We start from the raw sequence: 57671 nt of genomic DNA, 5'->3' as shown, positions 1-57671 counted from the left end.
ATGCGCAGGCGCAGCTTCTGGGCGGTGATGGGGCGGTTCAAACGCCGCATGACCTGGTTGCCGATGGTCTTTCCTTCATTGTCGATGCAGACCCATTTGCCGTTGATGAAGGCGTCAATGTTGAAGGAGTCCACACGCTGACCCAGGCGGATCTGTTCGCGCAGCCGGATGACGTCGAAGGTGGCGGGTTTGGGCAGCGTAATGAAGGCGGTGGGCGTCAGGTTGTCGTCCTCCACGGCCCAGTAGGTTTCCATGTTGCCGTCCGTCATGTTGGAGGGGGCGAATTTTTTGTCATTGCCGCGCGTCTGGCTGGCCGTGACGGTGGCGCCCAGGGCATAGTCCCTGGCATACAGCTTGTCGCGCAGTTCCTTGAATTCCATCAGGGATTTAACGTCCGCAGGGTCCAGTTTGCCGGTTTTGTCCGCCGCCACGTTGAGGATGAGGTTGGCTCCGCGTCCCACGGAGTCAAACCATACCTGCATGAGTTCTTCCGGGGATTTGACGCGGGAAGCCTGCCCCTGGTGCCAGAACCAGCCGGAATGGTTGATGGTGGTGTCCCCTTCCGCCGGCACCCAGCGTTCTCCGCCGCGCTTGCCGGTTCCTCCGCCTCCGCCGTTCAGCCCCACGGTGCTCCAATGGGGGTAGTTGACGTGGCCCTTTTCAGAGCCGCCCCAGCGGGCGTCTCCGTAGTGGCCCGCGCCCCAGATGATGCAGTTGGGCTGGATTTTGCGGATCATCTCCACGATTTTTTCAAAGTTGTAGTACTTTTCCGCGTCGCCGATGTTGCGCTTTTCCTTGGCCCCTCCGTAGTAGCCGTCCCCCCCCGTTGGCGCCGTCAAACCAGATTTCAAAGACGGGGCCGTAGTTGGTCAGCAGTTCGCGGATTTGCTTGTAGTAAACGTCCAGATAGCCTTCCTTGCCGTAGTCCGCATTGTTGCGGTCCCAGGGACTGAGGTAGGTGCCGAATTTAATGCCGTGCTTTTTGCAGGCCAGGGCGAATTCCTTGACCACGTCTCCCTTGCCGTTTTTCCACGGGCTTTTGGTGATGTTGTGGTCCGTGGACTTGGTGGGCCACGCGCAGAAGCCGTCGTGGTGCTTGGCCGTATAGATCATTCCTTTCATGCCGCCCTTCTTGAAGGTGGAAACGATGTCGGAGGCATTGAAGTCCGTAGGGTTGAAGATTTTCGGATTTTCGTCGCCATAGCCCCATTCCCTGCCCGTGAAGGTATTCAGGCCAAAGTGGATGAAGCCGTAGAATTCCATGCGCTGCCAGTTGACTTGGGAGGGGGTTGGCACCGCCCCGTAGGGCTTGGGAGGGTCTGCGGCCCAGCCGGGCAGCATTGAAGAAGAGAGAACCGTTCCGAGGAAGAGGGAGGCAAGCTTGTTCATGCAGAAAAAACGTGTGTTGAAAAATACGGGGAATGTTCTACCCTTCTTTCATACGGGGGCTTGGCTGTCAAGTTGAAAGGGAGGGTGGAAGGGGAACGAAGGGGGTTAGCAGGCTCTAACTTCGACATGCGGGGAATTCCGCTTGATACGGGACCGGGGTCCGTTTAGCATACAGAGGACTTTTGTTCCCATGTCCTATTTCCGTTTTTTACTGCTGGCGCTGGTTCTTCTGACCGGTTCCGCGTTTATCAGCGAGAGCGCCCCCGTTTACATGGCCCGGCGGGACAGCAAGTTCGCGCTCGTCCCTCTTTGCGACGGTTTTGATTTTCCGGTAGGCAAGCCTGACGGCAACGGCTATTACCGGTCCCGCGGCCTGCGCGTGAAAAGCCCCCGCCACATGGGCGAGGACTGGAACGGCAACAGCGGGGGCAATTCCGATCTGGGTGATCCCGTTTATTCCGTGGGCCACGGCGTGGTGACTTACGCGGCGGATGCCCGCGGCGCGTGGGGAAAGGTGGTGATTGTCCGCCATGCCTTCCGCGAGCCCAAGTCCGGAAAGGTTCTTTGTTGCCAGACGCTTTACGCCCATTTGAATGATATTAACGTCGTGCTGGGGCAGTTGGTGCTTCGCGGCACCCAGGTGGGCACCATCGGCACGAACCGCGGCATGTATCCGGCCCACCTTCATATTGAACTGCATTACAATCCGGACGTGAATTGCGGCCAGCAGGGTATTCCCAAGACGGAGCGCAATTACGGCCGCCTGACGGATTTCATCACCCGCTTCCGCCGCCTGCCTCTGGAAAAGAGGATGGTGCGCGTGCCCATCGGCGGGTTCCTGCCTTACAAGGGCACGGAAGGACTTTGATTTTTTGACGGATGACGGACGGTGAAGCTGTGCATTTTCGGCGGTTCGTTTGATCCCGTGCATGAAGGGCACGTTCGTGTGGCTGCGCATGCGCGTGAGTACTGCGGGCTGGACCGTGTGCTGTTCATGCCGTGCTCCCTGTCTCCGCTGAAGGAGCAGGCCCCCGCCGTGACGGATGACCAGCGTTGCCGGATGATTGATCTGGCGCTTCAGGGACTGGATTGGGCCGTGCTTGACCGGACGGATTTGAATCTTCCGCCGCCTTCGTGGTCTTGGAGGGTGGCGGAGTGCGCAGCGGACCGTTATCCCGGCGCGGAGCTGTTCTGGCTGATGGGCAAGGACCAGTGGGATTCCCTGGAACAGTGGGGCCGCTGGGAGCACCTGGCCGGGCTGGTGACGTTCCTCGTGTACCACCGCGGCGGTGAACCGGCGCCCAGGGAAGGGGTGCGCGCCGTTTTTATTGAGGGGGATGAGCCCGCTTCTTCCACCCGTGTGCGGCATGATCTGCGTACGGGCGTATGCCCCGTGCCTCATTTGAATCCGGAGGTGGAGAGCCTGATCAGGCGGGAAGGCCTGTACGGCGCGGCGCGCAGCTAGGGGGGAGCAGCCTGTTTTGCCTCATTCCTGCTTGTTTCCGGGGGCTTCCTCCGCGTAGTGGACCTGCATCAGCGTGAGCCCGTCCGGCGGGGCGCAGAACGGGCTTTTATCATCCGGGCGTGGGTAATTAATGAGGCGCGCCAGTTCGTCCAGCGTGATTTTTCCCCGAGCGGCTTCATGGGCGGCTCCTGCCATGAGGCGCACCATTTTATAGAGAAAGCCCGTTCCGGTGAGGGTGATGAAGACATGTTCCCCCTCCTGCACCACCTGCGCCTGCGTGATGGTGCGGAGGAAGTAGTCCGCCGGGATGGGGCGCGGTTCATTGCCGCGCAGGGCCGCAAAGGCCGTAAAGTCATGCGTTCCCAGAAAGAGCCGGACGGCTTGCTCCAGAATGTCCGTGCTCCAGGCCAGTGGACGGTGCCAGGCCAGCCCGGCGTCAAAAGGGCTGAGGACAGGCGCACGGGAGATGCAGTAGCGGTAGGTTTTTCTCGCCGCGCTGAACCGGGCGTGAAAGCCTGGGGGAACGTATTCCGCATGGGTGATCCGTATGGTCCGGGGCAGGCGGGTATTGAGGGCGGTGGGCCATTTGTCCGCAGGAATGCGGTGGGTGTCCGGCGCATCCACATGGAAGACCTGGCCCAGCGCATGCACGCCGGCATCCGTCCTGCCGGAGCCGTGGATGCGGACGGCGGAGCCGAAGAGGGCGGAAAAGGCGCGTTCCAGGGCGTCCTGTACGGTGCGGCCCCCCGGCTGGCTCTGCCAGCCCAGGTAGGGGCGTCCATCGTACGCGGTGGTGAAACGGATGCGGGGCATGGGGCCGATTGTGTTGGAACGGGCCGGTTTTGGCAAGCGGCAAGTACCGTGCGGTGACGGTTTGGAATGGATGCCGTGCGTTCCGTCCGCTCCCTAGCTTGGAGGCCATAAAAAGATGGCTATACGAATACAGGATTTTGGAATGCTGCATGTGGCTCCGGATTTGTCCGGCGTGATTCCGTTGAACGCGTTTGAAGCGCAGGCCGCCGGAGTGCGGAACCTGGCTGCGGGCGCGATGGATTTGGCAGGAACGGCGGGTGCCGCGCTGAAGGAGATGCAGGAGGTGAGGGATGCCGGGCAGTGGGCGCAGGCCCGCGACGGCCTGTACCGCTTTGAACAGGACGTGATGCGGGAGCTGGAGGCCGGCGGGGAGCCGGACCGCCTTCAGGAGAAGTGGAAGAAGGCTTTGGCGGAACGGCTTCCCGCCTACCTGCCGGGCCGGATGTCCGCCCCGGTGAGGGAGCGCGTGGAGCTGGCGAGGGAGAATCTGGAGACTGCCGGAAGCATTTATTTGCAGAAGATGTCCCGGCTGGGCCAGTTGGAGGAGGCTCGGCGGTCCTGGGCCGGAGGGGTGGAGTCCGCCGTAGAGCAGGGGGAGGATTCCCTGGCCGAACGCAGGATTGAAGAAGGCCGCGGCGTGTTTGTGACCGGAGATGAAGCCTCCCGCATGGCGGAGGAAGCCCGTGCCCGTGTGGCGCTGAACCGGGCGGTGGAGGAGGTTCGCCGTGATCCGGCCGCGGCAGTGCGCCTAGTTTCCCGGGAGCGGGAAATGCCTCAGACCCCGGAGGAAAGAAGAGTGGCGCAAGAGGCTTCTGCGGCATATGGAGAGCTGAAGCGGCGTTATGCGGATGCTGTGGCGGCTACCGTATCCGGCGGCGGCCTGCTGCGGGATGACGGGCTGGCGAATGCGGAGAAGCACGGCTTGATCAGTTCCGAACAGTTGAGGCGTTATACGGCTTCCAGGGACTGGAGGCAGGCGGCGGAGTTTTCCGGCGTCAGCATTCCGGGAGACGACATGCTGCTGTGCCGCATGGCTTCCCTGATTGATGAGGATTGCGGAGGAGAGGGGGATGCGGACGCCATGATTGAAGTGGCTACTTCCGGCCTGCCTGCGCCGCAGGTGGAAAGACTCCTCCGGCGGCGGGAGGTGATGATGAATGTTCCCCTGGAGCTGCGCCGTGCGGCTTCCCGCCGCCTGTCCTCCATGTTCCGGAACGGAGCCTGGGGACCGCCGGAGGACGCCCGTGCGGTGGAGGAATGGAAACGCGTCCAGATGGAGTTGGCGGAGGCCGTGCAGAGGTCTCCGGAACAGCCGGCGGAGGAGATGGAGAAAGTTTTTGAGAAGGAAAACCGCCTCCAGGATGCAGGCTGGGTAGGTTTTACGGATATGAATATGAATAACGGAAAGGAAGGCAAGTGATGATGGAAGATGAGAGGAACCAGGAACAGGACGGGACATTTTTAGTAGAAGAAGGCGTGCCGGAAAAGGCCTCCGCAACGATGGAGGAAAACCGGTTGCAGGAGGAGAACGCGGTATCCGCAGTCCCTTCCGGCGCGGGAGAATTCCCGGAACAGGTGGCGGCGGCGAAGGAAGAGTACTGGAACAGCGTGCTGACGGGAGATGTGATGACCATTCCCCGGGAGGTCAGGCAGAAGGCGGAAGCGATGTATCCGGCGGGAACGGCTGACCGGGAAAGGATTGCCGCGTGCGTGATGCAGTCATGGGTGGCGGATTCGGGGGAAATCCCCCGCGAACGCATCCGGAGGGACTGGAAGAGTATCCGGGAAGAGGTGGCGCGGCAGTATGGAGCGTCCGGCAAATCTGATGACGAATTGTTTGTGGCCGTCTCCATGCACAACCAGGTGCGCCTTTCCCAGCGGGAGACCTTGTTTGAATTGTACCAGGAGGAGTATGACCGCACGCTGGCCGGGAGTGGAACGGCTCCGGACGAACGGAGGAAAGAGGCTGTTTCCGCGTGGCCGGAGGAGATGCAGGCCGTGGCGGACCAGTTGAAGAGCAGGGCCGTGTCCGACGCCCTGGATGACAGGAACCGTCTGGCGGACGCCGCCGGAATTATCCGCAGGGGGCTGGAAGGGCTGGTAGCCAGTGAGGCCCCGGCGCCGGAAGGTTTTTCCGCTGTGCAGGTGAACCGGAAGGCGGTTGCCGGAGTTCCGGACGTCATTCGCGCCGTGGATTGCCTGGCGTCCCTGGAGGACGGGGACCGGCGGAAGGTGTTCCGCATGATGGCCCCCTACCTGCGTTCCCGGCCCGCTTTCCGGGATGCCCTGGGGGGCGCGCTGAAACGCGGAGCAGCGGAAGCAGCGGAAAATGTGGCTCATCTGGCCGTGAACGGTGCGGCCTGGGCCCTCCCGGAAGGCCGGGAGAAGGAGGCGTTGGACAGGTATTCCCGGAGTTTTGAGGAACTGCGGAATTTTGCCAGGATGGAGTTTGCTCCCCTGCGCGGAGGAAAGGATGCCCCCTGGTTCCGGGAGATGCTGGTGGACATGGCCCAGCAGGGCGCATCCACGGCGCTGGCGTTCAGCGGCCCGGCCGGGCTGGGACTGCTGATGGCCGGGGAGACGGGCCGCCACATGGCGGATGCCCGGCGCATGAATCCGGACGGCGTGTTTGATGCCCAGATGGGTGGCGCGGTCGTGTCCGGGGGGATGAACACCCTGCTTTCCTTCGGGATGACGAAGCTGGGCCAGCGGATGCTGGGGCAGGGGATGCGCGCGTTCCGGGCCATGAGGTCCGCTTCCGGGAATGTGGGAGCGGTTCTTTCCGGAACGGGAGCCATGGCGGCGGATGCCGTGAAGATGGCGGCGGAGAACAAGCTGATGGAGCTGACGCCCATGGTGGCCCAGGAAGGCGTGGGAGCGTTGACGGACAGGGTGTCCGGCGTGGACTGGGAGGGATGGAAGGAGCGGCAGATGTCCGTGGACGACCAGTTGAGGGAGGCGGCCATGATGATGCCGTTCCTGCTGATCGGCGCGGGAAAGGCTTCCCTGCACCATTTCCGCCATGCCGGAACCTTGCTGGGGGACGGAGAACCTCTGAAGGTGTTTGGCATTCCGGATGAAGCGGTAACCCGCATCCTGCGGGAGAAGGACATGCGCCGTGCCGGGGAGCTGCTGCAGAAGTCCCTGCGTGATTCTCCCCTGTGGGGATCCCTGTACATTTCCAGAAAGGCGCTGGAATGGTCCCGCGCGCTGGATGAAGCCGGGGAGCCTTTTTTAAGGACGGAACAGGACGTGAGGGATTTTCTGGAACTGCCTTCTCCCGTGCGCACGAAGCCCTGGAAGATGAGGGATTTTCCGGAGTCGGAAGCAGTGTTGAAAAAACTTTTTCCCCATCCGGACCATGCGGCGGCCAGGACCAAGTGGCTGTTGCGGGCCGGGCTGCCCCGCGTGGGAGAGTCCGCCGCGGCGGACGGCCGCCGCGTTTATGAGGCGGAGCCGGCCCCCGGCATGGAGATGAAGAGAACCCGGGGCCGGAGTTCGGTAGAAGAGGCCCTTTCCTCCTGGTATGAAGCCCTGTGCCGTATGGAAGAGGAAGATCTGGGGCTGGCCAGGAACAGGAACGGGAGGGAGATTCCGTGGCGTTTGAGGAATGCGGCGGATTACGACGTGCAGGCGGACGCCCTGCGCCGCGCGTTTGTGGAAGACAGGCTGAAGAAGCGCGCCTACCGCCCGTACAGGATGCTGCTGCTGGCTTATCCGGAGGAAGCGGGGCGTAGCGGTTTTTCCGGCAGGGACTGGGACGCCGTCACCGTGGAAATGGAGCGCCGGACGCGCGCCAATGTTTACGAGGGAGTGATGGAACGGGTGCACGGCGCTTCCCATGAGGAGGTGTCCGGGCATGTGGCCCTTCGCCTGTGGGAGTCGTTTTGCCGTGATGAGGGTTCCTGTGCCAGGGCGCGCCGCTGGCTGGAGGAAGGGAGCTCCCTGATGAACGCTCCGGATTTGCTGGCCGGGGCTTCCGGCCCGGACGGCCTGGCCGCCGCCCTGTCCAGGATGAGCGGCATGATGGCTTCCCTGGGGGACCGGGAACGCCACCGGGTAAGCCCGGAGCTGCGGGAGATGAACCGCATGGTATGGGGAACCCAGGCGGATGTGAACAGCTTGTACCAGGTGCTTCCCAATATGAAGGAGTTTGACGTGCATGTAGGGCGCGGCTACACGCCGGTGGAGAGTTACGGGCGGCTGCTGTCCCGTTTTCTGGAAGTGGAACCGGAACACGTGGCCCGTTATGCCACCGTGCTGGATGCGCCGCGGCTGCATGCCGGTCCGGAGCGGGCGGTTCCGCGCGTTTATCCGGGTACGCAGAAAGCGGTGGAAAATCTTTCCCGCCTGACTCCGCGCCTATTCCAGTCCTCGCGTGGGAGCGGAGGCGGGGAAAGGCTGTGGCGGGTAAAATATCCCAATGGCAGGTGGTCGGCCTGGCATCCTTCGCAGGAGGCGGCGGGAGCGGACCTGATGGCCAATGTCTCCATGATGTTTTCCCCCGCCTGCACGGCCAAGAGGGATTTGATCCGGAGCTGGGAATGGCACGCCCGCAGCGGGCATCCGGAATGGGATACCAATTATCTGCGGCTGACCGCAGGACTGGAAAACGTGCAGGGGGAAAGGCTTTCCTGCCTGTATGACAGCCTGACGGCCATGGCGGTGGCGGATATGCTGAAGGCCGGTTACGGCGTGCGGGGCGCCGTGGGTTCAGGGGACCGTCTGGAGGTGACGGGCAGGGGCCGCGTGGCCGCTGAAACGCTGATGAGCCATGACGCCCTGCGGGAACGCATGGATATCCACGGCAAGTACGTGGGGGACGTGCAGCGGCTGGGAGTGGATGCGGACAATCAGCCCGTTCCCTCGGCCAAGGGACTGGTGATGCACCGGCTGCGGCTCCATAATACGGAGAATCCCCTGGCCTTGATTGAGGACAAGGCGGAGGTCGTATGGGACCGGCTGATGCGCACGGACCAGCTTTCCCCGGAGGACGCGTGGGAGATCCTGAAACGTCTGGGCCGCGTGCCGCGCCGCAGGGCACTTCCCGGAGAAACGGAATTGATTGAAGAGCTTTCCCAGCTCTCCAAGGAGTATTTTTTTGCCCATCTGGACCATGACGCCGTGCCGGAGACGGTAGCTTCCTGGGCGCGCTACGGGGCCGCAAGCCCGGACAAGGCCCTGGAACCTCTGGAGGAATTGGTGCGCCGCGCCGGGCTGCTGAAGAAAACGCTGAAGGAGGGGCCGGAAACCGCCGAATTCATGGGCATGCTCCGTGAAACGGTGGGAATGAATGACCGGATACGGGCTGAACGCGCCTGGGACGCAGGCGGTGAGGAGGTGCGCCTTCCCATGATGGAAAGGTACGCCCATAGCCTGATGACCGGCAGGCTGCTGTCCACCGCGCCGGACCACGTGAGGGAGGACCTGCTGCGTTCTCTGGCCGCGCTGGACGGATATGGGGGCGGGTCCGTCCGCAGGATGGAACGGCTGGCGGAACACCGCATGACGGAACTGGCACGGGCGCTTCAGGAGTTTCCCCAGTTGAATGCATGGCGTCCGGACCCGGAGCATCCCGGCCTGTACCTGCATTTGGTAAAGCGGCCGTTCAAGGCCGGGAAGGGAACCCTGCGCGCGAAGGATGTTTCTCTGGAAGCCATGGGAGAACTCCTGCCGGAACCTGTTCTGGAGGCCCCCCTGTATATGGAGGAGGATTTTTCCGTCAGGAGCGGCGTTCCTGCCCCTGCCGCATGGCGCAGCCGTCCGGAGGTAATCCGTGCGGTGGAAACGCTGGACGTGGTGAGGCGGGATTTTGCAGCCCGGCCGGAAGCCGCGGAGTCCGGCATCATCTGGCAAGGAAGAACCTACCGGATTGATTCCGGGACGGCCCCCGAAGGGGTGGCAACGGCCTGGAGCCGGGAACTTCCCCTGGATGAAGCCGCTTCCCTGATTGATGTTCTGGACCGCAGGCAGGAGGAAATGAGAGGGGGCATGCTCCCCTTCCTGCCTGATCCGGAGGAGGCGCGCGCGATGTACGCCAACTGCGTGATTTACCGTGACCCGGACGACCCGGGGCATACCGTTCGCCTGATGCCGGGCATTCCGGAAAGCCCCGTACGGCAGGCGCGCGCTCCGTATGTGGTGCATGCGTGGAACGGCGTTTACCTGGACAGCCGGGGTCTGCCTGCGGCGTCTGAGCGGGATTCCTATATTCCGCTGGAGCGCTTCACAGGCGCGGGAGAGGAGCCTTCTCCGGAAACCGCTCGGGAGAGCCGCGCCCGGTCCCTGGGCCGGATTCTGGAAACGCTGGGAGATGCGGATGCGCAGGAACGCTGGTGGTGGAACAGGGAGCAGGCCGTTGGGTGCTTCATGGAAGACGTCGTCAGGCTGTATGAAGAGCTGGGGGTACGCTCAGGCTATCTGAGGGGGGAGCTTGACCTGCTTGATCCCGTGATGGTTCAGGCTCTGCGCTTCGTCTCCCACGTGCTGAACGATCCCCTGGCCTACCGCCTGCCCCTGGACAAGGGGACGGAGGCCCTGAAGGGAATGACCAGGGAGGGAGTCCTGCTGAAAGAACTGGTGGAGGAACATGGAAACTTCTAATCATCTGACGGAATCCTGGAGCCAGCCTTGGCAGTCTGTCCTGTCCAGCCAGCTCTGGAGGCTGGAGCACCTGTACTGGATAGAAAACAAGGCCGGGCAGCTCCAGCGCTTCTCCCTGAACAGGGCGCAGCGGCGGCTGCATGAGCGGCTGTGGTACAGGAACGACATCCTGAAGGCGCGCCAACTGGGCATTTCCACGTATGTGGCCATGCTGATGCTGGACATGAGCCTGTTCCGGTCTAATTTCCATTGCGGCATTATTGACAAGAGCCTGCCGGACGCCCAGCAGAAGCTTGCCAAGCTGCGTTTCGCCTGGGACCATCTGGATTACGTGCCGCCCGACCCTTCCGCGATGGATGTGGCCCTGGCCCGGCTGGGAGAGAGAATCAAGAGCCTGTCCGGCGTGGAGAAGAAGGGGGAATGGCGGCCCTGCACGTCTGCGCGCAACCGCTTGGCTTTCGCCAACGGGAGCGACGTGCGCGTGGGGACGAACCTGCGCGGGGGCACCATGCAGTTCCTGCACGTTTCCGAGCTGGCGCATGTTTCCGTGCACGCCCCGTGGCGTGCCAGGGAAATCCGCACGGGGGCGATCAATACGGTGCCCCCCGGCGGCTTTATCCTGAAGGAGAGCACCCATGAGGGCGGCCGGTACGGCGTGAATTACGAACTGACGCGCCAAGCCATGGAGAACATGGGCAAGAGCGAGCTTTCTCCCCTGGATTTCCGGTTCTTCTTCTTTAGCTGGTTTGACCAGGAGGAGTACACGTTGCCGGGGCGCGGCAGATGGAGCCGGGAACTGGACGAGTACTTTCTTTCCCTGGAACGGGAAACCGGAGTGGCGCTGGATGCGGGCCAGAAAAGGTGGTACGCCCGGATGGCCCGCGTGATGGGGGCGGCCATGAAGCAGGAGTACCCGGGAACGCCGCAGGAAGCTTTCTCCACCGGGGAGGAGGGGAGCATTTACGGCAGCCGCATCATGGCCCTGCGGGAACGCGGGCGCGTGGGGACGGAGTTTGCGGCGGACCCGGACGCCCCCACCTTCACGGCGTGGGACCTGGGGTTGAGCGATCATACGGCCATCTGGCTTGTGCAGGTGATGGGGGACAGCTTCCACTGGCTGGACCATTACGCCGCCAACCAGCAGCCCCTGGCCCATTATGTGGAAAAAATGAAGGAATGGGAGAAGGCGCACGGCGTGGCGGTAACGGCCCATCTGCTGCCCCACGACGCCGCGCGGAGGGATGCCCACGGCATTTCCTACGTGGAGAACATGGCACGTCTGGGATTGGCGAACGTGCGCGTCGTTCCCAGGACCACGGACGTCTGGCGCGGCATCAATACGCTGCGGGAACTGCTGGAGCGCAGCTTCTTCCATGCCCGCACCCAGGAAAGGGTGCGCGGCGTGCGCGGAGAGGAGGAGCCCGGCGGCGTGGAACATCTGGAATTGTACAGGTCCAGGCCGCCGGGTGCGGGCGGTTCCTTGGTGGAGAGCCCCGTGCATGACGGACATTCCCATACGGCGGATGCCGCGCGCACATTTGCGGAGGCGTGGTCCCATGGACTGCTCCACGGGCCCGGGAATGACCGGGGCCGCGGCAGGCGCGCACGGATGTGGTGATGGAAGGAAAACGGGGCCGGGAAGAGATTTTTTTGATTGATGGTTGACAGTTTTGTCAAAAAGCGGTTCCTTTTTCCGGCTTTCCGTTGTCTAACGCAGTGATGCGACTCCCCGAGATGAAGTTACCCCTTTTCCATCTGCTGGTTCCCTGCCTGTGCGTTCCGTTCCTGTTTTCCTCCTGCGGCACCACGGGTGGGGGCTCTTCCCCTTCTTCCTCTTCCAATGTTCCGGTGGAGGAAATGACCGGGTATTTTGAGGAAAGCGGAACCATTCCGGGACACCTGCTCAAATGGGAGGACGATCCGTCCCTGCCCGGAAAGCTCCTGGTCGTGGTGGACAAGAAGAAGCAGATGATGTACGTGTACCGCGGGACGCACCGCATCGCGTATGCGCCCATCAGTTCCGGAAGGAGTTCCGGCATGACGCCCTCCGGCTATTTCCGCATCGCCTCCAAGGATGCGGACCACCATTCCTATTACGGCGCGTTCATCAATGCCGCCGGGGAGCTGCGGGACGGGGATATACGGAAGGATGCCGCACGGCCCGGAGAAAGGTTTGAACCGGCCAAGATGCCCTATTTCATGAGGGTGAACGGGGCTGTAGGCATTCATGAGGGGTACCTGCCCGGCCGCCCGTCCTCCCACGGGTGCATCCGCATCCCCCATCTGGTGGCGAAGAACCTGTTTGAAGTGGCTCCCGTGGGAACCCGCGTGATTGTCAGGGACGGGGACTGGAATATTCACGAGCTTCAGAAAAAGCCGTCCGGTATTTTCAGAACGGTGCATAAGCCGTCCGCCCCGCGGGCTGGCGCAAATTCAGCTTCCTCCGGGAAGAAGGAGCTTGTAAAGTCAGAGGCGTCCGTGGAGAAGGATGCCGCTGCCATGCCGCCTGTTGGAGAACAGGAAAACGCGCCGCTGCCTTCTTCCAGCGCGGACGCCGTGACCCCCTCTTCATCCCATGGCCTCGAAGGACTGGAATAACATGCTGTCCGGGCGTTTATACCATGCCCAGGATTCCGAATTGACAGCTAGGCGTCTTCGGGCGCGCAAGCTCGTCTTCCGCTACAACCAGTCTGCCCCGGAGGAGGAAGAACTGCGCCGGGAATTGGCGCGGGAGCTCTTCGGCGGGATGGGGGAAAACTGCTATCTGGAACCTCCGCTGCGGTGTGACTATGGAACGAATATCCGGCTGGGGGATCGCGTATATGTCAACTTCAACCTGGTGGTGCTGGACTGCGCCGCCGTCACGATCGGCAGTGATGTGCTGATAGGCCCCAATGTGGGGATTTACACCGCCACGCACCCCGTGGACCCGGGGTTGAGGCGGGACGGTCTGGAATTTGCGCTTCCCGTCACCATTGAGGACGGGGTGTGGATAGGCGGCCATACGGCCATTGGCCCGGGCGTGCGCATCGGGCGCAATTCCGTGATAGGCGCGGGAAGCGTGGTGACGAAGGACATTCCCGCCAACGTGGTGGCTGTGGGAAACCCCTGCCGCGTGATGCGGTCCATTACGGAAAAGGACCGCGAGGCCTGGGGTGCGGTGGAAAATGGTGGGGAGGCCGCTACCGCAGGAACGGAGGCAAATTCTCCTGCATGATGAAATTTGAATTGCTTTTGGGGACGGATGGTGCATAGTTGGTGCCCTCACAGTGTCGATTAGCCGCTGCCACGAGCTAAATACATTCAAAGAAAACACTTATGAGTAACGAAATCAATTTGCAGGAATTCAAGATGCATGAAAAGGATTCCGGTAGCTCCAGCTACCAGATCGCCCACCTGACCCAGCGCATCGCCCACCTGACCGACCACCTGAGCACGAACAAGCACGATGTTTCTTCCCGCCGCGGGTTGTTGAAGATGGTGGCTCTGCGCCGCAAGCTTCTTGATTACGTCAAGCGTGAAGATCTGGCCCAGTATCAGAGCCTGATTCAGCGTCTTGGCCTTCGCCGCTAAACGGCGGAGCATATTCCCGTTTGATTCGGCCGTTGCGGTTTTCCGCAGCGGTCGTTTTTTTTTGCCGCGGGGGAAGGGCGGTTCCCCGTATTTTTGTTCCGGAAGAGGCCTTGACCTTTAAAAAATGTCTGTTAGCCTGACAGACATCTATGGAACAAATGACACGGGTCCAGCAGAACACGCTGAGAAAAATCGTGGAGGCGGCCATTGAACTGATGAGTGAAAAAGGGTTCCACCGCGTCAGCGTTCAGGAAGTAGGGAAAAAGGCCGGTATTTGTGAAAAGACCGTCTTCCGCTACTTTGCCACCAAAAAGTCCCTGCTGGATGAAATCATCCGGTACCGGGAATATGCCAGCGAACTGAAAAGGGAATTCGAGAACAGGAAAACGTGGGACCTGGCGCATGACCTGAAACTGGCTGCGCGCCTGTACTTCCAGGCGACGAAGGCCAAAAGGAACGCCTTCCGGGCCTACTTGAGCGCGCTGGACTCCGTGGATACGAACGGAGATGATTTTTTGCGCGACCCGCGGGAGCTTCATTCCTTCCTGTGTGACTACATGGGCGCCATGCAGGAAAAAGGAAAGGTCAGGGAGGGGGATGTGGGGCTCATGGTGCGCGCCTTTGTCAATACCCTGCACGGCTACATGCTGATGTACTGCCTGAATGACGACAGCAAGGCATGGCAGGACAAGGTGGCCTCCATGAAGCTGACCATTGGCCTGTTCATTCAGGGATTTTCCCGGCAATGCACATCCTGCGGCGCATGAGCAAGCATTTGAAGGCTATATCACTGGGCAGCATGGCCCTGGCGGCCGTGGGAGCCATCGGCTGGGGAGTCTGGCATTTCCGGGAGAGCCGTACCATGAAAACGGACGACTGCCGCGTGGAGGCGAGCATCGTTTCCGTGGGATCAAAGCTGGCGGAGCGCGTCACCAGCGTGGATGTGGAGGAAGGGGAAACCGTCCGCCGCGGGCAGACGCTTGCCCATCTGGACAGCCGCACTATGCAGGCGCGCCTGATGGCCGCGCGTTCCCGCGTCAAGCTGATGCAGGCCAGGCATGACGAGATGCTGGCCGGCTTCCGCCCTCAGGAAATCGAGTCCCAGCGGGCCAGGACGGCCCAGGCCTCCGCCAGCCTGGAACATGCGCGGCGTGATTACGAGCGCATTGAAAAGCTGGTGAGGGAGCAGGCAGGCATCAGCTCCGCGGACCGGGACGCCGTACGGGCCACCTACCTGGCGGCGCAGGCGCTGGAGAAGGCGGAGCAGGAGAATCTGGCCCTCAAGTTGGAAGGTTACCGCGAGGAGGAAAAAAGATCCGCCCAGGCCCAGCTGGAAGCCGCACGGGCGGAACTGGAGGAGTTGGAAGTGCTGTGCGGGGAATGCGTAGTCAAATCCCCCGTGGACGGCGTGGTGGCCCGCAAGCTGGTGAACGGCGGGGAGATGGTCAGTTCCGGCCAGAAGTTGTTTTCTATTGTGGACGGCGGGGACATCTGGCTCAACGTCCGCGTGGAGGAAACCAAGATAGGGCGCATCCGGCAGGGTCAGGACGTGCAGTTCACGCTGGACGGTTATGACGGCAGGGTTTTCCACGGCACGGTTTATGAAATAGGGGCGGCCACCTATGCGACATTCTCCCTGATTTCCACGGAGAACGTCAGCGGTTACTTCACCAAGGTCATGCAGCGCTTTCCCGTCAAGGTGAGCCTGCCGAAGCCGGAGGACGGAGTAGTATTCCGCCCGGGAATGCAGGGAAAGGTTTCCATTGATTTTTAAGGAAAAAGTATGAGCGGTCCGGTTCTGCAAACAATGGTTCCGGCGTGGAAGCGCCGCCTGCTGACGGGGATGGCCTGCGCGTGCACGATGCTGACGTTTCTGAATATGGGCTGCATCACGGCGGCCACACCGGATTTGTCAGGCACATTTGTGGTGGGCACCCTGGATGTTTCCTGGTCGGGTGCGGCGTGCCCGCTGGGAACTGCCCTCTCCTTTACCGTGGCGGCGTATCTGTGGGCGCGCATCGGACTGAGAAGGTCCCTGCGCACGGCCCTGCTGATCATGCTGGCCGGAACCTTGCTGGGACTGGCGGCGGACCATTTCTTCCTCATGATTGCGGCCCGCTTCCTTCAGGGGGCAGGAGGCGGCCTGGCGCTGGTGTACGGAACGGGGCTGGTGAATGCCGCCCTGCCGCCGGAGCGCCGCGGCGTGGCGATGGGAGTGAAACTTTGTTCCATTGGCCTGGCTTCCTGCGCCAGCCCGGTAGTGGGGTGCCTGCTGGTGCAGTACTGGCACTGGCGGGGGCTGTTCGTCATTGTGGGCGCAGCGGCAGCCGTTCTGGCCGTGCTGACGACGCTGTATGTTCCCGACCAGAAGATTCCCAAGGGAGGAAAATTCGACTGGTTTTCCTTCCTGGCGGTGGGGATGGGATGCGTGTGCATGCTGATGGTGCTCATTTACGGAGAGACGGACGGCTGGACGGCGCCCGGCGTGCTGGCCTGGATGTACGGCGGATTTTGTTCCTTTGCCCTGGCCTTCATTTCCTGCATGACCCACCGCACCCCTCTGCTGGACGTCCGCGTGCTGGGCAACTGGCGGTTCCTGTGCGGCCTGCTGGCGTCCCTGTGCAACATCTTCTGCATTTGCTGGGTGCGGGTGGGAACGGTGCAGTTCATGCGCAATGTCATGAATTATGAACCGGTGGGCATTGCCTATGTGTTCATGGTTCTGGTGGCCGGATTTTGCGGCGGCGCGGCGCTGGTGCTCCCCCTGATGCAGAAGGGCAGGCTGGCCCTGCGGGTGGGCATGATGGCGGGGCTGCTGGCGCTGGGCGCCTCCGCCTTCTTCCTGTCCCGGCTGGACGCGGGCTGCTCCTGGCTGGACGTGGCGTGGCCCCTGGGGCTGTTCGGAATCGGTTATGCCTTCTGTTTGAATACGGCCACGCCGCTTGCCCTGAGAGGGGTGGAGGGGCGTTCCGCCGCCGCTTCCTCCCGGACGCTGAACACCGTGCGCTACATCTTTATTTCCCTGTACGTCAGCAGTGTGAGCACGGTATTGGCCCATATGAAAACGGGGTTCCGCTTCAGCCTGGCGGAACAGGTAAGGGACGATTCCCCGGGAACGGCGCATACGCTTGACATGTGGCAGAGGCACTTTGCGGAAACCGGCGGCACGGCGCGGGAAATCCATGCATCAGTGGATGCGGTGCTGCAAAAGGCCGTGGCGCTCCAGAGCCAGGTGTTCTCCGTGGATACCTTTTATCTTTGCACCGTGATCGTGGGGGCGGCGGGAGTCCTGTTTGCCCTGTTCTGCCTGAAATCCAGCCCGGAAAGGAAGGCCGCTTCATGAAACGTCTGATGCTTCTTCTCATGGCCGCGCTGCTGGCTTCCTGCGGCAGTCCCGCCGTATTTGAAAGGCCCGTCATGGAAATGCCGGAGGGAACGGCCCGGACTTCTCCCGTAGGGGCCGGGTGGTGGCGCATTTTCAATGACCGTGCGCTGGACCGTCTGGAAGAAAAGGCCGTGGCTCATAACCGCGATCTTGTCCGCGCGTCCGCCCTGGTGGACCAGGCCTCCGCCCTGGCGGCGCAGACGGGCGCCGCCATGCTGCCCCGGGCGGAACTGGAAGCCGGAGCCAGCAGCGAGGAATTGTCCGAAGGTGAACGCTACATGAACAACCTGCCGGACCGGGCAAGGGATTTGTGGTCCATGTCCGGCGTGCTCTCCTATGAAGTGGACCTGTGGGGAAAGCTGCGGGCGCGCACGGAAGCCGCCCGGGCGGAGCTGCTGGCTTCTTCCGCCGCACGGGATGCGGTTTATCTGCGGCTGACGGCGGAGGTGGCCTCCGCCTACATCAATGTGCGCACGTGGGAGGAAAAATGCCTTATCATCCGCCGCGTCCACGCCTCCTATGAACAGACCTGCGCCATGTATGAAAAAAGATTTGTGCAGGGGCAGTACCCGGAGCTTGCCCTGCGCCGCGTCCAGGCGGAGCGCTCCAAAACGCTGGCCCAGCTCAGGCTGTCGGAAAACGAACTGTCCCGTGCTGAAAGCGTGCTGTCCGTGCTGGTGGGGGACAGTCCCAGGCAGGTGATGAAGGGCGGAAGGCCCGGCGGGGGCAATGCCGCCCTGCTGGCTTCTCCTCCGGTCATTCCGGCGCGGCTCCCTGGTGACATGATCGAACGCCGTCCGGATATCTGGGAGCTGGAATCCCGGCTGAAAGCCGCCTTTTACGGAAGGGAGGCGGCGCGGAAGGACAGGTTCCCGTCTCTGGTGCTGACGGGGCAGCTGGGGCAGGTCAGCACCCAGTTGAACGAACTGCTGAACCAGTCTTCCAGAAATTATGAATTGGGAGCGGGCATTCTCCAGACCCTGTTTGACGGAGGACGGAAGCGCGCCGCCGTACGCGCCGCGGATGCTGAATGCGCCGCCGTCCAGGCCGCGTATGAGCAGGCTGTCCTGAACGCTTTCCGGGAAATCAGGGATGCCCTGGTGGAACGCCGCAAAAGCGCGGAGGTTTACGAGGCCACGCTTGATGAAGTGAACTGCCTACGCCGCAGCTGGGACATTGCGTCCAGGCAGTATGAGGCCGGGTATGTGGGGCTGATGGATGCCCTGGATACGCACAGGAGCCTGCTGAGCGGGGAGCTGGACATGGCGGATGCCGCGCAGATGCGGCTGAATGCCGTCGTCAAATTCTGCAAGGCTCTCGGCGGCGGATGGCAGCGGCGCCCCGGTTCCTCATGAGGAACGGCTCTTGCCGCCGGGGATGCCCCCATCTGCTCCGGAGGAAGTTTTCCGGCAGGGAAGGGAGGGGACGCCCATTCCCGGCAGGTGGCAGGGAAAAGCACGGAACAGCGGGGCTATCAAACTATTTGCTTGCATTCTCCTTGACAGGGCTTATGCTGGCATCCGACGTTCGGGGACTCGTTTCCCGGTGCGTTTCTGTCGGGCATGCCTTGAGAAATTTTCGGATTTTCACAGGCTGTCAAGCCGGTAAGACTGGGCCGGAGCGTTTGATCCATCTGGGATGTGCGCCCTGCCGCGCGGACAGTGTTCCCCTTCATTTCTGGGAAAAGGCTGCTGCGGATAACACTCTTCCTGAGGCACTGCCCGTACCTGACGCCATTCAGGCTTCCCGCCCGGAGCCGGTCTGAATGGGCTGATGAGGCTGCGGGTGACTGAAAGACAAGAAATATAATGAGCATACATTCAGTTGAATGCAACGTTGGTACGAATCCCATCACGATTGAAACCGGAAAAATGGCCCGTCTGGCAGACGGCGCGGTTGTCGTCCGCAGCGGCGATACCGTCGTTCTCGTGACCGTGGTGAGCGCCACCAAAGTCAAGGAAGGCCAGACCTTCTTCCCCCTGTCCGTGGAATACAAGGAAAAGGCCGCTGCCGCGGGCATGTTCCCCGGCGGCTACTTCAAGCGTGAAGGCCGCCCCACGGAAAAGGAAATCCTGACGTGCCGCATGACGGACCGCCCCCTGCGCCCGATGTTCCCCAAGGGCTACTTCTATGATACGCAGGTGATTACCCTTCTGCTCTCCGCCGACGGTGAAAATGAACCGGACATTCTGAGCATCAACGGCGCTTCCGCCGCCTGCGTCGTTTCCGACCTCCCCTTTGCCGAACCCGTGGGCGCCGTCCGCGTGGGCCGCGTTGACGGCCAGTTCATCATCAACCCGACCAACTCCCAGCGTGAAAACAGCCAGCTTGACCTGGTGTTTGCCGGGACGAAGGACCAGGTGATCATGATTGAAGGTTCCGCCAACGAACTGCCGGAAGAAGACTTCATCGCCGCCCTGCGCCTGGCTCAGGAAAACGTGAAGGTTCTTTGTGAAAAGCAGGAAGAACTCCGCGCCGTCTGCGGCAAGGAAAAGCGTTCCTACGAACTCTGCCTTGCCAAGCCGGAACTGCTGGAAATCGGCTATGAAATCGCCGGTGACCGCATTGAAGACGCCATCTATGCCGCCTCCAAGGTGGAACGGCAGAAGAAGGTGGGAGCCCTGCGCGACGAAGTGGAAGCCGCCATCAAGGAACGCCATCCGGAAGCTACCGATTTTGACGTGGAGCAGGTCTTTGAATACATTCAGAAGAAGGCCTTCCGCATCTCCATCATGGACAAGGACAAGCGCGCCGACGGCCGCGCCCTCAAGGAACTGCGCCCCCTGACCGCGGAAATCAACGTGCTGCCCTCCGTGGTGCACGGCTCCGCGATGTTCGCACGCGGTGAAACCATGTCCCTCTGCCTGGCGACGCTCGCTCCGATGGAAGAACGCCAGTACATGGACAACTACACGGGCAGCGTGAATGAAAAGCGCTTCATCCTGCACTACAATTTCCCGCCCTTCTCCGTGGGCGATACCGGTCGTTTCGGCGGTCAGAACCGTCGTGAAATCGGCCATGGCGCCCTGGCGGAACGTTCCATCGCTCCGGTTGTCCCGAGTGAACAGGAATTCCCGTACGCCATCCGCATTTCTTCTGAAATCATGGAATCCAACGGTTCCACCTCCATGGCTTCCGTCTGCGCGGGCACGATGTCCCTGCTGGCGGCCGGCGTGCCCCTCAAGCGCCCCGTGGCGGGCATTTCCGTGGGCTTGGTGACGGAACAGAATGACCAGCATGAAATCACCACGTACAAGACCCTTCTGGACATCATCGGTTCCGAAGACTTCTACGGTGACATGGACTTCAAGCTTTGCGGCACGTCTGAAGGCGTGACGGGCTACCAGCTGGACCTCAAGCTGCCCGGCATCCCCCTCTCCATTCTGGAAGAAGCCATCCACGTGGCGAAGGCCGGACGCACGGACGTGCTGAAAGTCATGAATGACGCCATTGCGGCTCCGGCCCAGATGAGCCCGAATGCCCCCCGCATTGAGACCACCAAGATTCCCGCCGACCGTATTGGCGAGCTGATTGGCCCCGGCGGCAAGAACATCAAGGCCATCCAGGCTGAATCCGGCGCCGACATCAACATTGAGGAAGACGGCACCGTGCACATCTACGCCTCCAAGCAGGAAGGCCTGGACCGTGCGCTGGAACTGGTCACCCGCATGTTCAAGACCATTGAAATCGGTGAACTGTACACCGGCAAGATCGTTTCCACGACCACCTTTGGCGCGTTCATGGAAGTGCTTCCCGGCAAGGACGGCCTGATTCACATCTCCGAGCTGGCCGAAGGCCGCACCGCCAAGACGGAAGACGTCGTCAGCGTGGGAGACGTGGTGACTGCCAAGTGCATCGGCATCGACGACAAGGGCCGTGTGAAGATGTCCGTGCGCGCCGCTCTGCGCGACGCCAAGGCAGCCGAAGCGGAAGCCGCCGGCATCACGGAATAACGGTTTTTCCATTGAGCCTTTAAACTTCCAGCCCCGTTTCCCGTTTGTTCCGGGAGCGGGGCTGTTTGATTGTTTAAGGGGGGGATTGACTGTAAGAAGGGAAGGGCTGTTCGCGTGATCTTCCGGATGTTTTTTTGCTGTTTCAGGGAGGAGCCGGGAAAAATCAGGCAGCCAAGGAGAACAGGCTGCGGAAGAAACCGGGAGGCGGTTTTGTTTTTGCAGCGGTATGTTTCTGGACCGCGGGCTGGATTCGTGCCTGCGTTATTGCCGTTCCTTCCGTAAGAAGATTTTTTTGCCGTACGGCATTCCTGCGGGACGTCAGGGATATTCCTTTTTCTGCACGGACGCCGTTTTCACTTCAGCAGAAGGAGGCGTGCACAGAAAGCGGCCCAGCAGATCCAGCGTGGCTTTCACGTCCTTCAGGTCCGCCAGCTCCCGGGGAGAATGCATGTAGCGGATGGGGGGGCCCAGAAAAGCGGCGTGGCCGCCGTAAAGCTTGACGGGGACGAAATTGGCCATGCCGGGCGGGAAAGCGGCGTCCTTCTGGAACGGAATCCCGTGTTCTTCCGCCAGTTGGAGCAGTTGGGCAGTGATAGGCTGGTAAAAAATTTTGTCATGAGTAAAAATGACGGGGCCTTCCCCCATGGCCTGGCGGCTCAATCGCTCGTTTTCTTCACGGGGCGGCAGGTCGTCCAGCTGGACGGTATCCAGCGTGCAGTCAATAACAATAGCCAGTTTGGGACGGTTCCTGCCGCAATACGCCGTGGCTCCTGCCAGCCCTGTTTCTTCCTGGGAGGAGGAAAGGAGCGTGACGTGGTATTTCAGGTCTTTTTTGTGCCGGGACAGGAAGGAGGCCAGCTCCATCAGCATGAAGGAATTGAGGCGGCAGTCCAGGCCGTGGGCCATCAGGCGCGTGCCGTGCAGCAATTCCGGCTTGGTGGAGGGAACGCCGCGCCGGCCGACGCTCAAGCCCATTTCCCGTGCTTCCTCCGCGCTGGATACCCCTGCGTCAAACAGGATGTATTCCCCTCCTGCCGGAAGGGGCTCGCGGTTCAGCCACCAGCCGGGAACCGCCCCGGCAAAGGCGGTGACGGGGCCGTGTTCCCCGTCAAAACGGTAAGGGCAGGAAAGCATGGACTGGAAGTCCGGAAAGCCGACGGGCCTTACTTTCAGAAAGCCGGACGGAGTGATGTCTGCAATGACAACGCCCACTTCGTCGGCATGGGCGTCTATCAGCAATTCCGGGGCGTCCGGGTCCGGGCTGCGGAACGTAGCCCAGGCATTTTGATGCGCGTCCGTGCCGGAACTGTCCGCCAGGGGCGCCACGTGCTTGAGCCAGAATTGCTGGAGGGGGGCTTCCGCTCCGGAAGTGGAGGAAATGTCCAGCAGGGAAGCCAGCCGTTCCATGGACTGACCGCTGAAAGGCGGCTGCGTTTCCGGCATGGAGGCCACGCAAAGGTTGAAAAGAAGCAGTGGAAGCAGCAAAAAGCGGATAGAGGGCATTCCCCAGCCTATCATGGAAGGAGGGCGGGAAGCAATGCTGGAGGAATGAAGTGCGCGGTCCGCATGGCAGATTTTTTTGTTTCCCGTTCTTGACAGGATTTTTTTGGTTCCTATGATGCGGATGCCCGTTGCGTTTTACGGACACCCCCGCCATACATGATTCTTTTTATCATCTTCGTTATTCTTTTCCTGATTCTGGTCAACGCCTTTTACGTTGCCGCAGAATTCGCAGCGGTGAGCGTGCGCCGCAACATGATCCGGGAGATGGCGGAAGGCGGCAGCAAGGTGGCTGCCCATTTGCTGAGGATTTTGGAAAACACGAAGGAACTGGACCGCTACATTGCGGCCTGCCAGTTCGGCATTACCATTTCCAGCCTGATTCTGGGTGCGTACGGCCAGGTGGAACTGTCCGCCTACCTGCTCCCCCTGTTTGAACGGTTTGGCGGCATGGATTCCGTGATGGCCAATTCCGTAGCCGCCATTGTAGTGCTGGTCGTCCTGACGGTCCTGCAGGTGATTCTGGGGGAACTGATGCCCAAGTCCCTGGCGCTGCAGTTTCCCAAGCAGGCGGCCCTGTACACGTATTACCCCATGCGCTGGACGCTGACCTTCTTCGCATGGTTCATTGACTTCCTGAACGGAAGCGGTCTTCTGCTGCTTAAACTGTTCCGTCTGCCCCCCGGAGGCCACCAGCACATCCACTCCCAGCAGGAGATCAACATGCTGCTGGATGAAAGCCACCAGGGCGGCATGCTGGAGGAGGATGAACATGAACGGCTGCACAGCGCGCTTTCCCTGGCGGAACGTACGGTGGAGCAGATCATGATTCCCCGTTTCCAGCTCGTCTGCCTGGATGTGGACGCTACCCAGGAGGATATTCTGAACATGATTGCGGACAGGCCCCATACCCATATTCCGGTGTATGAAGGAAACCGGGAGGCCGTCATCGGCATGCTGCACATCAAGGACATGGTGGCCGCGTATGCGGAAAAGGGTGTTTTGCCTCCCCTGCGCTCCATGCTGCGGCAGGTGCCGTGCGTGATGGAGATGCAGACGGTGGAGATGCTGATGTCCCGTCTGCGGGAGGACAAGGCCAAGGAAGCCTTTGTGCTGGATGAATACGGCAAGTTCGTGGGGCTGGTGACGCTGGAACGGTTGCTGGGTGAAATGGTGGGGGATATTGATGAGGAATTCATCCGCTCCGGGGAAAAGGTGGAATACCTGCCGGACGGTTCCGTGCGCATTCCCGGCATGATGCGCGCCCATAAGGCGGAATGCCTGGTGCCCTTCCTGATGAACGGCGCCACCACAGTGGGCGGCTGCGTGATCAAGCACATGTCCTGCATTCCGAAGGAGGGGGACCGCCTGATTATTGCGGGGCGCGTGCTGGTGGTGGAAAAGATGGACCACAACCGCGTTTCCTCCATCCTTCTGTTGCCTCCGGAGAAAAAGGAGGATGAACCTGCCATGGAAAGCGGGGTGGAATCATGATGACGATTTTTATTATTCTGCTGCTGATTGTACTGAACGGCCTGTTTGTGGCCGCGGAATTTGCGCTGCTTGGCGCGCCCCGCGCGGCTCTTGAGCAAATGGGGGCGTCCGGCAACATGGTGGCGCGCCGTGTTTCCCAGATATTGAAAACGCCCCGTTTGCAGGACCGCTACATTGCCACGGCCCAGCTCGGCATCACATTCGCCAGTCTGGGGCTGGGCATGTACGGGGAGCATGCCGTGGCCGGATGGCTCCACGAATGGCTGGCCCAGTACGGCTGGGCCTCCTGGCTGGTGGCGCATGGCGCAGCCAGCGTTCTGTCCGTAGCGGTGCTGACGTACCTGCACATCGTGCTCGGGGAAATGGTGCCCAAGGCTCTTTCCCTCCAGTACGCCACGAAGCTCTGCCTCATCATTACGATGCCCATGTACGTGATTCAGCTCTGCCTGTATCCGCTGGTGGTGGGCATGAACACCCTGGGCAACTTCTTCCTGAGGCTGCTGGGCGTGGACAGGAATGAATCCAAATCCCATTACCATTCTGCGGAAGAACTTCAGTACATCATTGAGGAAAGCCATGAAAACGGCGCCCTGCCGCAGGAATCCGGCCGCATCATGGACGGCCTGTTTGACCTGGAAGACCTGTATGTTCACCAGGTCATGACTCCGCGCGTCAGGATAGACGCCATTCCGGAAAGAGCTGGGCATGAGCAGATAAGGGAAATCGTGCGCCGCACCCGCCGTACCCGCTACCCTGTCTACCGCGGGGACCTGGACCACGTGGTGGGCATGGTGCATGCCCGTGACCTGTTCCGCATCATGCTGCGCGGGAAGGCCCTGACGTCCGAATACATCCACGCCATTCCCAAGGTGCCCAAGACGGTGAAGTTTGACAACGTGGTGGAGATCATGAGGAAGGACAATGTGCGCCTTGCCATCATTCTGGACGAGCATGGGGGAACCTCCGGCCTGCTGACCCTGACGGACGTGTTTTCCGAGGTGATGGGCTGGGACCGCGGCCGCATCAGAGTATTGACAGACCTGCCGCGGGACGCGGTGGGCTTCTCCTGCGACGTGTCCGGACTCGCCCGTATTGAGGAGCTGGGGGAAGCCATGGACATGGACTTGCAGAGTGAAGAAATCGATACTGTGGGCGGCCTGATTCTCAATCTGCTGGAAGCTCCGGCGGAGGAAGGGGACACTGTGGGCTACCGCGGCCTGGAATTCAAGGTGACCCGGACGGAGAACGGCGGTGTGGAACGCTGCACCGTAACCCGGATTACTCCACTGATGCGGGAGGAAGCTCTGGAAGAAGAGGAATAATCCGCGGGGCTCAGGCGGGAATGCGCCGGAACCGCGTTGCTTTGTGCAAAAGTTCCTTGGTGGAGCGCGTATGATATGGCAGAATATTTTCCGTCATGTCCCAACCTGAGTCCGCCGATGCTTCCATGAAACGCCCCTCCATGAAAAAGTGGGTTGTTCTCCTTGTTGTTCTTGGGGCGCTGATCGGGGTAGGCACGATGATGAAGGCATGGATGGACCGGCGTTCCGGCGCGGAGGCCCAGCCCGCCGTTTTCTCAGGCGGCAGCGAGCACTGGGACCAGAATGAAGTTCCCATCTCCATGCAGTGCGGGGCTTGCCATGAAAAGGAATTCCGGCAGTGGGCCGGATCGGATCACGCCTGGGCGTTCCGCAAGCTGGGGGACCAGTGGGAATCTGAGGCGTTCCATAACATGAAGCTGAACGCCCACGGCAGCATTCTTCAATTCTCCACAAATGCAGAGGGGCGCATGGTGCATGACGGCCAGTCCTCAACCTCCTGGCGCGCGGACTGGGCCACGGGGAGAATCCCCCTGGTGCAGTACCTGGTTCCCGCCAAGGACGGCGGTTATCATACCCTGAGCGCCGCGTGGGACGTGAACCGCAAGGAATGGTTTGATATCTTTGGCAAGGATGCCCGGCAACCAGGGGACTGGGGGCACTGGACGGGCCGCGGCATGAACTGGAACACGCAGTGCGCGTGGTGCCACATGTCCCTGTTCCATAAAAATTATGATCCGGTCAAGGACCGCTATGCCTCCACCTGGACGGAACCCGGCGTGACTTGCATCCAGTGCCACGGCCCCTTGCTGGACAAGCCGGAGGAGGGGACGGGATGCATGATTTCCACCAGGGACAAGCTGACGCCGCAGCAGATTCACGACAACTGCGCTTCCTGCCACGCCCGGCGGGATGAATTCGATCACGATTTTGCCGTTGGCGACCGTTTTGACAACCATTTCCAGCTCGTGCTTCCCGTACAGCCCGGCGTTTTCTGGCCCAACGGCATGCAGAGGGATGAGGATTATTGCGAAACCGGGCTGCGCCTGAGCCGCATGGGCAAGGCGGGCGTCACCTGTCTGGACTGCCATGACCCGCATACGGGAACGCTGAAACTTCCGCAGGAGGATAACACGCTCTGCCTGCGGTGCCACGGCACCGGGGAGGCGGTAAACGGCGTAAAAGCCCCCGTCATTGACATGGCCAGGCATACGCCGTGTCCGCAGTCCAGCATGGGCGCCCGCTGTGTGGAATGCCACATGCCGGAAAGCCTGTACATGGCCCGCGATCCGCGCAGGGATCATTCCTTCAATTCTCCCGATCCCCTCCTGAGCGTGGAGCTGGGCATTCCGAATGCCTGTACCATGTGCCACCGGGAAAAGAGTAATGAATGGGCCGCGCAAGCGGTGGAAAAATATTACGGGGCCAAGCCCAAGATGGCGCAGTACAGGGACCGTACCCGGGCCGTGCAGCGTGCCTATGAAGGGCGGGAGGATGTGCTGCCCCTCCTGATGGAATGCTTCAAAAGGGAGGAAGTGGGCGCATGGCGCGCGACGCTGCTGGATCTGATGGATGCCTGGGCGCATGAACCTGCCGTTCAGGAGCTGGCTGCAGCGGCGGTCAAGGATCCGGACTCCCTGACGCGCGCCGCCGCCGCCAAGGTGATGGGCCGTGCGGGCAATCCCGCCGCGGGCAAACTGCTCAATGATCCCTTCAAGGTAGTGCGCCTGCAGGCGGAGTGGGCCCTCCGGGATTCCCTGCCGCCGGACAGCCCCGGCATGAAGGAGCTGACCGCCGCCGCCCTGCACCAGGCGGACCAGCCGTCCGGGGCGATGAAGCTGGCCCAGATAGCCATCAGCCGCAAGGATGCGAAGGCGGCAGAACAGTGGTTTGCCAAGGCTTTGAAATGGGATGCCACCTCTTCCGTGGTGCACCGGGATTATGCCGTTTTCCTGGCCTCCCAGGGCCGCAGCGGGGAGGCGGTGGGCCAGATGAGGGAGGCCGTGCGGCTGGCTCCGAAGGATGCCAATCTGTGGTATCTGCTGGGCCTGGGCCAGATTGAAAACAACGATGAGCCGGGCGCGCTGGAATCCTTTAATGAAGCTCTGAAAATAGAACCCTCCTTCATCCGTGCCCTGTTCAACCGCGCCCTGCTGAATGAAAAGGTGGGACGGCTGGAACAGGCTCTTCAGGACCTGGAAAACTGTTCCTCCCTGGACAAGGAGAATGCGGATATTCCGTTCACGCTGGCGGTGATGCTTTACCGCAACGGACGGTACCGTGACGCCGCCGCCGCCGCCGCGGAAGCCCTGCGCCGCGATCCTGGGCACGCGCAGGCAAGGCAGATTTTGGAATCAGCTTCTCGACATGGAAGGTAAGAAGTAGTATATCAGCGTTATGCGCATGAAATTTTCCCCCTGGCGTATTCTGCTGGTGTCCGCATTCGTAGCGGGTTCCTCCTTCTGTTTTGCGGACGCTCCCGGAGCGTCGGAGGATCCGTCCCTCCGCATTTGGACGAATAAAAGCACGGGCAGTACGGTGGAGGCACGTCCTATTGCCTTGAACATGAAGACCGTCAAGCTGGTAACTACGGCCAAAAAGCCCATCACCATGCCGTTGGAAAAGCTTTCCGAGGAAGACCGCGCGTGGCTGGAGGAACACAAGGAAGTGATAGGCAAGCCTGTTGCGGAATGGTCCTCCGTGCCGTCCGGCCCCGTGGCGGAGGAAATGAAGGGGAAAACCTACATGCTGGAAAACGGCAAGCTTGAAAAGAAGGACGGGAAGCTGAATCCCGGGCATTTCATCCTGTATTTCAGCGCAAGCTGGTGCGGCCCGTGCTGCCGGAATGCGCCCCACAGCGTGGAGGCCTACAACAAGGCGGTGAAGGACAACCCGGATGTGGAAGTGATCATGTGCAATCTGGACCAGAACCTGGAAGCCGCCCAGAAATGGGCCGCCGCCAACAACATGCCCTGGCCCATCCTGCTGAGGCAGGATTTGACGGAGCTTGCCAAGAAGGTGGCTCCGCGCGGCATCCCTACGATGATTCTGGTGGATAAGGACGGCAAGCCCATCCAGTCTTCCCAGGACATGGAACAGTTGGTGAAAGCCGCTGGTTCAAGCCGTTCCTCCCGCTAAGCGGCAGCACCGTTTGATCTTTTGAAACGATGGCTTCCATCCGCAAATCCCAGTCGGACCGCTCTGCGGAAACCAGCGGTAAAATTCTCCGTGCCGCGCAGAAACTTTTTGCCCTCAGGGGATTTGACGGAGTGACCATGAGGGCGATTGCCTCTGAAGCAGGGGTGAATCTGGCCTCCATTGTTTACTACTTTGAAAACAAGGAAGGACTGTACCTGGCCGTTTTCAGGCAATATGCGGAACCCCTGATGGAGGAGCGCATGAAAATGCTGAAAGAAGCGGACCTTCATCCGTCCCTCAGGGCGTATGCCCGTGCCTTCATTGAGCCCGCTTTCCGTTTGCTGCTGGATAAAAATCTGGGCGGTCCGGATCACGCGCGCCTGCTGTGGCGGCTGCCCCAGGAACCGGAATACCTGGGAAGGAAGATTTACGATGAATTCTATGCTCCGCTCATCCGGGAGATGACGTTGAGGGTTCGCCGATTCTGCCCATGGGACGATGAGCTCTCCATATCCTGGCACATACATATCATGAGTTCCATTTTCCATGCCACGCTGGGGAAATACGTCACACGGCTGGAACTTCATGACAAGGAGCCGTGGATGAAGGATCAGGACCGCATCCTGCAAATGATTGTAGATACGGCGGTCCTGCTGATTTCCCGTCCGGCTCTTTCTCCGGAGGTAGAGGAAAGACAGGGGTAACCGCGGAAGTGGAATGCAATACCCGGGAAGGCGCGTCTTTCCTCACGCTTCTCCCAGTCTTTTTCTAAGCGCCGCGACCGTTTCCGTTATATCCGGGTGTGTAAGCAGCCAGGAAACGATGACGACCCTGCTTGCTCCCGCCTCCAGAACGGAGGGCAGCGTGTTTCCATTAATGCCTCCGATGCAGAAGACGGGAAACTCTTCCGGCAATTGCCGCCGCACGCCTGCAATGTCTTCCAGGCCGATCGCCGGCCTTCCCGGCTTGGTGCCCGTGGGAAACAAGGGGCCGAATCCGATGTAGTCCGCCTGCTCCCGGAACGCGCCCAGAGCCTGTTCCGGGCTGTGCGTGGAACGCCCGATGATGGCGTTCGCCCCCAGCATGGCCCGCACGGGAGCCAGTTCCCCGTCGTCCTGGCCCAGATGGACGCCGTCCGCCCCTGTGCCCAGGGCAATTTCAGGATAGTCGTTGATGATGAAAAGACAGCCGTATTCGCGGCACAGCGGGGCAAGCCGGCTACCCATGCGCGCGATATGTTCCGGATCATGGTTTTTCGCCCTGAGCTGGAGAATGCCCAGACCGCCCACCAGCAATTTTTCCGTAACGGAGATTAATTGATGTTCAGCGGTATATCCCATATCCGCGATGCCGTATAGCCGGCAGGATGAGAGGCGTTCCTTCCTGTTCATGGCAGGGAATTGTACCGGATAAAATCATCCCGGCAAGACGCTTCCCATTCTTGACCCTAAAGGAGGGTGTGATACACTCCCCGCATCGTGTCACCCGCCTTATATTCCGCCGCTAAAAGTGTACTGTTCCAGATGAATCCGGAAACCGCCCACAAAGTGACCTTGTGGGGGCTGCGCCTGGCAGAAAAGATGCGCGTACTGCCCCTTCTGATGGGGGAGGTTCCTTCCGACCCCGTGGAAATCCTGGGGATGAAATTCCCCAACCGTGTGGGTCTCGCCGCCGGAATGGACAAGGAGGCGGATACGGTGAACGCCTTCGGCCAGGCCGGGTTCGGCTTTGTGGAAGTAGGCACGCTGACGCCGCGGCCGCAGCCGGGCAATGACAAACCCCGCCTGTTCCGCCTGATTCCTCAGCAGGCCATTATCAACCGGATGGGATTCAACAATGAAGGCATTGCCGCCGGAGTGGAGAACATCCGCTCCGCCACCCGTTTTCATGGCGTCCTGGGCGTTAACATCGGAAAAAACAAGGTGACGCCCAATGAAGATGCGGCCCAGGACTACCTGACCTGCCTGCGTGCGGCATGGCCCGTGGCGGATTACATTGCCATCAACTTCTCTTCTCCCAACACGCCCGGACTGCGCGACCTTCAGGCGGCTGAACCCGCCGCGCGCCTGCTGGCATCCCTGAAATCGGAGCAGTCCAACCTGGCTGTGGAAACCGGACGCAATGTGCCCATTTTCATGAAGGTGGCGCCGGATGTGACGGATGAGCAAATTGCGGAACTCAGCCGCGTTTTCCTGGATGAAGGTTTGGACGGCCTCATTGCCACGAACACCACGCTTTCCCGGGCCGGGGTGGAAGCCAGCCCGCGCCGTGAAGAAGCCGGCGGCCTGTCCGGCGCGCCGTTGACGGCGCGGTCTACGGAAGTTATTGGAGCGTTCGCCTCCGAATTGAAGGGGCGCATCCCGATCATTGGCGTAGGCGGCATCATGAGCGGCGCGGACGCCGTCGCGAAAATCAAGGCCGGGGCCAGCCTGGTGCAACTCTACACAGGGTTCATTTACCGCGGGCCGGACCTCATCCGGGAATGCGTGGAAGCCATGAAGGCTGAATGCCCCGTTAACTCCTGATTCTCCTTATTCACTGCCTACAGGTTTCATTCATGCCCGGTTCCTTCGTACATCTTCACAATCACACGGAATACTCTCTGCTGGACGGCGCAGTCCATATCAAGGACCTCATTGCCGAATGTTCCCGCATGGGAATGCCGGCCGTAGCCATCACGGACCACGGCAATCTCTTCGGGGCCATTGAGCTGGTCATGGAGGCGAACAGCCTTAACAAATCCGTGGCCGCCTGGAACAAGGAACATCCGGAAGGACCGCAGAAGCAGGAGGTGAAGCCCATCTTCGGTTGCGAGGTGTACCTTTCCCCCACGCCCATCGGCGTGAAAAAACAGCTTCCCGGGCGCCGCAAATATACGCACCTGCTTTTGCTGGCGGAAAATGAAACCGGCTGGCAGAACCTGGTCAAGCTGGTATCCCGGTCCCATCTGGAAGGTTTTTATTACAAGCCCCGCGTGGACATGGAAACCCTGCGGGAATTCCATGAAGGTCTTATTTGCTGTACGGCGTGCCTTGCCGGGCCGCTGAACGAATGGCTGCTCAATGACCAGCCTGAAAAGGCGGAGGAAGCCCTCCTGGCGCTGAAGGATATCTTCGGGGACGACAACATTTTTGTGGAGCTTCAGGACCATGGCATGGAGGAGCAGAAAAAATGCCTGCCGGAGCTGGTGCGCATCGCCCGCAAGACCAATACCCCCATTCTAGCTACCAATGACGTGCACTTCCTCCGGAAGGAGGACCACGATATGCACGACGTGCTGATCTGCATCGGCACCAACGAAAAGCTGGCTTCTCCCAAGCGCATGCGCTACTCCACGGAAGTCTACCTGAAATCCCCCGAGGAAATGAGGGAGGTGTTCAGGGACTATCCGGACGCCGTGGAAAACACGCTGAAAATCGCGGAACGGTGCAACGTCACCATCAAGCTGGACTCCGCCAGTACGGAAAAATACCCGGAATTCGGCACTCCGGACGGCTCCACGCGTGAGGATTACCTGCGCAAGGTATGCTATGAAGGACTGGAGGAGCGGTACGGCAAGGAACGCGTGGCTAAGGACAAGGAACTCCGCGACCGCCTGGATTATGAGCTGGGGATTATCAACCAGTTGAAATTCCCCTCCTACTTCCTGATTACGGCGGATTTCATCAACTGGGCGAAGGACCATGACATTCCCGTGGGGCCCGGCCGCGGTTCCGCCGCCGGTTCTCTGGTGGCGTATGCCATGAAGATCACGAACATCGACCCCCTGCGGTTCGGGCTGATCTTTGAACGTTTCCTGAACCCGGAGCGCGTCAGCCCTCCGGATATCGACATTGACTTCTGCCAGACGCGCCGTCCGGAGGTGATTGACTATGTGCGGCAGAAATACGGGGAGCGCGCCGTGTCTCACATCATCACGTACGGCACCATGGGCGCCAAGTCCGTGCTCAGGGACGTGGCCCGCGTGATGGACATGTCCTACGCGGATGGAGACCGCATTTCCAAGCTGATTGAACCCGGTCCCAAGGTAACCCTCCAGTCCAGCTACAAGAGCAGTGAGGAACTGCGGGAGCTGATCGCCTCCGATGAAGGATACGCGGAGCTCTGGGGTTATGCGACGCGCCTGGAAGGGCTGATCCGCAACGTGGGCGTGCACGCGGCGGGCGTCGTGATTGGTGACCGTCCGCTGGACGAGCATGTGGCGCTCACCCGTGACGACCTGTCTGATCCTCATGCAGCCGTCGTCGCCCAGTGCGACATGAGCGCGATTTATGAAGTGGGTCTCTTGAAAATGGACTTCCTGGGTCTGAAAACCCTGACCGTCATGCATGATGCGGAGGAATACGCCCGCTGGCGCGTGCCGGACTTCAAGCTGGATTCCGTGCCCTTGGATGACCGGGAAACGCTGGACCTGCTGAACAGGGGGGACACGATGGGCGTGTTCCAGCTGGAATCCGGCGGCATGGTGGATACCTGCCGGCGCTACGGCATCCAGAAGATTGAAGACATCATTGACTTGCTGGCCCTTTACCGTCCGGGAGCCATGCAGTTCATGGATGAAATGATCGAGGTCAAGAAGGGGCTGCGCCAGGTGGTGTATGAACACCCGCTGCTGGAACAGGTCAGCGGAGAGACCTACGGCGTGATGATTTACCAGGAACAGGTTCAGGCGGCGGCCAAGCTGCTGGCGGGCTACACGCTCGGCGGGGCCGACCTGCTGAGGCGCGCCATGGGCAAGAAGGACCCTGCAAAAATGGCCAAGGAAAAGGCCCACTTCGTGGAAGGGTGCTGGAAAACCAACCAGATTGATGAAAAGACGGCTACGGCCATCTTTGACAAGATTGAGAAATTCGCCGGGTACGGCTTTAACAAATCCCACTCCGCCTGTTACGGCCACATTTCCTACTGGACGGCCTACCTCAAGGCACACTTCCCGGTGGAATTCCTCTGCGGCCTGATGTCCAATGAAGCGAACAACGACAAGATCGGCGTGTTCATTCAGGAAGCCAACCGCATGGGCATTGAAATCCTGCCCCCCAACGTGAACAAATCCATGCTCAAATTCACTCCGGAGGAAACGCCTTCCGGCAAGCTGGCCGTGCGCTACGGACTGGCGGCCATCAAGAATGTGGGGGAAGGAGCCATGCAGATTCTTCTGGAGGAAAGGGAAAGAAACGGGGAATTCACCAGCATGGAGGACATCTGCAACAGGCTGGATTCCAAATCCGTCAACAAGAAGATTCTGGAATCCCTGATTCGCGCGGGAGCGCTGGACTGGACGCTGGAACCGCGCTGCGCCCTGTTTGAGCGGGTGGACCTGGCCCTCAGCGGCGCATCCCAGGTGCACAAGGACAAGGCCCTGGGGCAGGGCGCCCTGTTTGACATGACTTTTGAAGCTCCCAGGGTGAAGGATGAGCCTGCTGTTCTGGAATGGTCCAAGGAGCAGCGCATGGGGGATGAAAAGGACCTGTTGGGCGCCTACTTCTGCGGCCATCCGCTGGACTCCATGCGCGGCGTCATTGATGCGGAAAAATACACCCGCATCGGTCTCATTGACGCGCTGGAGTCGCACGAACTCAAGCAGAAGCACCAGATCGCCGGCATGGTGCGCTCCGTCATCCCCAAGATCAGCAAGGCAGGCAGGAAATTCGCCATCCTCACACTGGAAGATTTTACCGGCAGCATTGAAGTGCTGCTGTGGTCGGATGTCTATGAAAAGGCCCTGGAAATGGAAGGCGGCCTGGAACCGGGCGTCTTCGTCTCCGTGCGCGCCAACATCCGGGAGGATGACCGCACTTCCGCCAAGAGCGTGGCCGCGCAGAGCGTGGACCCGCTGGGAGGCAGGAGGCGCAAGTCCAAGGCCGGGGACCAGGGCCCTCTGAATATCATTGTCAGCCCCCTGCGCCACACGAGGAAAAATCTGGAGCAGATACGGGACATCCTGAAAAGGTACCCCGGTCGTTCCAAGGTCAATCTCACGATCAAGGACAGCCTGGGCCATAGTCAAATACTGGAGCTGGACGAACGGTTCCGCGTGAACCGCTGTCCGGAGCTGGAAACGGAACTTTCCATGTACAACTAGCGCCATGCCGGGAGGAAAACTGCTCTTGCCGGAATCGGAACGGCTGGCATTCCGGGCGTGGGGGGAAAGGGACTGGCCCTTTTTTGCGGCCATGAACGCCAATCCCCGGGTGATGCGTTTCTTCCCCGCCGTCATGACGGAGGAGGAATCCCGCGCCATGTGGAACCGCCTGCGGGCGGAACTGGATGAAAAGGGTTACGGGGTGTACGCCGTAGAGCTGAAATCTTCCGGCTCCCTCATCGGCCTCCTTGGTTTTCATTGGGCGGATTTTAAAGCGGACTTCACGCCCTGTGTGGAAATAGGCTGGCGGCTTGTGCCGGAAGCCTGGGGGCATGGCTACGCCACGGAAGGGGCCAGGGCTTGTTTGGAGCACGGTTTTGCCAGGTTGGGCCTTGACCGGGTGTATTCCTTCACCGCCTGTGTGAATCTTCCTTCCCAGGCCGTGATGCAGCGTGCCGGAATGAGGAAGACGGCGGAATTCAACCATCCCAAAGTAGCTCCGGATTCCGTCCTGTATCCGCATGTGCTGTATGTAAGGGAAGCTTCCCACGCATGATTCCATGACGGGGTTTCCGGTGTAGCCTGCCGGAGGCCGGCCGGTCCATTTTTTTAATTGTTCTGCCTCCTGGAAAGCAACGGACGCGTGCATTTCCGGTGAAATGGCCAGTGCGTTCTTTACGCTTGTTGCTGCCGGTTTCCGGAAAAAATCGAACGGGCTGCAATCCCGGAGGAATGCAGCCCGTTGACTGGGCAGGGGGCGCAGGGCAGCGGAACGTGCCCGCTGCCGTCATGCGCGACTTAGAAGGCGTAGCTTACCCCGGCGTTGACCCGGTGGTAGGTTGACTTGCTCCTGCCTTCGAATTCATAGCCGGCGTAGGCCGTCCATTTGGGGTTGATGACGACGGTGCTGTTGTAATTGACGCGTACGGCGTTCCGGTCCGGGCGGGAACCCCTCGCGGTCCAGCTGAAATCGTTCAGCAGGCGCGTGGCCCTGGTTTCCGGGTTGTCACGCACCACGTCGGGCACGTAGCTTACGGACAGGCTGTTCACCCACAGCACGCCGTTGCTGAATTGCAGGGCCTTGCTGACGCCTACGCCCACGGGCAGGCTCAGGTTCTTCAGATTCCCGCGGTCGAAGTGCCGGGCGTCATATCCCGTTTCCGTGAAGGAATTCTGGTTGACCTGGGTGTACTCGATTCCCAGGAAGGGGGAGAGCGTCCAGCCCTTGTTCAGGCTGTGGTCCCACGTGGCCTGAAGGGTGGCGAAGCCCATTCTGTTCTGCCATTTGCCGTGGGAAGCCCCTCCGTCATAATAGGAGTCCAGCTTGTTGGTTGTCCATCCGAAGCCGGCTGTTCCGCTGATGGTCAGCATGTCCTTGGGGGCAAGCTGCTTTCTCCATGCTCCGTAAAGCAGGGCAACGTAGGAGGTCTGGTCCACTTCGCTGGGCCAGCTGCGGCTCTTGTTGGTGCCGTACAGGTTGCCGAAGGCGGCGCCCAGAATGGTGTTCGGGGTGAACCTGCGGTCCGCACCCACGGCATAGCCGCCACCGTTGTAGTCGTAGCCGTCAATGCCGTCGCGGGTGGCATGGTAGGTGAAGTCTCCCATTCCCTTGATCCAGAAGTTATTCTTCGGACCCATCAGGAACCGGGTGATGCCCACCTGGCCCAGAGCGGCATTGGAAACGGACTTCATGTTGGAAGCGGAGCTCCACATGGAGTTGCCGATGTCCGCCCCGTCCAGTTCCGGGAGAATCTCTTCAATGCCGGCGGTGGGGTTCCAGACGGCGTACAGATGGTCGTTGATTCCGTCTCCGTCCAGGTCTTCCCATTCCTTGGTCCAGTACCCTTCGTAGGTATAGGGGGAGTTGACCGTATTGGTTCCGGTGGCTGTGGAATAGATGTCGTCAAAATCCCCGGAAGTTCCGGGAATGGCCGCTTCCCCGATGGCCATGGCCAGGAAGCGCTGCTTCTCGGCCCATCTCTTGTGGGCGTAATCCTCCAGGGAATCCGCTACTCCCATGGAGCCGCCCATGGTGTGGCTGTTGGCTTGCTCAATGCTGAGTCCGGAGCTGTAATCGTCCATGAAGGGGCGGAAGTCAAAGATGACGCCCTTGCTGATGTCGATCGTGTCCGCATGGAAGGCGGCGCCCCTTCCGGTTCTCAGGGTCACGCCGGATTCAATGGTGATGTTCCTGCTGTTCACGGAACTGTTTCCCGTGATTTCCAGAACGCCCTTATTCACAGTGAAGGATGAGTCTTTGGTGAGGTCCTTGTTGCCGTATGTCACACCGTCTTCCAGAATCAGGGTACCATCGTACAAGGTGGTTTTTCCGCTGACATTGAAGTACTTGGACTCCGCCAGCCGGTTTTGCCAGTCGGCTTCCGTTTCTCCGGCGGCCTGGGTGATCAGCTTGTCCGCCTCCGCTCCGGAAAAGCGGATGGTTCCGGTGAATTCCGGAGCCGTTCCGTTGTAAGGAGTGGTATCCACTCCTTCGGACTTGTTGAAGTCATAGACAATGTTGTCATACTCCGCTCCGTCGCCTTCATTCCGGAAGGGATCGTAGAAGGTGACCGTCCTTCCTTCCTGCGCGCGGAGCACCACGCTGTCCATGGAAGCGCTTCCGTTGGTTCCAAACACCAGGGAGTTCAGAATAGGGTTGGCCCCGCCGCGTTTTTCCGTGTTGCCTTTCACGATGATGTCCCCCTGGTCAGCGGAAAAGACGGCATCCTTGTAATAGAGGAGCATGGCTCCCGCAACACCGTCAACGGAGTTGTTCTCAATGAGCACGCCGCCGCGGTTGTTGATGAACTCCAGGCCGTTGGCCCCCTGAAGTGCTCCAACGTCCCATTTGGCCGAGTTGCCGGAGATGGTGACCTTCCCCGTATTGACGAAGGATGTTTTCCCATCCACCAGGAGGGCGCCATAACCGTAGTCCGTGGATTTGTTGCCGGAAATGGAGATGTCTCCCGTGTTGGCAAAGGACAGGTTCCCGTGGAACTGCCCCACGCCGTAGTGCCAGCCCGCCGTATTATTGTCCATGGAGATGTTTCCGGTCCGGGTGAACGAGGTATTACCGGTCACCTCAATGGCGCCGTTGTACTGGTCCGCGCTGTTTCCGGAAAGGGAAATGTTCCCTGCATCCGTCACGCTGAACGTTCCGTAAAAGCGCAGGGCTCCGTTGGAACCCTTGGTGGAGTTTCCTTCCACGGTGATGTCCCCATTGTTGCTGAACGTGGTATTGCCGAAGACGGCTACACCTCCCATTTGATTGTCCGAGCTGTTTCCTGAAATGGTGATGTTTCCCGTATTGGTGACGTTCCAGTCCTTGCTGATCCAGCCTACGGCATACGTCTTGTCCGCGTGGTTGCCGATGAAGGTGATGGAGCCGATGTTATTGAGGTTGAAGTTTCCGCTGACGCCGAATGCCCCGGCGCTGTTGCTGGCCTGGTTGCCTTCAAAGCGCAGGTCTCCGCCGATGTTGGAGATGTCCAGGTCCTGGCCGCTGTATACTGCGCCGAAGTTGCCGTTCCAGTCGGAGGCCAGTTCCCCGGCGTCCGCCCGGTTGTTCCTGAAAATCACGTCTCCGGTGACGCCGGCTATCTTCATGCCGCCTCCGGTATTATCGTAGCCGTCTACGGCGCCTGCATAAGCGTAAATGGCGCCGGCTATCCATGCGGAATTGTTTTCAAAGGTCATGTTTCCGGTAACGTTCTGGAACGTCAGCGCATATTCCCCGGCGGGAATGTAAGCCTTGGTTGCCGTAGAAGTGGAATCATGCGCGCCTGCATAAATGGCGCCCCCGATGTTGGAGTGGGCGCTCGTGGGCGAGTGTCCGGTGGAGTTTCCGCTGAACAGGATGGACTTGGTATTTTCAAAGTCGATCTTTCCCCACGTGAACAGGGCCCCTCCGAGGGCTTGCCCCTGCTGGCTGTCGTCACCCAGCATGTTGTTGGTGAAGGAAATATTGCCCATGTGGGAGAAGGTGATGTCACCCCTTGCGTTCACGGCGCCCCCGGCATTCGTATCCGCATTCACGATGGATTTGCAGTTGTTGAAGGAAAGGTCGCCCATGTCCGTGAAGGTGAGCGTTTCTCCGCGGATGGCGCCTCCCCCTTCGTTGTCATTGACCCAGCGGTCGCTGTGGATGGAGGAACAATCGTCAAAGCTCATGGACATTCCCGTGCCGGTAAATGTCATGACGGACTCGCTGGCGGGCCGGGTGTGGTCTGCCAGCTGATTGAAGAAGACGCTGCCTGCGAAGACGGTGTCTTCCGTCCGGAATCCGGAAAAGCTCAGGTCCTCCTTCAAGGTGTAAGTGATGCTGTCCTGCGTCTCCTGGCGCGTGACAACGGTGCCCTGATAGAGGTCTTCAGCCTGTTGGGCTGTTCCCGTCTGCGCCAGGGAGGCTGTCATCAGGAGAAGGATGGCGGATACTGCAAATTTTGGTTTCATTAGTATGCGGTAAGGTTCTTTGTTAGGTACCAGACCTGAGCCGTCTTTTGCCCGGGCGCCCGGGTGGGGGCTTTTGCGCGCGCTGGCACCGGTGTCTGGAAACTATAAGAGTCTTTTGAGCGCGTTTTTTCTCAACGGATGTCATGCTGTACGCAAGGCTCTTCTAACATATTATTCCGCTTGGCCGTTGAAGCTGAAAATGTCCGGGCCCCTCATCTGTGAAAATATGGCCTGTGTCATACATAGGGTGTTTTATGAGTGTAGGTCAGGAAATATAACAAATTTTGTAATTTAATGATTTTTAGTAACGCATGGATAATAAAATAAAGCTTGTTCCTGTATTTTTGTAGAAAAGTTATGCGGGGGTGAATGACAATAGAAATATGAACACTTTTGTTCGTAGAAGCTTCTATCCTTCATGCGGGCGGTCTTTCACGGCTGGCCCGGAAATGATGAAACAATAGATACCGTCATGTTTGATCCAAATCAAAAACCCGATACAGCCCGGGCAGAAAATTCCATTTTCGGCTCTCCGGAAGCAGACAACCTCCTGCCCAAGGATCAGTTCCCGGATTACGCCATGCGTGCGGAGGACGCCTTCCAGTTGGTGTCCGATGAATTGATGCTGGACGGCAATGCCCGCCAGAACCTTGCCACCTTCTGCCAGACGTGGGATGAAAAGCAGGTCAGGATGCTGATGAATATCAGCATTAACAAGAATATGATCGACAAGGATGAATATCCCCAGACAGCCGCTATTGAAATGCGCTGTGCTGCCATCATTGCCAACCTTTGGAACGCCAGCCAGGATGAAAAACCCATCGGCTGTTCCACCATCGGTTCCAGTGAAGCGTGCATGCTCGGGGGTATGGCCGCCTTGTGGCGCTGGAGAGCCCGCCAGAAAGCTGCCGGCAAACCCACTGACAAGCCCAACCTGGTATGCGGGCCCGTCCAGATCTGCTGGCACAAGTTCTGCCGCTACTGGGACATTGAAATGCGTGAAATCCCCATGTCACCCGGAAAATGGAAGATGGATGTGGACAGCATGCTGGAACAGATTGACGAAAACACCATCGTGGTGGTTCCCACGTTTGGCGTGACCTACACGGGCGCTTATGAATTGCCGGCGGAGATTGCCAAGGCCCTGGACGATTATGAAGACAGGACTGGCATCAGTGTAGACATCCACGTGGACGGCGCCAGCGGCGGTTTCCTGGCCCCGTTCTGCGCTCCGGACATTGTCTTTGACTTCCGCATTCCCCGCGTCAAGTCCATCAGCGCTTCCGGCCACAAATACGGTCTTGCTCCGCTCGGAGTGGGCTGGGTGGTATGGAGAGACATCGCCGACCTGCCTGAAGGGTTGATCTTCAACGTCAACTATCTTGGCGGTGAAATCCCCAACTTCGCCATTAACTTCTCACGGCCGGCCGGACAGATCATCTGCCAGTATTATGACTTCATCCGTCTGGGCAAGGAAGGGTATACCAACATCCATACCCAGGCCTATGAAGTGGCCAAGTACATTTCAGATGAGGTTTCCAAGCTGGGGCCGTACGAATTCATTTGCACGGGCGATCCGGAAAAGGGCATTCCCGCCGTCTGTTTCTTCATCAAGGATGGAGCCAAGACGAACTATACCCTCTTCGACCTCTCGGACAAGCTGAGAACCCGCGGCTGGCAGGTGCCCGCCTTCACCCTCCCTGCCAATTGCCAGGATACGGTGGTGATGCGCGTGATGGTCCGCCAGGGCTTCACCAAGGACTTGGCAGACCTGTTCCTGGAAGACTTCAAGCGCATGGTTGATTTCTTCGAGAAACACCCGGTCACTTCTCCGATGACTGCGGAAGAAGGCACGGCCTTCCACCACTCCTGATGGAGAAGCTCCGCATAATAATTTTTGTTGGATGAATAAGTGTGTGTAAGCGCAGCTCCGCAGTTGTCAAGGTTTGTGCGTGGACCTGGCGGCTGCGGAGTTTTTTTATGCTCCGGCGGTTGCGCCGCGGATGGCGGAAGCGTGATGGAGGCTTCTGTTGCGGATGAACGCGGACTGTTCCGGAACTGTTTCCGAAAGGGGCTTTGTGAGACCTGGCGGACTTTTCCGTTCCCCCTCCGGAATTCGCGGAATGCCGTTTTTCCAAGTTGCTTCGTGAAATCCTGCGCGTTCCCCGTCTTCTTATAAAAAACCGGGCATTTTGTTATTCCTGCGTCTTCCGTTTCGTTTGGGAAAAGGCATGCTTCCGCAAGGTTCCTTGCATCATTCTTTCGGAAGGGTGGGGGGGGTTGTAGCGCGGGCTACGGATAAATGCGGGGTCCACCTGTTTGAGGCGCCATCTTTACTTGGTGAAAGATTGCTGCGTTTCAAAGCCTGGCGCGTTGCCGCCATGTCCGGACAGGCGGGATTGATAAAAACCGTCCTGTTTTTTCATGCCGCCGGGTTGCAGACCCTGCGGAGATTACGGCAGGGGACGGCGCGGAGGCTGTTGATTCCCTGATCTGCTTACATGATGCCGCGTCGCGGACGCATTGCCGGCTGGCAGCGAATGATGGATTCAAAAAAATTGTGCCCGCCGCTTTAACACGATCGGCAAAAAGCAAGGGAACAACCCCGGTCAGGAGTCTTCCATCCATCCTCACATCCGGAATGCAGCGGGAGGCGTGGAATGGCGCTTAGCTGATGCAGCGGTAATAGTAATCCACGCGGGAAATGAACCAGGACCATTTGAAACCGGGCTTGCCGTTGTCCAGCAGCAGGTGGGGGCAGCGTTTTCCGGTCCAGTAGTAATGCGGCACGACGTTCCGCAGCGGGATATCGTGGGCGTACATGTTGTAGGCGGCCAGCTTGGCGGCGCGGTCAAAGGTCTTGACGATGCTCTGTCCCCGCTTTTCGCACATTTCAATGCCGATGGAATACATGTCCCCGGGGCCGCCCCGGTCCGCATGGCGTCCCGTTTCATTCAGGGGGATGTGCTGCATGGCTACATACGGATCCACCGTGTAGTGCCAGTTGCAGCGCAGGGCTCCGTTATTCAGCGCGCGCGCGTGCTGCATGGCGTCTGCGGAAGGGTTTTCCGTGTTGTGCATGGTGATGAAGCGCGGCTTCATCCGGGAAGAGCGCTGCCGGAGAGGGGAAGAGCGGGGCATGAACATCGGCCGGACGTTGCATTCCGCCAGCAGCTGCCGCGGAGAGCGCTTCACCACGGGGACACCGGAGGGCTTGAAGGAAATCATGGGCGCCATTCCGGCTTTGCCGGAGGGTTCCGAACAACTGGTCAGGGCCAGCAGGGCGGCGGCTTCCAGCAGGAAGGTTCTGCGGTCCATGCCCTGGACTTTCTCCAGCATGGGCTGGAGCTGTCCGGAAACACGGGCAAGATAAGTGGCGATGGTGGAAATATTGCTCATACAGCGACCGGGAGGTGGGGGATTTACAGCACGGATGCGGGAAAAGTTTAGTTCACGCTAAGATTCACCTTTCTTCTTTGCAACGAAAAAGTGTGAAAGCTTTAGCTTTGTGCCGAATTCTTCACGCTTTTTGTCATATTGGGCCGTTCAAACCGTTGTTGAGAGCAAAACGGTATCCGGTTCCACGGCGGTGACGGCGTCCGCATTTGCCGGAGACAGGATGAATTCTCCCTGCCGCGCCGTTTTCCCGTCCCAGGACACGGAGCCGCGGAGAACCGTGAAGATGGAGAAGCGGGAGGCGTCCGGTTGGGTGAATCGTTCTCCCTGGTCCAGCCGATATTCCTCCGTGGTGAAATGCGGCATTTCCGTCAGGTAGCCGGGTTGCCGGCAGAGTTCCCGGAATTCCGCGATGGAATCCAGCGCCTGTTCCATGTGCAGTTCCCGTCCCTGTCCGGAAGCGTCTGTCCGGTTCCAGTCGTAAAGGCGGTAGGTGGTGTCGCTGTTCTGCTGGATCTCCGCAATGAGGTGCCCGGCGCCGATGGCGTGAACCAGGCCGGCGGGAATGTAAAGATGTTCCCCCTTTTCCAGATGGGTGGAGCGTATCAGTTGCTCCATTTGGCCCGTTTCCGCCGCCCGGCGGATGTCCGAGAGCGTAGCGGTTTCTTCCATTCCTCCGTAAATCAGGGCATCCGGGTCTGCATGCAGCACGTACCATACCTCGTTTTTAACCTCTCCCCGCCGTGCTGCCGCCGTGCGTTCCGGGGGATGCACCTGGACGGAAAGATTCTCACGGGCGTCCAGAATTTTGCAGAGCAGGGGAAAACGCGTAAAACGTTCGTAGCCGGGCCCGAAGAGTTCTTCCCGCTGTTCTTCCCACAGCCGGTGCAGGGGCATTCCTTCCCATTCGCCTTCCCTTACCGTGCTCATGGCTTCCGGACGGTCGCTGATTTCCCAGGCTTCCCCGTAGGCCGTTTCCCGGTCGGGCAGTTCCCGGCCCAGCATGGTTCTCATGTGCTGGCCGCCCCAGATGCGCGGCTGATAGATGGAATGGAATCGAAAAGGCTGCATCGTAATAACGGGAGCGTAGGCCATCTTTTACGGCCGGACAAGTAAAATGCCCGCAGGAGGCCTGCGGGCATGAAGAGAGGGAAATCGGGGAGTTTCCGGTTATTTGATGGATTCCCATACGATGCCGATCTCATCAAACGGCACATATTCCTTGTTCTTGTCCGGTTTCGGCACACCGTAGTTGGTCCGGAACAGGGGCAGGATGGGCGCTCCCGTCTTGGGGTCCTTGCTCATGGGTGCCATTCCCACTTCCTCCAGCAGCAGGGTCATGCCGAATTCGCCGCCGGGACCTTCGCTGACCAGGATTTCAATGGGGTACACCTTGCCTTGCTCCACCGTGAACTGCTTGCCGGCGGCTACGCCGCGCATGGTGTTGTTCCAGTGGCCGGAGGGGCCGTATTTGTAGAACGTGACGGGGGGGACGTTGATGCCCGCGTCCTTGAGTTCCTTCTTCAGGTCGTCGTTGCCGGGCTTGCCTTCCATGGCATCAAGCCATTTGGCGTTGTTCGCCGTCATTTTCCCCAGGGAGGCGGATTCCCAGCCGTAGTCGAATACGTTCTGGTTGTTGAACCGCACTACCAGGTAGTCGTCTCCCAGCCCCACGAAGCGGAACGTGCCGGATTTGGGAGCGCGCACTTTGCCCCGGTAAATGGCAAGCCACTGGCTGGGTTTCACCTTGTCGTCGCATCCGTAGGCCTTGGGCGCGTCTTTGGCGGGAGTTCTGGGAATGTAGAACTGGGCGGCGTACAATTGCTGCGGCGCCTTGTAAAAACGATTCAGCTCCGACTCATTCCAGCCTTTGTTGACAAAGCGGGAAAGAAAGGCGCGGTACTGGTCCATCGTCATGTTGGTGGGCCGTCCGCCGGGCGTCTGCTTGGTATCGTAAAAGGTGCCTACCAGCGTACTTCCTGAGGGCTGGGACGTGCCGAAGGCGGAGGTGGCGTCACCCAGGTCGGGGCCGAAGCCGTCCCCCATGCCCAGAGCGGTTCCTTCTTCCAGCATGACGGGTTCGTCCGGCGGGTCAATGTCGATCTTGGGGAGGCTGACCGGGGCTGCCGCCGCGGCTACCACGACTTTGACGGGAGTTTCCGCATGGGAGGAAGAGGAGGTTTCCCTCTGCACTTCCGGCGGCGGAGGCGTATCCGACGGAGGAGCTTCGTCCGGCGTGATGTAGCCGACGACCTTGGGTTCTTCCGGGGGGGCGATGATGATGGTCAGGGAGTAGAGAATGGCTCCCGCCAGGACGACGGAGAGAATGGATGTCGCCAATGCGGCAATGTAATTTTTCCGCCTTTCCTTGCGCAGGGTTTCCACTGCGTCTTCTGTGGGTTCTATATGAAGGCTCATGCATGTATGATAACATAGGAGCCCCATATGTTGAGTAACATGAGGATAACAAGGATAACATGTCGGTAACAAAAAGGGCGTCTTTGACGCCCCTTCTTCCTTATGGCTTCTCAGCTTTTCCTGCGCTTTCCCGTTTTTCCGGGAGCCAGTGCGATGGCAAGAATGGAACAGACGCCCAGAATCAGGGGGTAATACAGGTATTCCATGATCAGCAGGGGGGAAACCTGGGCGATTCCGGCGGCCATGAGCATCTGGGCCCCGTAGGGAATGACGCCCTGGACCAGGCAGGAAAAGGTGTCCAGAATACTGGCGCTGCGCCTGGGCGGGATATGGAATTTATCGCTGATCTCCTTCGCGATGGGACCCACCGTAATGATGGCGATCGTGTTGTTGGCGGTGCAGAGATTGGCCAGGGAGACCAGGCCGGCGATGCTGAATTCCGCGCCGCGCCTGCTCCGGATGTGGGCCGTGATTTTTCCGATGATGTACGCAATGCCGCCGTTGAAGCGGATCAACGCCAGCACGCCGCCGGCCAGCAGGGTGACGATGATCAGCTCCCCCATGCCGGTCATGCCGCTGCCCATGGCGCGGAACCAGGCCATGAAGGAAAAATACCCCATGCCTACTCCGACAAGTCCCGTGGCGAGCAGCCCCAGCGTCAGAACGGCCATCACGTGGACTCCGGCCAGCGCCGTCACCAGAACCAGCAGGTAGGGGAACACCTTCATCCATTCAATGGGAGCGTCCGCCATGGAGGGGGACTGCACGTTCCATCCGAGCAGGATGTAGCAGGCCAGGGCCAGCAGCGCGGCGGGAAGCACCACCTTCACGTTAGCCCGGAATTTGTCCCGCATGGCGCAGCCCTGCGTGCGGGTGGCGGCGATCGTGGTGTCTGAAATGAAGGAAAGATTGTCTCCAAAAAACGCTCCGCCCACCACAATGGCCGTCATCATGCCGGTGCTGACCTGCGTGGCGTGCGCCAGTCCCGTGGCTACGGGAGCAAGCGCCACAATGGTGCCCACAGAAGTGCCCACGGAAAGGGAGATGAAGCAGGATGCGATGAAGACGCTGGCAAGCAGCAGATTGTCCGGCAGGAGGCGCAGCGTGAGCTGCACGGTGGCGTCAATTGCCCCCATGTCCCTGGCGGACTGGGCGAATGCGCCCGCCAGCACGAAAATCCAGATCATCATCAGGATATTCCGGTTGGCTACGCCGGAGGAAAACAGGTCCACCCGTTCCGCCATGCTTTTCCCGCGGGTGATGAGCACGGCCCAGACTGCCGCCGCCGTAAAGGCCACCGTCACCGGAACGGCGTAAAAATCCTGTACGGCTACGGAGATGACCAGGTAAAGCAGGAAGAAAACCAGCAGGGGGCTCAGCGCCCACAGGCTGGGTTTGACGGGCGCCGTATCCTGGCTGTCTGGAAAATGGGTCATGGGGAGTGCGTGCTGCCGGAGATGCTGGGCGGCTTAGTTTCCGGCGGCTTCCTCTTGGTCCAGATACCACCGGTAGATGCGCTCCACGCCTTCTTCCAGCTCCACCCGGTGTTTCCAGCCCAGGGAATGCAGCTTGGAAACGTCCGTCAGCTTGCGCATGGTGCCGTCCGGCTTGTCCGCGTTGAATACCAGTTCTCCCCGGTAGCCTTCCGTGACGGCTATCAGGCGCGCCAGATCGCCGATGGAGATTTCCTTTCCGGTGCCGATGTTGATATGGCAGTTCCGCACCTCCCGGTCTTCCCCTTTCAGCTGGCTGAAATCCACCTGTTCCATCACGTGGACGCAGGCGTCCGCCATGTCTTCGCTCCACAGGAATTCGCGCAGGGGCGTGCCCGTTCCCCACAGTTCCACGGAACCGGGGGTGATGCCGTATTTGGCCAGCGCGGCCAGGATGGCTTCTTCCGGCGCCGTTCCGTCCACCTGTTCCACAGGCCGCGCGTCCAGGTCTTTCCGGACGGCGTCCCAGTCCCCTTCCATCAGGCGCTTGGCCAGGTGAATCTTGCGCACCATGGCGGGCAGCACGTGGCTGTTCTCCAGGTGGAAGTTGTCATTGGGGCCGTACAGGTTCGTAGGCATCACGGCGATGTAGTTGGTGCCGTACTGGAGGTTGAAGCTCTCGCACATTTTCAGGCCTGCGATTTTGGCGATGGCGTAGGGCTCGTTGGTGTATTCCAGCGGGGAGGTGAGCAGGGCGCTCTCCTTCATGGGCTGGGGTGCCTCTCGCGGATAGATGCAGGTGCTCCCCAGGAAGAGGAGCTTGGATACGCCGTGCCGGAAACTTTCCCCGATGACGTTCTGCTGGATCTGGAGGTTGCGGAAGATAAAGTCCGCCCGGTACCGTGAGTTGGCGATAATGCCGCCCACGAACGCCGCCGCCAGAAAGACGTATTCCGGCTTTTCCCGGTCAAAGAATTCCCGCACGGCCGCCGGGTCCTCCAGGTCCAGTTCCCGGTGCGTCCGTCCGATCAGGTTGGAATAACCCCTCTCTTCCAGGGATTTCCAGATGGCGGAGCCCACGAGGCCGCGGTGTCCGGCCACGAATATTCTGCTGTTTTTTTCCATCTCAGGAATTGACGGGATTTTTGACGTATTCCATGTCGTGGCGGACCATGATGCGCACGAGTTCCTCAAACGGGGTGGAGGTGGGGTTCCAGCCGAGGAGGGTTCTGGCCTTGGTGGGGTCTCCCAGCAGTTGTTCCACCTCGGAGGGGCGGAAGTACTTGGGATCCACTTCCACCAGGATATGGCCCGTCTTCTTGTCGCGCCCGCGTTCTTCCACGCCTTCGCCTGCCCATTCCAGCTCAATTCCGGCTTCACGGAAGGCCAGCGTGCAGAATTCCCGTACCGTGTGCATTTCCCCGGTGGCGATGACGAAGTCTTCCGGCTTGTCGTGCTGGAGAATTAGCCACATGCATTCCACGTAATCCTTCGCGTAGCCCCAGTCGCGCAGGGCGTTCAGGTTGCCCAGATAAAGCTTGTCCTGCATGCCCTGGGCGATGCGGGCCGCCGCCAGCGTGATCTTGCGGGTGACGAAGTTTTCCCCGCGGCGTTCGCTCTCGTGGTTGAACAGGATGCCGTTGACGGCGAACATGCCGTAGGATTCGCGGTAATTCTTGGTGATCCAGAAGCCGTATTGCTTGGCTACGCCGTAGGGGGAGCGGGGATAGAACGGCGTGGTTTCCTTCTGGGGAACTTCCTGCACCAGCCCGAAGAGTTCGGACGTGGAAGCCTGGTAAATGCGGCATTTCTTTTCCATGCCCAGGATGCGGACGGCCTCCAGCATGCGGAGGGTGCCCACGGCGTCCGTTTCCGCCGTGTATTCCGGCACGTCAAAGCTGACCTTCACATGGCTCTGGGCCGCCAGGTTGTAGATTTCATCCGGCTGCACGGTCTGGATGATGCGGATCAGGGAGCTGGAATCCGTCATGTCGCCATAGTGGAGGTTGATCAGCCGGTTTTTCTTCATGTCCCGCACCCACTCGTCCAGGTAAAGATGCTCGATGCGGCCCGTGTTGAAGGAAGAGGAGCGGCGCAGGATGCCGTGTACTTCATAGCCCTTGTCAATCAGGAACTCTGCGAGAAAAGAACCGTCCTGTCCCGTGATGCCGGAGATTAATGCGATTTTGCTCATGTGCTGTGTGTAGGTGGTTTGTTGGCGGAGGAGGTTGAAGAATAAATGGTGAAACCTCCAGCGGAGCCGCAGTTGATGCGCTCCGGGCATAAATAGCGCATTTTTCCCATGGTGACGAGGAAAATGCTCTGGTCATGGAAGAGGAATGCCACTGTCAGCGGACGGCTTTTCCTTTGCCGGACGCAATCATTTCCTTGAAATCCCGGAACAGGTACTGGGGGTCTCTGGGGCCGGGGGCGGCTTCCGGGTGGTACTGCACGCTGAAAACGGGGAGCGTTTTGTGGGCGATGCCCTCCACGGTATTGTCATTCAGGTTCATCAGCGTGATTTCCACGTCGTCCGGCACGGTATCCGGATCCACGGCAAAACCGTGGTTCTGGGACGTGATGCTGATTTTACCCGTGCGGAGGTCCTTCACCGGATGGTTGGCGCCGCGGTGGCCGAACTTCAGCTTGAAGGTCTTCGCCCCCAGCGCGTGGGAAATGATCTGGTGCCCCAGGCAGATGCCGAACATGGGAACCTTCCCGATCAGGGCGGCTACTTCACGGTGGATGTCCGTCAGCGTGGCGGGGTCCCCCGGACCGTTGGAAAGAAAAACGCCGTCCGGCTTCATGCCAAGCACTTCCTCCGCCGTCGTGTGGGCGGGAACCACGGTCACACGGAAGCCGTTTTCCCTCAGTTGGCGCAGGATGTTGTACTTGATGCCGAAGTCGAAGGCCACGATGTCGTACTCCGTGGGGGGCAGTACCCCTTCCGTCACCAGCGCGTCCACTTCCTCCGGGGTCATGGGATGGGAGCCGATCTTGTCTACGATGTTGCAGCCTTCCATGGAGGGGGCCTTTCTGGCGGCTTCCACGGCTTCCTCCGGCGTCAGCTCCGTGGTGAGGCAGGCGCGCATGGCGCCCGCGGAGCGCAGGTGCTTGGCGATCTTGCGGGTGTCCACCCCTTCAATGCCGATCACGCCCTGCTTTTCCAGCCACGGGCCCAGGGCTTCCGTGGCGCGCCAGTTGGAAGGAACCTTCGCCAGCTCCGCCACCACGAAGCCGCTGACCTGCGCCTTGCCGGACTCGTAATCTTCCGGGTTGACGCCGTAATTGCCGATCAGGGGGTAGGTCATCGTGACAATCTGGCCGCTGTAGGACGGGTCCGTCAGGACTTCCTGGTAGCCGGTCATGGACGTGTTGAAGCAGGCTTCCCCCACTTCCGTGCCCGTGGCTCCGAAGTGCGAACCGATGAAGACGCTTCCGTCTTCCAGTGCGAGAATGGCTCTCATGATGATATAAAAATGCTGTTTGGTATGGGGTTAAACGGTCTGGGCATGGTATTCCTGGATGGTGCACACCTGGAGGTTCCTGTTCTTCAGCGCCTCAATGGCGTTCACGCAGGCCTGTGCGGAGGCCAGGTTCGTGCAGTAGGAGGTTTTGGCGGCGATGGCGGAGGAACGGATGATGATGTCGTCCGCCCGCGCGTCGTGGGAGCCGGGCGTGTTGATGATGAAATCGATGTCCCCGTTCTTGATGTGGTCCACGATGTTCGGGCGGCGCGCCTCGTTCACCTTGTACGCGCGTTCGCATTCGATGTCGTGCTGGAGCAGGTGGATCATCGTGCCGCGCGTGGCGCACAGCGTGAAGCCCATGTCCGCCAGCTGGCGGGCCATGTGGAGCACGCGCTCCTTGTCCCGGTCATTCACGGAGATGAAAACCTTGCCTTCCGTCGGCAGGGGATTGAATGCGCTGATCTGGGATTTGGCGAAGGCGATGTCCGGGTCCGGGTCGATGCCCATCACCTCCCCGGTGGATTTCATCTCCGGCCCCAGCACCACGTCGATGCCCGGGAAGCGGCCCCAGGGGAAGACGGCCTCCTTCACGCAGTGGTATTCCGGCGTGATTTCCCGGGTAAAGCCCAGCTCCTCCAGCGTCTTGCCGGCCATGACCTGCGCGGCCAGCTTGGCGAGGGGCCTGCCGATGGCCTTGGAGACGAACGGAACGGTGCGGGAGGCGCGCGGATTCACTTCAATGACGTAAAGCTGTTCGTCCTTCACGGCGAACTGGATGTTCATCAGCCCGCAGACGTTCAGCCGCCGTGCCAGCTCCTTGGAGGCGCGCGTGATTTCCTTGTGCATTTTCATGGAAATGCCCATGGCGGGAATCATGCTGGCGGAATCCCCGGAGTGGATGCCCGCGGGCTCCACGTGCTGCATGATGGCGCCGATGACGGCCCGCTCCCGGTCCGCGATGACGTCCACGTCAATCTCCACGGCGTTTTCCAGAAAGCGGTCGATCAGCACGGGGCGTTCCTCGGAGGCCTCCACGGCTTCGTTCATGTACCGGCGCAGCTCCTGCTCCTCGTACACGATGATCATGCCGCGGCCGCCCAGCACGAAGGAGGGGCGCAGCAGCACCGGATAGCCGATGCGGGCGGCAATAGCGGCGGCGTCCTCCACGTTGGTAGCCGTCCCCGCGTCCGCCTGCTTCAGCCCCAGCTCCCTCAGCAGGGCGGAGAAATGTTCGCGGTCTTCCGCCAGGTCAATGGCCTTCGGGCTGGTGCCGATGACGGGCACGCCGTGGGCTTCCAGGGCGTTGGCCAGGTTCAGCGGCGTCTGGCCGCCGAACTGGACGATGACGCCGTCCGGCTTCTCCTGCTCGCAGATGTGGAGCACGTCTTCCAGCGTCAGGGGTTCAAAGAAAAGCTTGTCGGAGGAATCGTAGTCCGTGGAGACGGTCTCAGGGTTGGAATTCACGATGATGGTTTCATACCCCATTTCCCGCAGGGCCATGGAGGCGTGCACGCAGCAGTAGTCGAACTCGATGCCCTGGCCGATGCGGTTCGGGCCGCCTCCCAGGATGAGGATCTTCTTCCGGCCCGTGTCGCGCGCCTCGTTTTCATCCCCGTACGTGGAATAAAAGTAAGGCGTGTATGCCTCAAACTCCGCGGCGCAGGTGTCCACCAGGCGGTAGCCGGGCACGATGCCCTGTTCGCGGCGTTCCTTGCGGATGCTTTCCTCCGTAGTTCCGCGGGCCAGGGCGATCTGCCTGTCGGAAAAGCCCAGCTTCTTGGCTTCCCGCAGGTCCAGCGCGTCCAGGCGGTCGCCCGCCTTCGCCAGGTCCCGCATCTGGGCCAGGAACCAGGGGTCAATCTGGGTGAGCTGGTGCACCTCGTCCAGGGAAAAGCCGCTGCTGAACGCCGTCTGAATCCAGAAAATGCGTTCCGCCGTGGGGACGGCCAGCTTCCGCGTGATTTCCTCCGCGGTGGGCTTCTGCGGCGCCTTCGCGTCGAAACCCCAGCCCCAGCGGCCCGTTTCCAGGGAGCGCAGGGCCTTTTGCAGGGATTCCTTGAACGTGCGGCCTATGGCCATGGCTTCCCCCACGGATTTCATGGAGGTGGTCAGGTGCTCGTCCGCCTGCTTGAACTTTTCAAACGTGAAGCGGGGGACCTTGGTCACCACGTAGTCAATGGTGGGTTCAAAGCAGGCGGGCGTTTCCCTCGTGATGTCGTTGCGCAGTTCGTCCAGCGTGTAGCCCACGGCCAGCTTGGCGGCCAGCTTGGCGATGGGGAACCCCGTGGCCTTGGAAGCCAGAGCGGAAGAACGTGAAACGCGGGGGTTCATCTCAATGACGATCATGCGGCCGTTGGCCGGATTGATGGCGAACTGGATGTTGGAACCGCCCGTTTCCACGCCGATCTCCCGGATGACGGCGAAGGAGGCGTCCCGCATGACCTGGTATTCCCTGTCCGTCAGGGTCTGGATGGGAGCCACGGTGATGGAATCCCCGGTATGCACGCCCATCGCGTCAATGTTCTCAATGGAGCAGATCACCACGCAATTGTCCGCGCGGTCTCTCATCACTTCCATTTCAAACTCCTTCCAGCCGATGAGGGATTCCTCAATCAGGATTTCGGAAACGGGGGAGAGGTCCAGCCCGCGGGCGCAGATTTCCTCAAACTCCGTCTTGTTGTACGCCACGCCGCCGCCCATGCCGCCCAGCGTGAAGGCGGGGCGGATAATCAGGGGAAAGGTGCCTATGTCCCCGGCTACCCGGCGCGCCTCCTCCATCGTGTGGGCGATGCCGGAGCGCGGCACGTCCAGGCCGATGCGGATCATGGCCTCCTTGAACAGGTTGCGGTCCTCCCCGCGGTCAATGGCGTCCGCATGGGCGCCGATCATGCGCACGTTCTCCCTCTCCAGCACGCCGCTGCGGTGGAGCTCCATGGCGCAGTTCAGGGCCGTCTGGCCGCCCAGGGTGGGGAGCAGGGCGTCCGGCTTTTCCCGGACGATGATTTTCTCCACGAACTCCGGGGTGATCGGTTCAATGTAGGTGCGCGGGGCGGTCTCTGGGTCCGTCATGATGGTGGCGGGATTGGAGTTGACCAGCACTACTTCATAACCTTCTTCCCGGAGGGCCTTGCAGGCCTGGGTGCCGGAGTAGTCGAATTCGCAGCCCTGGCCGATGACGATCGGGCCGGAGCCGATCACGAGAATCTTTTTGATGGAGGTATCTTTAGGCATAATGGCGATGGAAGAATCCTGTGGTTCTGGACCGTGGATTTCCGCCGGGGGAATTAAGTGCCCGCAGGGCTCCGGAGGAAAGTTTTTTTACGGCCAATGACGCGGATTTTTCAGGGGTTGGTGGTCGGTGGAAAACAGTGGGAAAAAGGGCGGCCGGGACAGGGCGCGCCAAGGCCCCGGAGCCGTGCCTTTCCCTCTGCGGGCAGAGGCTTGCCCCGCAAGGGGGCCGGCAAAGCTCCGGAGCTCGTCGGTGCACCCTAATAGATGAACAGCATTTCCCGGTACTTGGGGAGAGGCCAGGACCGGTCGTTCACCAGGGTTTCTGCGGCATCGACGCTGGTTCTCAATCGGGACATCGCGGCAAGGATGTCCTCATGGCAGCTCGTGAGCGCGGTTTCCAGGGTATCCAGGTCGGACACGACGGAATCCAGGGCGCCGCCCAGCTTGTCCGCCAGCTTTTGCAGGGCGGCGGTCCCGTTGGTCCGCTTGGCGTCCAGCGCCCTGGAGAGCGCGGAAACGGTTTGCTTGTATTCGTTGCGCAGGGCAGGGAGGATGATGGTGGCCGCCATTTCCCAGGACAGGCGCCCTTCAATGCGGATGCGCCTGTGGTATTCCTCCAGGAAAATCTCAAACCGGGATTCCAGTTCCCTGCGGGAGAACACCCCGTACTTCTCGAACAGGGCCACATTCTTCTCATTCACCAGGGTGTGGAGGGCGGTCATCGTGTTTTTCAGGTTGGGAAGGCCGCGGCGTTCCGCTTCCTTCACCCATTCCTCCGAATAATTGTCTCCGTTGAAGATGATTCTCTTGTGTTCGGAAATCCTGCGCTTGAGCGTCTCCTGGAGCTGGGCCAGGAAGGTCTCCGGAGCGAAGGAGGAAAGCTCCTCCGCCAGGGAATCGAAGGCCTCCGCCACAATGGTGTTCAGGGTCATCATGGGGCCCGCGCAGGACTGGGCGGAGCCGGGGGCGCGGAACTCGAACTTGTTGCCGGTGAAGGCGAACGGGCTGGTGCGGTTGCGGTCCGTCGCGTCCCGGGGAAGGACGGGCAGCGTATCCACGCCGATCTGGAGCGTGTCGTTGCGCCTGCCGCGGCCGGATTCCCCGTTGATGATATTCTCGATCACTTCATTGAGCTGGTCGCCCAGGAAAATGGAGATAATGGCGGGAGGGGCCTCGTTCGCGCCCAGGCGGTGGTCGTTCCCGGCGCTGGCTACGGAATTGCGCAGCAGGTCGCTGTGCTTGTCCACAGCCTCGATGATGGCGGCCAGCACGGTCAGGAAAATGGCGTTCTGCTGCGGGTCCGTGCCGGGATCCAGCAGATTCTTGTCCCCGTAGGAAATGGACCAGTTGTTGTGCTTGCCGGAGCCGTTGACGCCCACGAAGGGCTTCTCGTGGAGCAGGCACACCAGCCCGTGCCTGCTGGCCTGCTGGCGCAGGATTTCCATCACCAGCATATTGTGGTCGATCGCCAGGTTCACGTCCTCAAACAAGGGGGCCAGTTCAAACTGGGCCGGGGCCACTTCATTGTGGCGCGTCTTGGCCGGAATGCCCAGCCGCCAGAGTTCCTTTTCCACATCATTCATGAAATTGAGGATGCGCGGCTTGATGGAGCCGAAATAATGGTCTTCCAGCTGCTGGTGCTTGGCGGGCGGCGCGCCGAAAAGGGTTCGGCCCGTCTGGACCAGGTCCGGGCGGTTCAGATAGAAATTCTTGTCAATCAGGAAATACTCCTGTTCCGGCCCCAGCGTGATGGTCACGCGTTCATCCGGCAGCCCGAAGCACTTCATCAGCCTCTTGACGGCGTTGCCCAATGCCTGCCGGGAGCGGAGCAGAGGGGTTTTCTTGTCCAGCGCGTCTCCCGTATAGGAACAATAGGCGGTGGGAATGCAGAGGGTGGCTCCGTTCCCGTGCCTCTTGATGAAGGCGGGGCTGGTGGGGTCCCACGCGGTGTAGCCGCGGGCCTCAAACGTGCAGCGCAGGCCGCCGGAGGGGAAGCTGGAAGCGTCCGGCTCGCTCACGATCAGGTTCTTGCCGGAAAAGCTCATGATCGGCTCCATGCCCTTGGGGTCCAGGAAGGAATCATGCTTCTCCGCCGTGGAACCCGTCATGGGCTGGAACCAGTGCGTGTAGTGAGTGGCTCCCCGTTCCAGAGCCCACTGCTTCATGGCGTGGGCTACGTCCGCGGCAATGTCCGCGTTCAGCGGCAGGCCGTCCTGGATGGTGGACAGGAGGGTTTTCGCCGTGTCCTTGGGCAGGTACTTCTTCATCACCTCCGTACTGAAAACGTCGGCGCCGTAATAATCAATGCGGACAGGAGCGCTCTCGCTCACCCCGCTCACGGGAAGGGAGGCGATGGCGCTGATGGCTTGTGTTCTTGTCGAGTCACTCATCATGGTTAACTGTTGTGTCTTTTTCTTAGCAAGAACCGTGCCAGCTTTTTGAATCAACTTGTGCCGGAGTGGGTATGGTGTTTTAAGAAGTTGCCTATAAATATATTGCAGAAATTGTAAAAGGAAGCCGTGGAAAGAAGAGGGATGAAAAAGGTGAAAGCATTAATTACAAAAATGTAAAATCACGGTAAAAGGGTAATTACGAAAATGTAAAAATATCTGCTTGGGAGAGGGAATTGTCCTTTGCCGCCGTGGGTCCTCTGTCATGCCGGAAGGCCTGTCAAATCATGTAAAACCGGGGCGGCGGCGTTCGGAAAACGTGGAGGGTGGAAGGAGTGCATAATGTTGGCACGGTTTTTGCTATAAGAAAATCAGCTTAACTCAAATAAAACAGCAAACTGATGAATAGTGATCAATTCGAGACAGGCATTCCTGCGCCGCAGGGATTGTATGACTTTGAACAGGAGAGGGACGCCTGCGGCGTGGGGCTGGTGGCGGATCTGAAGAATGAACCGAGCCACAAAATCATTGAAATGGGTGTCACCGTTCTCAAGAGGCTGATGCACCGCGGCGCCGTGGGAAGCGATCCCGATACCGGGGACGGAGCGGGCATCCTGCTGGCCCTGCCGGATGAATTCTTCCGCCTGCTCCTTCCCAACAAACTTCCCGCCAGGGGCAAATACGGAGTCGCCATGATGTTCGGCGGCTGCGGCCATGAAGAGGAACTGGAGGCCGCCGTCACGGAAAACGGCGGCAGGGTGATTGCCTGGAGAGAGGTTCCCGTGGACCGGGACAGCATCGGCGAGAACGCCCGGCGCACCTGCCCCCTGATTCGCCAGCTCTTCATCGACGGCAGCGGCTTTGCGGACCAGGCGGCACTGGAACGCAAGCTCTTCGTAATGCGCCGGGAAATGGAGCGGCGCGTGGAAGGATGCTACGTGTGCAGTTGTTCCAGCCGCAGCATCGTGTATAAGGGATTGTTCCTCGGCACGCAAATTGACGGATTTTACGAAGACCTGCGCCATGAGCGTTTCAAATCTCCGCTGGCCCTCGTCCACCAGCGCTACAGCACGAACACCTTCCCCACGTGGAGCCTGGCCCATCCCTTCCGCTACCTGGCCCACAACGGGGAAATCAACACCCTGCGCGGAAACCTGAACCATCTGAGCGTGCGGGAGCCGCACCTGTCCTCCGCCCTGCTGGGGGATGACTTGCAGAAGCTCCTGCCCCTCATTCCTCCCGGACAGAGCGATTCCGCCTGCCTGGACAACATGGTGGAACTGCTCGCCGCCGCCGGGCGCGACCTGCGCCACGCCATGCTCATGCTCATGCCGCAGGCCTGGGGCGTCAACTACCATCTGGGGCCGGACGTGCGCGGCTTCTTTGAATACCATTCCGCCCTGATGGAGCCGTGGGACGGCCCGACCGCCGTCGTCTTCTCCGACGGCGTCAACGCGGGCGCCATGCTGGACCGCAACGGCCTGCGCCCCGCCCGCTACACGCTGACCACGGACGATATTTTCATCCTGGCCTCGGAAACGGGCGTAGCGGACATTCCCGCGGAAAAAGTGGCCCGCAAGGGCCGCCTGCGCCCCGGAGAGATGATCTACTGTGACCTGGTGAACCACCGTCTGGTGTCCGATGCGGAAACCAAGAATGAAATGGCCCGGCGCATGCCCTACCGCCGCTGGGTGGAACAAAACAAGATTTCCGTCCGCTCCCTGTTCGACTCTGTCTCCGCCTCCGCGGAAATGCCGGACCTGGCGGTTCATCAGCGCCAGTTCGGCTTCACGCAGGAGGATGTGGAACTCATCCTCCGCCCGATGATGATGAAGGGCGCGGAACCCCTCGGCTCCATGGGGAACGACGCGCCGCTGGCCGTTCTCTCCGGAAAGGCGCCGCTCCTGTTCAACTACTTCAAGCAATTGTTCGCGCAGGTGACCAACCCGCCCATCGACCCCATCCGGGAGGAACTCGTCATGAGCCTGACCACGTACATAGGCAACCATCCCAACATTCTGGAGGAAACGCCGGAGCACGCCCGGCTCATCAAGATGGCGCGCCCCGTCATTACGGACGAGGAGCTCAACCGCCTCTGCAACATCCGGGAAGCCGGCTTCCCCTCCGCCAGGCTCTCCCTCCAGTTCCCGGAAGGCGGGGACGGAAA

The 57671-nt window shown here is 60.3% G+C and carries 38 protein-coding genes (2 of these 38 only partly in view); 23 read left to right on the top strand and 15 right to left on the bottom strand.

The features are described from left to right. Positions 1-839: the 5' portion of a discoidin domain-containing protein gene (locus tag J5W70_RS02160; protein WP_215841933.1), read on the bottom strand. 691 nt of this gene lie to the left of the window's left edge; 839 of the gene's 1530 nt are visible here — the first part of the coding sequence; it begins with the start codon at positions 837-839; its stop codon lies off the left edge, out of view. Next, positions 751-1389, bottom strand: coding sequence for an alpha-L-fucosidase (locus J5W70_RS02155; protein WP_215841932.1), 639 nt, complete (start codon positions 1387-1389; stop codon positions 751-753). The genes J5W70_RS02160 and J5W70_RS02155 overlap by 89 nt, the downstream gene beginning before the upstream one ends. 190 nt (positions 1390-1579) lie before the next feature. Here J5W70_RS02155 and J5W70_RS02150 point away from each other — a divergent pair, with 190 nt between their 5' ends. Both J5W70_RS02150 and nadD read left to right on the top strand, forming a co-directional pair. Continuing rightward, a complete protein-coding gene (locus tag J5W70_RS02150; RefSeq protein ID WP_022396555.1) occupies positions 1580-2257 on the top strand; it encodes a M23 family metallopeptidase in 678 nt (225 codons plus the stop codon). A gap of 21 nt (positions 2258-2278) precedes the next feature. Continuing rightward, on the top strand, positions 2279-2854 hold the full coding sequence (gene nadD, locus J5W70_RS02145; protein WP_022396556.1) for a nicotinate (nicotinamide) nucleotide adenylyltransferase: 576 nt from the start codon (positions 2279-2281) through the stop codon (positions 2852-2854). A 21-nt stretch (positions 2855-2875) separates the two neighbouring features. Here the strand turns inward: nadD and truA are convergent, their stop codons facing one another. After that, complete coding sequence (gene truA / locus J5W70_RS02140) at positions 2876-3667, bottom strand: tRNA pseudouridine(38-40) synthase TruA (protein ID WP_022396557.1); 792 nt, start codon at positions 3665-3667, stop codon at positions 2876-2878. A 115-nt stretch (positions 3668-3782) separates the two neighbouring features. Here truA and J5W70_RS02135 point away from each other — a divergent pair, with 115 nt between their 5' ends. From J5W70_RS02135 to J5W70_RS02085, 11 genes are all read left to right on the top strand, one after another. After that, positions 3783-5087: a hypothetical protein gene (locus tag J5W70_RS02135; protein ID WP_215832900.1), complete on the top strand. Its 1305-nt coding sequence runs from the start codon at positions 3783-3785 to the stop codon at positions 5085-5087. Further along, the gene (locus tag J5W70_RS02130) at positions 5087-10270 is read left to right on the top strand and encodes a hypothetical protein (protein ID WP_022396559.1); all 5184 of its coding nucleotides are present in this window, start codon (positions 5087-5089) and stop codon (positions 10268-10270) included. The genes J5W70_RS02135 and J5W70_RS02130 overlap by 1 nt, the downstream gene beginning before the upstream one ends. Then, positions 10257-11888, top strand: coding sequence for a hypothetical protein (locus tag J5W70_RS02125; protein ID WP_022396560.1), 1632 nt, complete (start codon positions 10257-10259; stop codon positions 11886-11888). Before J5W70_RS02130 ends, J5W70_RS02125 begins: the two co-directional genes overlap by 14 nt. Positions 11889-12004: 116 nt before the next feature. Then, positions 12005-12868, top strand: coding sequence for a L,D-transpeptidase family protein (locus tag J5W70_RS02120; RefSeq protein ID WP_022396561.1), 864 nt, complete (start codon positions 12005-12007; stop codon positions 12866-12868). Then, complete coding sequence (locus J5W70_RS02115; RefSeq protein WP_022396562.1) at positions 12846-13487, top strand: sugar O-acetyltransferase; 642 nt, start codon at positions 12846-12848, stop codon at positions 13485-13487. The genes J5W70_RS02120 and J5W70_RS02115 overlap by 23 nt, the downstream gene beginning before the upstream one ends. Positions 13488-13588: 101 nt before the next feature. Then, positions 13589-13843, top strand: a complete 255-nt coding sequence (gene rpsO / locus J5W70_RS02110) for a 30S ribosomal protein S15 (protein ID WP_022396563.1) — start codon at positions 13589-13591, stop codon at positions 13841-13843. A gap of 149 nt (positions 13844-13992) precedes the next feature. Then, on the top strand, positions 13993-14610 hold the full coding sequence (locus J5W70_RS02105) for a TetR/AcrR family transcriptional regulator (RefSeq protein ID WP_022396564.1): 618 nt from the start codon (positions 13993-13995) through the stop codon (positions 14608-14610). After that, entirely contained in the window at positions 14607-15617 is a 1011-nt protein-coding gene (locus J5W70_RS02100) for an HlyD family secretion protein (protein WP_180973226.1), read from the top strand. Before J5W70_RS02105 ends, J5W70_RS02100 begins: the two co-directional genes overlap by 4 nt. Before the next feature lie 9 nt (positions 15618-15626). Beyond that, a complete protein-coding gene (locus tag J5W70_RS02095) occupies positions 15627-17186 on the top strand; it encodes an MFS transporter (RefSeq protein WP_215832898.1) in 1560 nt (519 codons plus the stop codon). Next, positions 17183-18583 (top strand): efflux transporter outer membrane subunit, encoded by a 1401-nt coding sequence (locus tag J5W70_RS02090; protein ID WP_022396567.1) that lies wholly within the window; start codon positions 17183-17185, stop codon positions 18581-18583. The genes J5W70_RS02095 and J5W70_RS02090 overlap by 4 nt, the downstream gene beginning before the upstream one ends. Before the next feature lie 453 nt (positions 18584-19036). After that, positions 19037-21181, top strand: coding sequence for a polyribonucleotide nucleotidyltransferase (locus J5W70_RS02085; protein ID WP_022396568.1), 2145 nt, complete (start codon positions 19037-19039; stop codon positions 21179-21181). A gap of 318 nt (positions 21182-21499) precedes the next feature. On the opposite strand, the gene J5W70_RS02080 is transcribed toward J5W70_RS02085, so the two are convergent. Next, positions 21500-22684, bottom strand: coding sequence for a zinc-binding metallopeptidase family protein (locus J5W70_RS02080; RefSeq protein ID WP_215837088.1), 1185 nt, complete (start codon positions 22682-22684; stop codon positions 21500-21502). 156 nt (positions 22685-22840) lie between these two features. On the opposite strand from J5W70_RS02080, the gene J5W70_RS02075 reads away from it, so the two are divergent. The 5 genes from J5W70_RS02075 to J5W70_RS02055 all read left to right on the top strand — a co-directional run bounded on the left by J5W70_RS02075 (position 22841) and on the right by J5W70_RS02055 (position 29336). Then, positions 22841-24175, top strand: coding sequence for a hemolysin family protein (locus tag J5W70_RS02075; RefSeq protein WP_022396570.1), 1335 nt, complete (start codon positions 22841-22843; stop codon positions 24173-24175). Next, positions 24172-25497: a hemolysin family protein gene (locus J5W70_RS02070; protein WP_102721911.1), complete on the top strand. Its 1326-nt coding sequence runs from the start codon at positions 24172-24174 to the stop codon at positions 25495-25497. Before J5W70_RS02075 ends, J5W70_RS02070 begins: the two co-directional genes overlap by 4 nt. A 95-nt stretch (positions 25498-25592) precedes the next feature. Beyond that, a complete protein-coding gene (locus J5W70_RS02065; RefSeq protein WP_215832896.1) occupies positions 25593-27872 on the top strand; it encodes a tetratricopeptide repeat protein in 2280 nt (759 codons plus the stop codon). Positions 27873-27891: 19 nt separating this feature from the next. Continuing rightward, the gene (locus J5W70_RS02060) at positions 27892-28632 is read left to right on the top strand and encodes a thioredoxin-like domain-containing protein (protein WP_022396573.1); all 741 of its coding nucleotides are present in this window, start codon (positions 27892-27894) and stop codon (positions 28630-28632) included. 29 nt (positions 28633-28661) lie between these two features. Next, positions 28662-29336 (top strand): TetR/AcrR family transcriptional regulator, encoded by a 675-nt coding sequence (locus J5W70_RS02055; RefSeq protein WP_022396574.1) that lies wholly within the window; start codon positions 28662-28664, stop codon positions 29334-29336. Between the two features lie 42 nt (positions 29337-29378). Here J5W70_RS02055 and thiE read toward each other — a convergent pair whose 3' ends face one another. After that, positions 29379-30023 carry a thiamine phosphate synthase gene (thiE, locus tag J5W70_RS02050; protein WP_022396575.1) on the bottom strand — a complete coding sequence of 215 codons (645 nt, stop codon included), beginning with the start codon at positions 30021-30023 and terminating at the stop codon, positions 29379-29381. A gap of 87 nt (positions 30024-30110) precedes the next feature. On the opposite strand from thiE, the gene J5W70_RS02045 reads away from it, so the two are divergent. Genes J5W70_RS02045 through J5W70_RS02035 form a run of 3 tightly spaced genes read left to right on the top strand, consistent with a single transcriptional unit; the run spans position 30111 to position 35270 of the window. After that, a complete protein-coding gene (locus J5W70_RS02045; protein WP_102721907.1) occupies positions 30111-31157 on the top strand; it encodes a quinone-dependent dihydroorotate dehydrogenase in 1047 nt (348 codons plus the stop codon). Between the two features lie 32 nt (positions 31158-31189). Continuing rightward, positions 31190-34714 carry a DNA polymerase III subunit alpha gene (gene dnaE, locus J5W70_RS02040; RefSeq protein WP_022396577.1) on the top strand — a complete coding sequence of 1175 codons (3525 nt, stop codon included), beginning with the start codon at positions 31190-31192 and terminating at the stop codon, positions 34712-34714. Positions 34715-34718: 4 nt separating this feature from the next. Further along, positions 34719-35270, top strand: coding sequence for a GNAT family N-acetyltransferase (locus tag J5W70_RS02035; protein WP_022396578.1), 552 nt, complete (start codon positions 34719-34721; stop codon positions 35268-35270). A gap of 242 nt (positions 35271-35512) precedes the next feature. On the opposite strand, the gene J5W70_RS02030 is transcribed toward J5W70_RS02035, so the two are convergent. Continuing rightward, entirely contained in the window at positions 35513-39166 is a 3654-nt protein-coding gene (locus J5W70_RS02030; RefSeq protein ID WP_022396579.1) for an autotransporter outer membrane beta-barrel domain-containing protein, read from the bottom strand. Between the two features lie 472 nt (positions 39167-39638). Between J5W70_RS02030 and gad the strand changes: the two genes are divergently transcribed. Next, positions 39639-41039 carry a glutamate decarboxylase gene (gene gad / locus J5W70_RS02025; RefSeq protein WP_102721963.1) on the top strand — a complete coding sequence of 467 codons (1401 nt, stop codon included), beginning with the start codon at positions 39639-39641 and terminating at the stop codon, positions 41037-41039. 794 nt (positions 41040-41833) lie between these two features. Here the strand turns inward: gad and J5W70_RS02020 are convergent. The 9 genes from J5W70_RS02020 to J5W70_RS01980 all read right to left on the bottom strand — a co-directional run bounded on the left by J5W70_RS02020 (position 41834) and on the right by J5W70_RS01980 (position 55507). Continuing rightward, positions 41834-42565 (bottom strand): peptidoglycan recognition protein family protein, encoded by a 732-nt coding sequence (locus J5W70_RS02020; RefSeq protein WP_022396581.1) that lies wholly within the window; start codon positions 42563-42565, stop codon positions 41834-41836. Between the two features lie 147 nt (positions 42566-42712). Continuing rightward, complete coding sequence (locus tag J5W70_RS02015; RefSeq protein ID WP_022396582.1) at positions 42713-43657, bottom strand: type I phosphomannose isomerase catalytic subunit; 945 nt, start codon at positions 43655-43657, stop codon at positions 42713-42715. Between the two features lie 75 nt (positions 43658-43732). After that, complete coding sequence (locus tag J5W70_RS02010; RefSeq protein ID WP_022396583.1) at positions 43733-44980, bottom strand: hypothetical protein; 1248 nt, start codon at positions 44978-44980, stop codon at positions 43733-43735. A gap of 110 nt (positions 44981-45090) precedes the next feature. Next, positions 45091-46416, bottom strand: coding sequence for a Na+/H+ antiporter NhaC family protein (locus J5W70_RS02005; RefSeq protein ID WP_022396584.1), 1326 nt, complete (start codon positions 46414-46416; stop codon positions 45091-45093). 33 nt (positions 46417-46449) lie between these two features. After that, entirely contained in the window at positions 46450-47538 is a 1089-nt protein-coding gene (locus J5W70_RS02000) for a GDP-L-fucose synthase family protein (RefSeq protein ID WP_022396585.1), read from the bottom strand. A gap of 1 nt (position 47539) precedes the next feature. Beyond that, positions 47540-48607 (bottom strand): GDP-mannose 4,6-dehydratase, encoded by a 1068-nt coding sequence (gene gmd / locus J5W70_RS01995; protein WP_022396586.1) that lies wholly within the window; start codon positions 48605-48607, stop codon positions 47540-47542. 154 nt (positions 48608-48761) lie between these two features. Next, the gene (carA, locus tag J5W70_RS01990) at positions 48762-49880 is read right to left on the bottom strand and encodes a glutamine-hydrolyzing carbamoyl-phosphate synthase small subunit (RefSeq protein WP_022396587.1); all 1119 of its coding nucleotides are present in this window, start codon (positions 49878-49880) and stop codon (positions 48762-48764) included. Positions 49881-49910: 30 nt separating this feature from the next. After that, on the bottom strand, positions 49911-53114 hold the full coding sequence (gene carB / locus J5W70_RS01985) for a carbamoyl-phosphate synthase large subunit (protein WP_022396588.1): 3204 nt from the start codon (positions 53112-53114) through the stop codon (positions 49911-49913). Between the two features lie 257 nt (positions 53115-53371). Then, on the bottom strand, positions 53372-55507 hold the full coding sequence (locus tag J5W70_RS01980; protein ID WP_022396589.1) for a glutamine synthetase III family protein: 2136 nt from the start codon (positions 55505-55507) through the stop codon (positions 53372-53374). 398 nt (positions 55508-55905) lie between these two features. On the opposite strand from J5W70_RS01980, the gene gltB reads away from it, so the two are divergent. Then, on the top strand, positions 55906-57671 hold the 5' portion of the coding sequence (gene gltB, locus J5W70_RS01975; RefSeq protein WP_022396590.1) for a glutamate synthase large subunit. Its footprint extends 2674 nt past the window's final position; 1766 of the gene's 4440 nt are visible here — the first part of the coding sequence; its start codon is at positions 55906-55908; its stop codon lies beyond the right edge, outside the window.

Origin of the sequence: Akkermansia massiliensis (assembly GCF_018847375.1) — a bacterium.
GTDB classification, from domain to species: domain Bacteria; phylum Verrucomicrobiota; class Verrucomicrobiia; order Verrucomicrobiales; family Akkermansiaceae; genus Akkermansia; species Akkermansia massiliensis.
Note: the sequence above shows the minus strand (reverse complement) of the source record. Positions and strands in the feature narration are given on the sequence as shown.

What these genes read in the sequence shown, in the direction of transcription:
- J5W70_RS02155 (WP_215841932.1), bottom strand. Translation starts at nt 1,389, where the DNA reads ATGAACAAGCTTGCCTCCCTCTTCCTCGGAACGGTTCTCTCTTCTTCA.
- J5W70_RS02150 (WP_022396555.1), top strand. Translation starts at nt 1,580, where the DNA reads ATGTCCTATTTCCGTTTTTTACTGCTGGCGCTGGTTCTTCTGACCGGT.
- truA (WP_022396557.1), bottom strand. Translation starts at nt 3,667, where the DNA reads ATGCCCCGCATCCGTTTCACCACCGCGTACGATGGACGCCCCTACCTG.
- J5W70_RS02135 (WP_215832900.1), top strand. Translation starts at nt 3,783, where the DNA reads ATGGCTATACGAATACAGGATTTTGGAATGCTGCATGTGGCTCCGGAT.
- J5W70_RS02130 (WP_022396559.1), top strand. Translation starts at nt 5,087, where the DNA reads ATGATGGAAGATGAGAGGAACCAGGAACAGGACGGGACATTTTTAGTA.
- J5W70_RS02125 (WP_022396560.1), top strand. Translation starts at nt 10,257, where the DNA reads ATGGAAACTTCTAATCATCTGACGGAATCCTGGAGCCAGCCTTGGCAG.
- J5W70_RS02120 (WP_022396561.1), top strand. Translation starts at nt 12,005, where the DNA reads ATGAAGTTACCCCTTTTCCATCTGCTGGTTCCCTGCCTGTGCGTTCCG.
- J5W70_RS02115 (WP_022396562.1), top strand. Translation starts at nt 12,846, where the DNA reads ATGGCCTCGAAGGACTGGAATAACATGCTGTCCGGGCGTTTATACCAT.
- rpsO (WP_022396563.1), top strand. Translation starts at nt 13,589, where the DNA reads ATGAGTAACGAAATCAATTTGCAGGAATTCAAGATGCATGAAAAGGAT.
- J5W70_RS02105 (WP_022396564.1), top strand. Translation starts at nt 13,993, where the DNA reads ATGGAACAAATGACACGGGTCCAGCAGAACACGCTGAGAAAAATCGTG.
- J5W70_RS02100 (WP_180973226.1), top strand. Translation starts at nt 14,607, where the DNA reads ATGAGCAAGCATTTGAAGGCTATATCACTGGGCAGCATGGCCCTGGCG.
- J5W70_RS02095 (WP_215832898.1), top strand. Translation starts at nt 15,627, where the DNA reads ATGAGCGGTCCGGTTCTGCAAACAATGGTTCCGGCGTGGAAGCGCCGC.
- J5W70_RS02090 (WP_022396567.1), top strand. Translation starts at nt 17,183, where the DNA reads ATGAAACGTCTGATGCTTCTTCTCATGGCCGCGCTGCTGGCTTCCTGC.
- J5W70_RS02085 (WP_022396568.1), top strand. Translation starts at nt 19,037, where the DNA reads ATGAGCATACATTCAGTTGAATGCAACGTTGGTACGAATCCCATCACG.
- J5W70_RS02080 (WP_215837088.1), bottom strand. Translation starts at nt 22,684, where the DNA reads ATGCCCTCTATCCGCTTTTTGCTGCTTCCACTGCTTCTTTTCAACCTT.
- J5W70_RS02075 (WP_022396570.1), top strand. Translation starts at nt 22,841, where the DNA reads ATGATTCTTTTTATCATCTTCGTTATTCTTTTCCTGATTCTGGTCAAC.
- J5W70_RS02070 (WP_102721911.1), top strand. Translation starts at nt 24,172, where the DNA reads ATGATGACGATTTTTATTATTCTGCTGCTGATTGTACTGAACGGCCTG.
- J5W70_RS02065 (WP_215832896.1), top strand. Translation starts at nt 25,593, where the DNA reads ATGTCCCAACCTGAGTCCGCCGATGCTTCCATGAAACGCCCCTCCATG.
- J5W70_RS02060 (WP_022396573.1), top strand. Translation starts at nt 27,892, where the DNA reads ATGCGCATGAAATTTTCCCCCTGGCGTATTCTGCTGGTGTCCGCATTC.
- J5W70_RS02055 (WP_022396574.1), top strand. Translation starts at nt 28,662, where the DNA reads ATGGCTTCCATCCGCAAATCCCAGTCGGACCGCTCTGCGGAAACCAGC.
- thiE (WP_022396575.1), bottom strand. Translation starts at nt 30,023, where the DNA reads ATGAACAGGAAGGAACGCCTCTCATCCTGCCGGCTATACGGCATCGCG.
- dnaE (WP_022396577.1), top strand. Translation starts at nt 31,190, where the DNA reads ATGCCCGGTTCCTTCGTACATCTTCACAATCACACGGAATACTCTCTG.
- J5W70_RS02035 (WP_022396578.1), top strand. Translation starts at nt 34,719, where the DNA reads ATGCCGGGAGGAAAACTGCTCTTGCCGGAATCGGAACGGCTGGCATTC.
- J5W70_RS02030 (WP_022396579.1), bottom strand. Translation starts at nt 39,166, where the DNA reads ATGAAACCAAAATTTGCAGTATCCGCCATCCTTCTCCTGATGACAGCC.
- gad (WP_102721963.1), top strand. Translation starts at nt 39,639, where the DNA reads ATGTTTGATCCAAATCAAAAACCCGATACAGCCCGGGCAGAAAATTCC.
- J5W70_RS02020 (WP_022396581.1), bottom strand. Translation starts at nt 42,565, where the DNA reads ATGAGCAATATTTCCACCATCGCCACTTATCTTGCCCGTGTTTCCGGA.
- J5W70_RS02015 (WP_022396582.1), bottom strand. Translation starts at nt 43,657, where the DNA reads ATGGCCTACGCTCCCGTTATTACGATGCAGCCTTTTCGATTCCATTCC.
- J5W70_RS02010 (WP_022396583.1), bottom strand. Translation starts at nt 44,980, where the DNA reads ATGAGCCTTCATATAGAACCCACAGAAGACGCAGTGGAAACCCTGCGC.
- J5W70_RS02005 (WP_022396584.1), bottom strand. Translation starts at nt 46,416, where the DNA reads ATGACCCATTTTCCAGACAGCCAGGATACGGCGCCCGTCAAACCCAGC.
- J5W70_RS02000 (WP_022396585.1), bottom strand. Translation starts at nt 47,538, where the DNA reads ATGGAAAAAAACAGCAGAATATTCGTGGCCGGACACCGCGGCCTCGTG.
- gmd (WP_022396586.1), bottom strand. Translation starts at nt 48,607, where the DNA reads ATGAGCAAAATCGCATTAATCTCCGGCATCACGGGACAGGACGGTTCT.
- carA (WP_022396587.1), bottom strand. Translation starts at nt 49,880, where the DNA reads ATGAGAGCCATTCTCGCACTGGAAGACGGAAGCGTCTTCATCGGTTCG.
- carB (WP_022396588.1), bottom strand. Translation starts at nt 53,114, where the DNA reads ATGCCTAAAGATACCTCCATCAAAAAGATTCTCGTGATCGGCTCCGGC.
- J5W70_RS01980 (WP_022396589.1), bottom strand. Translation starts at nt 55,507, where the DNA reads ATGATGAGTGACTCGACAAGAACACAAGCCATCAGCGCCATCGCCTCC.